45 protein-coding genes and 9 tRNA genes are annotated in these 44855 nt (G+C 39.4%); 47 read left to right on the top strand and 7 right to left on the bottom strand.

The window, feature by feature from the left end; genetic code table 11:
- Positions 1 to 56 precede the first annotated feature (56 nt).
- From COD92_RS24460 to COD92_RS24375, 18 genes are all read left to right on the top strand, one after another.
- Positions 57 to 133: transfer RNA gene (locus COD92_RS24460), tRNA-Pro, on the top strand.
- A 19-nt stretch (positions 134 to 152) separates the two neighbouring features.
- Positions 153 to 228, top strand: a tRNA-Ala gene (locus COD92_RS24455).
- A 23-nt stretch (positions 229 to 251) separates the two neighbouring features.
- Positions 252 to 328 (top strand) — tRNA-Met (locus tag COD92_RS24450).
- A gap of 28 nt (positions 329 to 356) precedes the next feature.
- Positions 357 to 449, top strand: a tRNA-Ser gene (locus COD92_RS24445).
- Between the two features lie 14 nt (positions 450 to 463).
- Positions 464 to 548: transfer RNA gene (locus COD92_RS24440), tRNA-Tyr, on the top strand.
- Between the two features lie 4 nt (positions 549 to 552).
- Positions 553 to 626 (top strand) — tRNA-Trp (locus COD92_RS24435).
- A 24-nt stretch (positions 627 to 650) separates the two neighbouring features.
- A tRNA-Leu gene (locus tag COD92_RS24430) sits at positions 651 to 735 on the top strand.
- A gap of 20 nt (positions 736 to 755) precedes the next feature.
- Positions 756 to 829, top strand: a tRNA-Gly gene (locus tag COD92_RS24425).
- Positions 830 to 844: 15 nt separating this feature from the next.
- A tRNA-Ile gene (locus tag COD92_RS24420) sits at positions 845 to 918 on the top strand.
- 129 nt (positions 919 to 1047) lie between these two features.
- Positions 1048 to 1857, top strand: a complete 810-nt coding sequence (locus COD92_RS24415; RefSeq protein WP_098531892.1) for an Fpg/Nei family DNA glycosylase — start codon at positions 1048 to 1050, stop codon at positions 1855 to 1857.
- Between the two features lie 209 nt (positions 1858 to 2066).
- Entirely contained in the window at positions 2067 to 2723 is a 657-nt protein-coding gene (gene ccpN / locus COD92_RS24410; RefSeq protein ID WP_098531891.1) for a transcriptional regulator CcpN, read from the top strand.
- A 16-nt stretch (positions 2724 to 2739) separates the two neighbouring features.
- Positions 2740 to 3555, top strand: a complete 816-nt coding sequence (locus COD92_RS24405; protein WP_098531897.1) for a pyruvate, water dikinase regulatory protein — start codon at positions 2740 to 2742, stop codon at positions 3553 to 3555.
- 2 nt (positions 3556 to 3557) lie between these two features.
- Entirely contained in the window at positions 3558 to 6227 is a 2670-nt protein-coding gene (gene ppdK, locus COD92_RS24400) for a pyruvate, phosphate dikinase (protein ID WP_098531890.1), read from the top strand.
- A gap of 265 nt (positions 6228 to 6492) precedes the next feature.
- Entirely contained in the window at positions 6493 to 6684 is a 192-nt protein-coding gene (locus tag COD92_RS24395; protein ID WP_098531889.1) for a YbxH family protein, read from the top strand.
- 382 nt (positions 6685 to 7066) lie between these two features.
- Entirely contained in the window at positions 7067 to 9649 is a 2583-nt protein-coding gene (locus COD92_RS24390) for a DEAD/DEAH box helicase (protein WP_098531888.1), read from the top strand.
- A 155-nt stretch (positions 9650 to 9804) separates the two neighbouring features.
- Positions 9805 to 11274 carry a D-alanyl-D-alanine carboxypeptidase/D-alanyl-D-alanine endopeptidase gene (dacB, locus tag COD92_RS24385; RefSeq protein WP_255286741.1) on the top strand — a complete coding sequence of 490 codons (1470 nt, stop codon included), beginning with the start codon at positions 9805 to 9807 and terminating at the stop codon, positions 11272 to 11274.
- Positions 11275 to 11367: 93 nt separating this feature from the next.
- On the top strand, positions 11368 to 12210 hold the full coding sequence (locus tag COD92_RS24380) for a deoxyribonuclease IV (protein WP_098531887.1): 843 nt from the start codon (positions 11368 to 11370) through the stop codon (positions 12208 to 12210).
- A gap of 83 nt (positions 12211 to 12293) precedes the next feature.
- Positions 12294 to 13016: a CBS domain-containing protein gene (locus tag COD92_RS24375; protein WP_098531886.1), complete on the top strand. Its 723-nt coding sequence runs from the start codon at positions 12294 to 12296 to the stop codon at positions 13014 to 13016.
- A 113-nt stretch (positions 13017 to 13129) separates the two neighbouring features.
- On the opposite strand, the gene COD92_RS24370 is transcribed toward COD92_RS24375, so the two are convergent.
- Complete coding sequence (locus COD92_RS24370; RefSeq protein ID WP_098531885.1) at positions 13130 to 13846, bottom strand: hypothetical protein; 717 nt, start codon at positions 13844 to 13846, stop codon at positions 13130 to 13132.
- A 215-nt stretch (positions 13847 to 14061) separates the two neighbouring features.
- Between COD92_RS24370 and COD92_RS24365 the strand changes: the two genes are divergently transcribed.
- Positions 14062 to 14364, top strand: a complete 303-nt coding sequence (locus tag COD92_RS24365) for a hypothetical protein (protein ID WP_098531884.1) — start codon at positions 14062 to 14064, stop codon at positions 14362 to 14364.
- Here the strand turns inward: COD92_RS24365 and COD92_RS24360 are convergent.
- Entirely contained in the window at positions 14320 to 14721 is a 402-nt protein-coding gene (locus COD92_RS24360) for a hypothetical protein (protein ID WP_098531883.1), read from the bottom strand. The two genes, COD92_RS24365 and COD92_RS24360, sit on opposite strands and share 45 nt — an antisense overlap.
- Before the next feature lie 186 nt (positions 14722 to 14907).
- Here COD92_RS24360 and COD92_RS24355 point away from each other — a divergent pair, with 186 nt between their 5' ends.
- Positions 14908 to 15630 (top strand): DsbA family oxidoreductase, encoded by a 723-nt coding sequence (locus tag COD92_RS24355; protein WP_098531882.1) that lies wholly within the window; start codon positions 14908 to 14910, stop codon positions 15628 to 15630.
- A 68-nt stretch (positions 15631 to 15698) separates the two neighbouring features.
- Here COD92_RS24355 and COD92_RS24350 read toward each other — a convergent pair whose 3' ends face one another.
- The gene (locus COD92_RS24350) at positions 15699 to 16001 is read right to left on the bottom strand and encodes a hypothetical protein (protein ID WP_098531881.1); all 303 of its coding nucleotides are present in this window, start codon (positions 15999 to 16001) and stop codon (positions 15699 to 15701) included.
- Positions 16002 to 16310: 309 nt separating this feature from the next.
- Here COD92_RS24350 and COD92_RS24345 point away from each other — a divergent pair, with 309 nt between their 5' ends.
- The 3 genes from COD92_RS24345 to COD92_RS24335 all read left to right on the top strand — a co-directional run bounded on the left by COD92_RS24345 (position 16311) and on the right by COD92_RS24335 (position 19871).
- Positions 16311 to 17063 (top strand): GTP cyclohydrolase II, encoded by a 753-nt coding sequence (locus COD92_RS24345; RefSeq protein WP_098531880.1) that lies wholly within the window; start codon positions 16311 to 16313, stop codon positions 17061 to 17063.
- Positions 17064 to 17218: 155 nt separating this feature from the next.
- Positions 17219 to 18169, top strand: a complete 951-nt coding sequence (locus tag COD92_RS24340) for an alpha/beta hydrolase (protein WP_098531879.1) — start codon at positions 17219 to 17221, stop codon at positions 18167 to 18169.
- A gap of 109 nt (positions 18170 to 18278) precedes the next feature.
- The gene (locus tag COD92_RS24335; RefSeq protein WP_098531878.1) at positions 18279 to 19871 is read left to right on the top strand and encodes a long-chain-fatty-acid--CoA ligase; all 1593 of its coding nucleotides are present in this window, start codon (positions 18279 to 18281) and stop codon (positions 19869 to 19871) included.
- A 56-nt stretch (positions 19872 to 19927) separates the two neighbouring features.
- Here COD92_RS24335 and COD92_RS24330 read toward each other — a convergent pair whose 3' ends face one another.
- Entirely contained in the window at positions 19928 to 20905 is a 978-nt protein-coding gene (locus COD92_RS24330; protein WP_098531877.1) for a ring-cleaving dioxygenase, read from the bottom strand.
- A 272-nt stretch (positions 20906 to 21177) separates the two neighbouring features.
- Here COD92_RS24330 and COD92_RS24325 point away from each other — a divergent pair, with 272 nt between their 5' ends.
- The 8 genes from COD92_RS24325 (at position 21178) to COD92_RS32255 (ending at position 27888) form a co-directional block, all read left to right on the top strand.
- A complete protein-coding gene (locus COD92_RS24325; RefSeq protein WP_098531876.1) occupies positions 21178 to 22407 on the top strand; it encodes a DUF438 domain-containing protein in 1230 nt (409 codons plus the stop codon).
- 249 nt (positions 22408 to 22656) lie between these two features.
- Positions 22657 to 23850, top strand: coding sequence for a glucose-1-phosphate adenylyltransferase (locus COD92_RS24320; RefSeq protein WP_098531875.1), 1194 nt, complete (start codon positions 22657 to 22659; stop codon positions 23848 to 23850).
- A 128-nt stretch (positions 23851 to 23978) separates the two neighbouring features.
- Positions 23979 to 24773, top strand: coding sequence for an HAD family hydrolase (locus COD92_RS24315; RefSeq protein ID WP_098531874.1), 795 nt, complete (start codon positions 23979 to 23981; stop codon positions 24771 to 24773).
- 89 nt (positions 24774 to 24862) lie between these two features.
- Positions 24863 to 25369, top strand: coding sequence for a BsuPI-related putative proteinase inhibitor (locus COD92_RS24310; RefSeq protein ID WP_098531873.1), 507 nt, complete (start codon positions 24863 to 24865; stop codon positions 25367 to 25369).
- A gap of 108 nt (positions 25370 to 25477) precedes the next feature.
- Positions 25478 to 26356: a LysR family transcriptional regulator gene (locus COD92_RS24305; protein ID WP_176541306.1), complete on the top strand. Its 879-nt coding sequence runs from the start codon at positions 25478 to 25480 to the stop codon at positions 26354 to 26356.
- Between the two features lie 135 nt (positions 26357 to 26491).
- On the top strand, positions 26492 to 26860 hold the full coding sequence (locus tag COD92_RS24300; RefSeq protein ID WP_098531895.1) for a CidA/LrgA family protein: 369 nt from the start codon (positions 26492 to 26494) through the stop codon (positions 26858 to 26860).
- Entirely contained in the window at positions 26860 to 27552 is a 693-nt protein-coding gene (locus COD92_RS24295) for an LrgB family protein (protein ID WP_176541308.1), read from the top strand. Before COD92_RS24300 ends, COD92_RS24295 begins: the two co-directional genes overlap by 1 nt.
- A gap of 168 nt (positions 27553 to 27720) precedes the next feature.
- The gene (locus tag COD92_RS32255; protein ID WP_176541305.1) at positions 27721 to 27888 is read left to right on the top strand and encodes a hypothetical protein; all 168 of its coding nucleotides are present in this window, start codon (positions 27721 to 27723) and stop codon (positions 27886 to 27888) included.
- A gap of 79 nt (positions 27889 to 27967) precedes the next feature.
- Here COD92_RS32255 and COD92_RS24290 read toward each other — a convergent pair whose 3' ends face one another.
- Together COD92_RS24290 and COD92_RS24285 are read right to left on the bottom strand one after the other, a co-directional pair.
- Entirely contained in the window at positions 27968 to 28771 is an 804-nt protein-coding gene (locus COD92_RS24290) for an HAD family hydrolase (RefSeq protein ID WP_098531870.1), read from the bottom strand.
- Positions 28772 to 28997: 226 nt separating this feature from the next.
- Positions 28998 to 29447: a S1 domain-containing RNA-binding protein gene (locus tag COD92_RS24285; protein ID WP_098531869.1), complete on the bottom strand. Its 450-nt coding sequence runs from the start codon at positions 29445 to 29447 to the stop codon at positions 28998 to 29000.
- A 756-nt stretch (positions 29448 to 30203) separates the two neighbouring features.
- Here COD92_RS24285 and COD92_RS24280 point away from each other — a divergent pair.
- The 5 genes from COD92_RS24280 (at position 30204) to COD92_RS24270 (ending at position 32786) form a co-directional block, all read left to right on the top strand.
- Entirely contained in the window at positions 30204 to 30857 is a 654-nt protein-coding gene (locus COD92_RS24280) for an LbetaH domain-containing protein (RefSeq protein ID WP_255286740.1), read from the top strand.
- Between the two features lie 79 nt (positions 30858 to 30936).
- Entirely contained in the window at positions 30937 to 31209 is a 273-nt protein-coding gene (locus COD92_RS24275) for a hypothetical protein (protein ID WP_098531867.1), read from the top strand.
- Positions 31210 to 31313: 104 nt separating this feature from the next.
- On the top strand, positions 31314 to 31454 hold the full coding sequence (locus COD92_RS32250) for a hypothetical protein (RefSeq protein WP_176541304.1): 141 nt from the start codon (positions 31314 to 31316) through the stop codon (positions 31452 to 31454).
- Between the two features lie 30 nt (positions 31455 to 31484).
- Positions 31485 to 31634 (top strand): hypothetical protein, encoded by a 150-nt coding sequence (locus COD92_RS32245; RefSeq protein ID WP_176541303.1) that lies wholly within the window; start codon positions 31485 to 31487, stop codon positions 31632 to 31634.
- Positions 31635 to 31784: 150 nt separating this feature from the next.
- The gene (locus tag COD92_RS24270; RefSeq protein WP_098531866.1) at positions 31785 to 32786 is read left to right on the top strand and encodes an LLM class flavin-dependent oxidoreductase; all 1002 of its coding nucleotides are present in this window, start codon (positions 31785 to 31787) and stop codon (positions 32784 to 32786) included.
- Between the two features lie 48 nt (positions 32787 to 32834).
- Here the strand turns inward: COD92_RS24270 and serC are convergent, their stop codons facing one another.
- On the bottom strand, positions 32835 to 33932 hold the full coding sequence (gene serC / locus COD92_RS24265) for a 3-phosphoserine/phosphohydroxythreonine transaminase (protein WP_098531865.1): 1098 nt from the start codon (positions 33930 to 33932) through the stop codon (positions 32835 to 32837).
- 248 nt (positions 33933 to 34180) lie between these two features.
- On the opposite strand from serC, the gene COD92_RS24255 reads away from it, so the two are divergent.
- The 11 genes from COD92_RS24255 to COD92_RS24210 all read left to right on the top strand — a co-directional run bounded on the left by COD92_RS24255 (position 34181) and on the right by COD92_RS24210 (position 44651).
- A complete protein-coding gene (locus tag COD92_RS24255; protein ID WP_255286739.1) occupies positions 34181 to 34669 on the top strand; it encodes a redoxin domain-containing protein in 489 nt (162 codons plus the stop codon).
- 150 nt (positions 34670 to 34819) lie between these two features.
- Positions 34820 to 36376, top strand: a complete 1557-nt coding sequence (locus COD92_RS24250) for a spore germination protein (protein WP_480254368.1) — start codon at positions 34820 to 34822, stop codon at positions 36374 to 36376.
- 27 nt (positions 36377 to 36403) lie between these two features.
- Positions 36404 to 37516, top strand: coding sequence for a GerAB/ArcD/ProY family transporter (locus tag COD92_RS24245; protein WP_098531861.1), 1113 nt, complete (start codon positions 36404 to 36406; stop codon positions 37514 to 37516).
- Positions 37497 to 38720, top strand: a complete 1224-nt coding sequence (locus tag COD92_RS24240) for a Ger(x)C family spore germination protein (protein WP_176541302.1) — start codon at positions 37497 to 37499, stop codon at positions 38718 to 38720. Before COD92_RS24245 ends, COD92_RS24240 begins: the two co-directional genes overlap by 20 nt.
- 19 nt (positions 38721 to 38739) lie before the next feature.
- Positions 38740 to 38940: a CLC_0170 family protein gene (locus COD92_RS24235; protein WP_098531859.1), complete on the top strand. Its 201-nt coding sequence runs from the start codon at positions 38740 to 38742 to the stop codon at positions 38938 to 38940.
- 37 nt (positions 38941 to 38977) lie between these two features.
- Positions 38978 to 39142, top strand: coding sequence for a hypothetical protein (locus tag COD92_RS32240; RefSeq protein WP_176541301.1), 165 nt, complete (start codon positions 38978 to 38980; stop codon positions 39140 to 39142).
- A 294-nt stretch (positions 39143 to 39436) separates the two neighbouring features.
- A complete protein-coding gene (locus COD92_RS24230) occupies positions 39437 to 40537 on the top strand; it encodes an iron-containing alcohol dehydrogenase family protein (protein ID WP_098531858.1) in 1101 nt (366 codons plus the stop codon).
- 29 nt (positions 40538 to 40566) lie between these two features.
- Positions 40567 to 41559, top strand: a complete 993-nt coding sequence (locus COD92_RS24225; protein WP_098531857.1) for an ABC transporter substrate-binding protein — start codon at positions 40567 to 40569, stop codon at positions 41557 to 41559.
- 82 nt (positions 41560 to 41641) lie between these two features.
- A complete protein-coding gene (locus COD92_RS24220) occupies positions 41642 to 42439 on the top strand; it encodes an ABC transporter permease (protein ID WP_098531893.1) in 798 nt (265 codons plus the stop codon).
- Between the two features lies 1 nt (position 42440).
- The gene (locus tag COD92_RS24215) at positions 42441 to 43271 is read left to right on the top strand and encodes an ABC transporter ATP-binding protein (RefSeq protein WP_255286737.1); all 831 of its coding nucleotides are present in this window, start codon (positions 42441 to 42443) and stop codon (positions 43269 to 43271) included.
- A 165-nt stretch (positions 43272 to 43436) separates the two neighbouring features.
- Positions 43437 to 44651 carry an aminotransferase-like domain-containing protein gene (locus tag COD92_RS24210; RefSeq protein ID WP_098531856.1) on the top strand — a complete coding sequence of 405 codons (1215 nt, stop codon included), beginning with the start codon at positions 43437 to 43439 and terminating at the stop codon, positions 44649 to 44651.
- Positions 44652 to 44855: the final 204 nt, after the last annotated feature.

The raw sequence follows: 44855 nt of genomic DNA, 5'->3' as shown, positions 1-44855 counted from the left end.
TCGATTCCGGTCCTCGGCATCAAAGTTATTGTGAAAGCAAAATAACTTTCATATTTCGGGAAGTAGCTCAGCTTGGTAGAGCACTTGGTTTGGGACCAAGGGGTCGCAGGTTCGAATCCTGTCTTCCCGACCATAAAGTTCTAATACAAAATGGGGTCTTAGCTCAGCTGGGAGAGCGCCTGCTTTGCACGCAGGAGGTCAGGGGTTCGATCCCCCTAGACTCCACCAATTACTTATTAAAATAATATAATGGCGGTGTAGCTCAGCTGGCTAGAGCGTACGGTTCATACCCGTAAGGTCGGGGGTTCGATCCCCTCCGCCGCTACCATTAGTATAAATATGGTTTTATTAAAAATGGAGGAATACCCAAGTCCGGCTGAAGGGATCGGTCTTGAAAACCGACAGGCGGGTTAAACCGCGCGGGGGTTCGAATCCCTCTTCCTCCGCCATTTTTATATTCATTGGAGGGGTAGCGAAGTGGCTAAACGCGGCGGACTGTAAATCCGCTCCCTCAGGGTTCGGCGGTTCGAATCCGTCCCCCTCCACCACTTTAGGGGCATAGTTTAAAGGTAGAACTAAGGTCTCCAAAACCTTCAGTGTGGGTTCGATTCCTACTGCCCCTGCCATAATTTTTTTGATTATTAACACATGCCGATGTGGCGGAATTGGCAGACGCGCACGACTCAAAATCGTGTTCCGTGAGGAGTGTCGGTTCGACCCCGACCATCGGTACCAACTAGAATATTTATTCTAATGCGGGTGTAGTTTACTGGTAAAACCTCAGCCTTCCAAGCTGATGTAGTGGGTTCGATTCCCATCACCCGCTCCATAAATTTTAAATTATGGGCCTATAGCTCAGCTGGTTAGAGCGCACGCCTGATAAGCGTGAGGTCGATGGTTCGAGTCCATTTAGGCCCATTAAAAATGATTGAATCTTACCGAACAGGATGCTGTTCGGTTTTTTTGTGTCTTTAAACATGTATATTTCATTTTCTTTTTTGTTATGGGGAACGATACTAAGAAAATGGATTCTGGGAGGAGACCGATATGCCTGAGCTTCCTGAAATGGAGAACTATAAAAACCTGTTAAAAGACAAAATTGCGAATCAAGTTGTAACAGATGTTCAAATAAACCGTGAGAAATCCATTAATATCAATCCTGACCTCTTCAAAAAAACGGTTCAGCACCAGCAAATCATCGATATCAAACGTCGAGGAAAGCATCTCCTATTCCAGCTGAAAAATGAGCAAACACTTTTATTACACTTAATGTTGGGTGGATGGATGTTTTTCGGCACTGAATCGGAAAAACCAAACAGAACAATACAGGTCCGATTATCATTTGGACAAGATCATCTTTATTTTATAGGTCTACGGTTAGGATATTTGCATCTATATAATCAACCTCAAACAGAGGAAAAGCTGTCGGACTTAGGGCCAGAGCCATTGAATCCGGAATTTACCGTAAATGAATTTTTAAAAAGAATAGCTTCAAAACATGGCCGTTTAAAAACTACTTTACTCAATCAATCATTTATTGCTGGTATCGGGAATTGCTACTCTGCAGAAATATGCTTTCAGGCTGGGATCAAACCGACCAAGGATATTGACGACATTAATGATAGTGACCGAAGCAGACTTTATGATTCAATGAAAAATGTTCTTCAAGATGGGATTAAGCACGGCGGGTATATGGATAATCCAATCTTTAAGGGAGACACGTTAACCGGTGGGTTTAATAATCTTTGCCAGGTTTATGACCGCGAAGGTCAACCATGCTATCGGTGTGGCGCAACAATTGTAATTGAGGTGATTTCCTCCATAAAAATTTATTATTGTCCTAATTGCCAGAGGTGAGAACTCCTCATCGTATTTAGGAATACACAAAAAAAGGCACAAACGATTTAACTTATAATCGCTTGTGCCTTTTTTATTTTGGCGTCAATGGTGTAATTGTGTTTTTTTTAACAAATACCTATTTCCCTTTACACTTAAATGTTATATACTAAATAAAAATAAGTATAACACATTTAAAGTAATTACATATATTATATCATGTTAATAGGATAAAGGGGGTGGTAAAGATAAAACTTTCAAAGCGTCAGGACGAAATCTTGGAGATTGTAAAACAAAATGGACCAATCACAGGAAAAGAGATTGCTGACAAGTTGTCCTTATCAAGAGCAGCGTTAAGACCGGACCTAGCCATCTTGACCATGTCAGGCAATATCGATGCAAGGCCGCGTGTCGGTTATTTTTATAATGACAAATTTAAGGTTAAGCGCCAAGCGGAGAGAGTCCTGCATCATAGTGTCAATAATTATAAAGCGCACCCTATTGTAGTTGGTAAATCAACCTCCGTATACGATGCCATTGTCCAATTATTTTTAGAGGATGTCGGTACACTTTACGCGGTTGATTCTGAGGGGCATCTAGCTGGGGTCATTTCTAGAAAGGATTTGCTCAGAGCATCATTAGGTAATCAAAATCTTTCGGAGTTACCAGTCAGCGTCATTATGACGAGAATGCCAAATATTATCACCATATATCCGGAAGAAACCTTACTCGAGGCAGCAAAAAAAATGATCCAAAATCATATTGATTCGCTTCCTGTTGTGCGAGAAGCCGACGAACAAAAGAATACATATTTGCTAGTGGGGCGAATTACGAAAACAACGATCACACGGGCATATTTAGAAATGATGGATGAAAAATCAGACTAAGGGAGTGGCAGTAATTTTGGCAGAAAAAGAAGTGGTCTATGTGGTTTCCGACTCAGTTGGGGAAACGGCTGGGTTTGTTGTAAAAGCAGTTGCAACCCAATTTAATGGGGGCCAAGTTGATATTCGTCGTAATTCCTACGTGGAAGATTTTGAAGATATAGAGGATGTCATTCTATTAGCGATTAAGGCTAATTCAATAATTGCTTATACAATTGTAATACCAACCTTAAAAGATTATTTAGACCGCCGTGCAGCTGAAGAAGGCATCATGGCAGTTGATCTGCTAAGTCCATTGATGAATGCTTTCGAAACCAAATTTAATAAGGAACCTCATCACCGGCCAGGACTAATGAGAAAACTTGATGAGGAATACTTTCGAAAAATAGAAGCGATTGAATTTGCCGTTAAGTACGATGATGGCCGTGACCCAAGAGGCATAACAAAGGCAGATATCGTCCTGATAGGAGTGTCGCGCACCTCCAAAACACCGCTATCGATGTATCTGGCGCACAAGCGGTTTAAGGTGGCCAATGTTCCGCTCGTCCCCGAAGTCCAGCCGCCGGAGGAGTTATTTCAAATACCAAGGAAGAATTGCATTGGGCTTATTATTTCACCAGATAAGTTAAATGAAATCCGCAAAGAACGTTTGAGAGCGTTGGGGTTAGCTTCACGTGCTAACTATGCCAGCTTTGAGAGAATACTCAAGGAACTAGACCATGCAGAAAAAATCATGAAGCGGGTAGGATGCCCTGTCATTGATGTCTCAAGTAAAGCAGTAGAAGAAACAGCAGGCTTAATACTAGATATATTAAAAAAAGAGAGGAGCTTTTAGAGATGAAGAAATTTGTTTACTTATTTCATGAGGGAAACGGAAATATGAGAGATATACTTGGGGGTAAAGGGGCAAATCTTGCAGAAATGACTAGAATTGGCCTGCCAGTGCCATTTGGTTTTACCATAACGACCCAGGCCTGTAATGCTTACTACGAATCTAGCAAATCCATTCCAATAGAAGTGGAGCAACAAACACTAGAAGCACTTAGCCGCTTAGAGGAAAAAATGGGAAAAAAACTGGGTGACTCAGAAAACCCTCTATTAGTTTCAGTCCGATCTGGCTCTGTTTTTTCCATGCCGGGTATGATGGACACTATCTTAAACCTCGGAATGAACGACGAAACGGTAGCTGGTTTAGCAACACTAACCAATAATCCTCGTTTTGCTTATGATTCCTACCGCCGTTTCATTCAGATGTTTAGTAATGTAGTGTTAGAAATTGATACATTTTATTTCGAGCAATACCTAGAAGAAACACGTGAAGAGAAAGGGTATAGTACAGATCCAGAAATGTCTGCAGAAGATTGGCAGGAAGTGATTAGTGGCTATAAAGCCATTGTCAAAAAGCATACAAGAAAAAATTTCCCACAGGACCCAAAACAACAGCTTTTTCTTGCGATTAACGCTGTCTTTAATTCATGGAATAATCAGCGCGCCATCGTCTACCGCCGCCTGAATAAAATCCCAGACCACCTTGGAACAGCCGTTAATATTCAAAGTATGGTGTTTGGCAATATGGGCAATGATTCTGGGACTGGTGTTGCTTTTACACGAAATCCTTCAACAGGCGAGCATGTCCTTTACGGAGAATACTTAATAAACGCTCAAGGAGAAGATGTTGTTGCTGGTATTCGGACACCACAGCCCATCGCAACATTAAAGGAAGAAATGCCAGTAGTATTTAAGCAATTTACGGATACATGTAAAATTCTTGAACAACATTATCAGGAAATGCAAGACATCGAATTCACGGTAGAACGCGGAAAGCTCTTCATCCTTCAAACCCGTAATGGGAAACGAACAGCGCAAGCAGCGATTCGAATTGCTGTTGAGATGGTTCAAGAAGGAATTATTGATAAAAAGACGGCCTTGTTGCGCGTAGACCCTGACCAATTGAATCAACTACTCCACCGCCGGATTGATGACAAATTTGAAAAAAATATTTTAGCTAAGGGATTGCCGGCATCACCGGGAGCAGCGACAGGTCAGGTAGTATTCGACGCAGATGAAGCCGAAAGTTTAGGAAACGATGGAAGAAAAGTGATCCTCGTTAGACCTGAAACAACGCCTGACGATATTCACGGTATCGTCGCCGCGCAAGCGATCTTAACTAGCCGTGGAGGAATGACCAGCCACGCTGCAGTTGTTGCACGCGGAATGGGGAAAGCTTGTATCTGTGGATGTGAGTCGTTAAAAATCGATTTACGAGCAAAACAATTTACCATAGGAGAAACGGTAGTAAATTATGGTGATATTATTACCATCGATGGTTCCACAGGGGAAATTATGCTTGGTGAAATACCGATGATTGACCCAGAACTTTCAGATGAATTCCAACTCCTTTTAGCTTGGGCTGACCAAGAGCGGAAAATTGGGGTTCGTGCGAATGCAGATAATCCGGAAGATGCAAAGAAATCCTTTGAATTTGGTGCTGGCGGTATTGGCCTATGCCGTACGGAGCATATGTTTATGGATTTGAAGCGGATTCCTATCGTCCAAAAAATGATTTTAGCGGAAAATTACAATGAAAGAATGGATGCATTAGGCCAATTGTTACCAATGCAGCAAGGCGATTTTGAAGGGATATTTGAAGCCATGCAAGGTTTCCCGGTAACCATTCGTTTACTAGATCCGCCCCTTCATGAATTTTTACCAGATAAAGAGGAACTGTTAGTAGAAGTGACAAAGCTTCAATTGACAGATCCTCAATCAGCAGACTTAAAGAAGAAAGAACAATTGCTTAAAAAGGTGCGTCAATTAGATGAATTTAATCCAATGCTCGGCCACCGCGGCTGCCGTCTTGGAATGATCTATCCTGAAATTTATGAAATGCAGGCAAAAGCCATCTTTTATGCTGCAGCAAAATTAGCTGAAAAAGGGATGGAAGTGCGGCCTGAAATTATGATACCACTAGTTGGTCATGTAAACGAGTTAAAGCAAATGCGTCAATTAGTGATTGATGCTGCAGTCGTTGTTCAGCAAGAAACCGGTAAGAGTTTTAATTATACAATTGGTACGATGATTGAAATTCCTCGTGCCGCCCTAACTGCGGATCAAATTGCAGAGGAAGCAGACTTCTTCTCTTTCGGAACCAATGATTTAACGCAAACCACGTTTGGATACAGCCGTGATGATGCAGAAGGCAAATTCCTACAAGCGTATATTGAAACTAAAGTACTGCCGGATAATCCATTTGCTGTACTTGATCAAGATGGGGTTGGCAAATTGGTCGAAACAGGTGTGAAGCTTGGCCGTGCGACCAAACCGTCCTTAAAAACAGGGATATGCGGAGAGCATGGCGGAGAGAAAAGTTCGATTGATTTCTGTTACAGAACGGGTCTAGATTATGTTAGCTGCTCGCCATATCGTGTGCCGCTTGCCCGCTTAGCTGCCGCACAGGCAACCATTCGTCATGAATTAAACAAAGAAGAGGTTTATACAACTGCCTAAATAAACATTGGAAAAGGATGTGAGCATCCTTTTCTTTTTTTTTGTTGAATTGGAATAAAATGTAAAAACAGCCATAACTGTCAAAAAATGAGCCAATAATAAACAAAAATGAGCCAAAGCCGGTTGAAAATCAGCCATAAAACTCAGAAAGAAAGCCAATACTCTCCTAAAATGAGCCAATCGCCAAAACATAACTATTTCTAAACATGATAATCTCCACATTTTCCGCTTATACTATAATAAAAAATGAAAAAGGGGTCTATTGATGGGGGCAATTGAACGAAGTGGATACCGATTTGTACCAGAATATAGTGTCATCCAACAAAATGGAGCGATTCATGTGTATAATCGAGAGAGCTTTATTGAAGAAATCCAATTTCAGTTTTCCGGAAAATATCCTGAACTGGATCAAATCGAGGAATTAGTGGATGCATATTGTAATAAACATAATATTTAAAGAACGCTTGTTCGATAATTTGATTAATGCTATAATGAACATGCAATAGCATAGTTTTCTCAAGGGTGGACGGCACATCTCCTAATAGAAAGGGGGTGATGCTTTTGACAGTTTTTCAGGCATTGATGTTTAGCTTATCGTTTGCTAGTCTCATTGTCACGATTCTGTCCTTCCACAAAAAAAAATAATCCACCCTTGAGCCGGCAAGCAGAAGCGGTGGATTATGGTCCATAACGCCGATCCCCAAAAAGGAAAGCAGCTATTGCATGACCGAGCCATATTTGTCGTCATGCTCGGTCTTTTTTACTATACGATAATCTATACTCACATTATACATAACTTTGAGAAAAAAGGAAAATCAAATTTTCTAGGAGGGATGAGAATGAATAAATTAACATCTATTTACCCTCAAGCGATTGAACAGACAAAAGTGAAAATCTATGAAGATATCGATCGATACCTTGAAACCAAAGAGTCTCTGCCATCTTTCGAACAGTATTTAGCTGATCGTGGTCATTATAGTGAGCAAATATGGGTAAATGTCTGGTTGAACAAAGTAACAAACGATGTGCCTAAGAACGAAAAAAAGCAATTTTTAAGTGAACAAGGATTTGAAGTTCAAGGTATTGATCGGAAGCTCCTCAATAAACTTTTTCGTGATGAAATGAGAACCTATTTACCCTTTAATGCTATGGAATGGCTTCTAGAACAATTTGAAGGTCAGAAGGAAAAGTGGACTCACCGCTATCATGTTGCCAAGGAGAACTTCGTAAAGCGGGAGGAGCAGAAAAAACTAGAAGCTCGGAAGCACTCGATTCAGACGGAAATAGAGGATGTAGCGGTTGGTATCTTGGAAGATCAATACGAGCTCTTTTATTTATATGTTCGATACTTTGCAGCCAAACAGCTCGATGCTGACATAAAAAATAATGTAAAGTTCCAATCGGTTGATACCTTTGCCCTTGAAGAAAAATTGGTCGACCAGGGTGCATTTAATCCGTCTTCCTATACAACAGTTGCCACCTTTTTTGAGGAGCTAACAGGTGATATTCATAAAACCTTGCATTGGGGAAGGAGCTTTTATGAATATCAAACGTATTTTTTTGTCTATGAAAGCCTCATTTCCGATTATTTATCAGACCTAATACCACAGAAAGTACTGGAACAACTTCCGGAGGAACTTAAGGAAGATTTTTATGAAACCTTTCATGAAAAATTATCAGCATCCTTTGTTAAAGGAAGCATCGCACAGCCTTTATACGATGTAGAGAGTTATTTTATTGAAGATATTCAGCAGGAATATCTTACAGATTTATTAAAAGTAGCAGAGATTCCGTTCGACGAGAAGATTCATTGGGAAATTTTTGAGAAGGATTATCAGGAACGGGAAGTAAAGAAAAAAGCGGAGCAGGAAGAATTGCAGCGCAAAAAAGAGGCAGAAGAACGGATGATGCGGGATATCTTCGGGGAAGAGTATGACCCTTCGTTAAGGAGGAATGTCCGCTATGTTCTGCATATTGGCGAAACTAATACCGGAAAAACCCATCATGCGCTTGAAAAAATGAAGGAGGCGGCCAATGGTTTATATTTAGCACCGCTTCGCTTATTAGCGCTCGAGGTTTATGACAAATTAAATGCCGAAGGAATACTTTGTTCATTAAAAACAGGAGAAGAAGAAAAAATTGTTGCCGGTGCCGAGCACATCTCTTGTACCGTCGAAATGTTTCATGAAAAGGAGTATTACGAGGTTGTGGTTATTGACGAAGCTCAAATGTTAACCGACAAGGACCGCGGTTTTGCCTGGTATAAAGCGATCACCAAGGCAAATGCAGCGGAGGTCCATATCATTGGCAGCCGCAATGCCAAGACCATGGTACTGCAGTTATTAGGTGATGCTAATATTGAAATTCACGAATATAACCGCGACACACCGCTGGAAGTGGAAAAGAAAGAGTTTAACATCAAACACGTTAAAAAAGGTGATGCCCTGATCTGTTTTTCAAGAAGACGCGTGCTTGAAACGGCCTCAAGGCTGCAAAATGATGGCCATTCCGTCAGCATGATTTACGGGAGTATGCCTCCAGAAACGAGGAAAAAACAGATTGAGCAGTTTAATACAGGAAAGACCAAGGTGATTGTCGCGACAGATGCGATAGGAATGGGATTAAACCTGCCAATCCGCCGAATTGTTTTTCTGGAAAATGACAAGTTTGATGGCACAAGAAGAAGGCTGTTAACCTCACAAGAAGTAAAGCAAATTGCCGGTCGTGCTGGTCGGAAAGGGATTTATGATGTCGGTAAAGTCGCTTTCACGAGTGATATTAAGAAAATGCGAAATTTACTGGAGCAAGAAGATGAACCGGTTCATACCTTTGCCATTGCTCCAACCAATTCTGTTTTTGAACGCTTTCAACGTTATTATCATGACTTGGGAACATTTTTTGAACTATGGGATAAATTTGAAAGTCCAAAGGGAACGAAAAAGGCCTCATTGTCAGAAGAAAAGTCTCTATATCATTTGATTGCGGGGACTGAAGTGGAAGCACGGCTTTCCTTAATGGACTTATATGGATTTTTACACCTGCCTTTTTCAAAAAATGAATCTTTGTTAACCAGACAATGGGAAGATACAATGTACGCCCTCATTGAAGGAAGAGAGCTTCCGGAGCCAGGTGTAAGGGAGAGAAGCTTGGAAGATTTGGAATTAAGCTATAAAGCGATTGGGCTGCACTTGTTATTCTTATATAGGTTAGGTCAGCGAACAGAAGCGATTTATTGGGAACGTCTTCGTGAGGAAGTGAGTGACCGGGTCCAAGATCGGCTTAAAACGGATATAAGAAAGTTTGTTAAAAAGTGTAAAACCTGCGGTAAAAAGCTGCCATGGGATCATAGCTTTCCAACCTGTGATGCTTGTCATGCCGCCAAGTATAAACGATATCGATATGGTGATGACATTAAATCATGACAACGTAAATGGACTGTGAATTAAGGAAATAACCAGACGCTAAATTAATCAGTATAGGGCGATGAACCTGAGTTCTTTTTGAGCTCGGGTTTAATTTGTAATAATCTGTAAAGAAAGGGATACACTCATAAGAAAAAGGAAGGCTGGAACTTGGTTTGATTAGATTAGTTAAAAATACTGTGATTATATTAACAACGATGGTTATTTCCATAACCCCCTACACACAGGTGAAGGCAATGTCTGGTTATGGAGATATGTCTCAGCAACTTAATCAAATCATTATGAAAGATCCGGCCTTACAAGGGGCCATTGCCGGAATAAGTGTCAGGTCTGCCGAAAACGGTGCAATCCTATATGATTACCAAGGTGATGTCCGCCTACGGCCTGCTTCTAACATGAAACTATTGACAGCCGCAGCAGCTCTCAAGGTACTGGGTGAAAACTATACCTTTGCCACAGAAGTACAGACAGATGCAAATGAAATCAAGAAAACCATTCAAGGGAATCTCTATTTAAAAGGAAATGGCGACCCCACATTACTTAAAGATGATTTTGAGAATATGGCAATGGCGATTGAAAAACTCGGTGTAAAAAAAATAGAAGGAAATTTGGTAGCTGATGATTCCCGTTACGATCATGTTCGCTATTCACTCGATATGCCATGGAGTGACGAATCAACCTACTACGGTGCCCAAATTTCCGCTCTAACGGTCTCTCCAACAAAAGACTACGACTCAGGCTCCATTAAGGTAAAGGTGAAACCCGGATCGAAAATCGGCGAAAAGGCTAAAGTAGCGGTTACCCCGCAAAGCAATTACGTAAAAATTATTAACCGAACCGTAACACTGGCTGAAGATGGAAAAAAAAAGATTAAGATTGAACGGGAACATTCGAAAAATACAGTAACAATCGAAGGAACTCTTCCACTCAAAGCTAAAGAAGTAAAGGAATGGATTGGGGTTTGGGAGCCAACCCGTTTTGCGGCAACTCTTTTTAGACAAGCATTAGCTGATCATGGGATTACTGTTACAGGAAAAATTAAAACAGGTACAGTCCCTGAACAGGCAAAACTATTAACCAAACATCAATCTATGCCTTTATCGGAATTGCTTGTTCCATTTATGAAACTCAGTAATAATGTCCACGCCGAAATGTTAATCAAGGAAATGGGCATGGTGAAAGAAGGAGAAGGCAGCTGGGAAAAGGGGTTAGCGGTTTTGAAATCAGAAGTGGCAGAGTTAGGGATAAACCCTAATACGATGGTGATAAGGGATGGGTCCGGAATCTCACACGTTGATTGTATTCCCGCCAATCAACTTTCTTTAGCTTTATTTTCAGTCCAGAAGGAAAAATGGTTTCCAGTCTATTTACATGCACTTCCAGTCGCAGGTAATCCTGAAAAAATGGTTGGTGGTTCGTTAAGAAAACGCATGAAGGGTCCGAGTACGGCAGGAAAGGTAAAAGCAAAGACAGGTACCATTTCAACCGTTACTTCCTTATCTGGATATGTGAATACGAAAAGTGGGCAAATCATGATATTTTCCATCCTGTTAAATAACATGCTGGATGAAACGAAAGGGAAAAAAATTGAGGATGCCCTAGTGACTATTTTAGCTAATCAATAATTTATAAAATCAATAAACTACTGTCGTATAGAAAACGCAGCTGATGCAAAAAATATCCCTTATTATAGTGTACGGATGGGAAGGGAATAACTTATGATTTTCGGCAGTCATGTTAGCATTAGAGATGGATATCTAGGTGCTGCAAAAAGAGCGGTTGCTAATAAGGCATCCGCTTTTCAATATTTTCCGAAAAACCCAAGAAGTCTAACAATCAAGGATTTCGATCAAGAAGATGCGAAAAGCTGTAAGGATTTTTGTCTAGAACATCAGCTTTTTTCAGTTGCCCATACACCGTATTCCACGAGTATCACCCCCTCAAAAGACAAGCATGATCTAACCATTGCCTCTCTTCATAATGATTTAGAAATTACGGACGCCTGCGGTTCGATTGGGGTAGTTGTCCATTACGGCAGTCAAATCAGTAAAACAGACCCGCTTGCCAGTTATCATTTAATGTTAGACATACTTAACAGTGTTCTTAGCAAGTGGAACGGCAGCTCTTTAATTCTCTTAGAAAATAATGCCGGTACAAAAGGAGCACTTGGCACAACCATCGAAGAACTCGTCCAGATTCGAAATTTATGTGAGTATCCTGAGAAAATAGGCTTTTGCTTGGACACTTGTCATGCGTATGCAAGTGGTCTTTGGAATGGGGAAAATACCGAGGAGTTAATCGAAAAGGGTGAAAGCTTAGGATATTGGGAACATATAAAAGCAATCCACTTGAATAATTCCAAATATCCAACAGGCTCCAAGAAGGACCGTCATGCCAATATTTTTAATAGCAGCAATGGATATATCAACGCGGAACAGTTGAAAGAACTTGTTAAAACCCCCGTTTTGGCAGGAATCCCGTTAATTTTAGAGACACCTGATGATGAGGGGGTTAGCCACAGAGAGGAAATCAAAATGCTGAAACAAAAATGGGAAAAGTAGTTTCTTGAAAATTTTAAGTATTAATTTTACTATTTAAATAATGAATATATAAAATAGTCTTTGTATTGAGGGAGTAGGGAAATATGAATAAAAAGCAGGGACAACTTTTGTCGGAGCGTTTTGAGGTAGCCTTCAATCAGGTTCATGATGCCTTAAGGGATATCGTTCAAATAAATGATGAGAGATTCGTAGTATTAGTGAAAGTTGGGGCAAAAAAATATCAAATTATTGATACGTTTAAAAAAGATTTAGAGCAATATGCGAGGCTGAGAAATGCGATCGTCCATGAAAAAATGGAGGTGGGATTTTATATTGCTGAGCCGAATGCCAAGGTTGTTCATCATATTGAAAAAATTGCCGATGTGTTAAACCGCCCTAATTACGCCCTAAGCATTGCCACCAAAAAGGTTGTTTATTTTGACCATCAGGACAGCATCTTACATGTGACGGATGCGATTAAGAATTACGGTTATTCTAAATTCCCAATCTATAAAAATAATAATTGTATCGGCCTTTTGACTGCTGGCGCCATCATGAAATGGATGGTGCAAAATATGGAAAACGGCATGGTAAATCTATCAAATATTCTTGTTGCTGACATCATGGAGTTTGAAAAAGAACATTCGCTTGAGATTGTTGCGAAAGATTTGAATATTTTTGAAATAGAAAATATTTTTGAAAAAGCCCATAAAAAGAAACGTAAAATCGAAGGCGTGATTATTACTGAAAACGGGAAAATAGATGAAGTTCCCTTAGGGATCATCACTGCCTGGGATCTGATTCAAATTGATTATACAATTGATTAAACTCGAGAAGGCGGAAGTCCATTATTTAGAGACGACCAACCCCAAGCCCTTTCTATATGGTTTAACGATAAAAAAACGCATGGCAAATCACCATGCGTTTTAGGTTATTTTAATTAAAAGTCAAACTCGCTTAATTGGTCCATGTGGCTGGCAATCATGGCAATTATCGTAGACGCTTCTTCTTTGCTAAAAATAAAGTGGGACTCGTCCTTGATCAATTCATCATCAGTGGTCCAAATACGGTTAACTCGTTTTAGCACCCCATCACCAGTTTCCTGCACAACGCCAAACTGATAAGTTACCTCCACTTCATCTTCGTGCTTGAAAGCAGTCACTTCAGGTGTGGACCAGTCAACATCAATTTCCTCAAAAATATCATCTTCATTAATTTGTTCCGCTTCATAATATTCTTCGTCTATGTCGTCTTCAGCGGTCTCGCAGTCTTCCTCATCAAATACTTCCACTGACTGAAGATATACCCCATCATCAGTATAATGGTCATCGCCATTGATGTAGTCATGGAGGCTTGCATGCACTTCATCGATAATCTCCTCAATATCTGAAAGGATGATTTTCGCCGTGTGTCCGCTGTCAACATCGAAGCTATCGACGTAAAACTCTTCATTCTGCGGATCAAAGAAAAGTGTGCAGAAAAAATCACGATCGAGCTCTTCTGTATCAACATCTGCAGTGTCTACAAAGAACTCAATCCTTGGATGTTTGGCAGCTCTTTCAATGGTCATTTGACCAACTTGATCATATTCTTCACAAATAGACTCTAGGTGATCTTGCAATTCAGCACATACTCTGTCAAACCATTCTAACGACATCAAACATCCCATCCTCTCAAGGTTATCGGGGTTATTATTTCCAACCATCAACTATTTATGTTTATATTTTCTTTTATGGAGGAAAACACTATCTCTTTTATAGTTTTTCCAAAAATTGTGATTCTATTGGAAGAAATCATGAGATAATGGATAAGAATTGACTAAAACAGAAGGGGCCCATAGCTTCCCATGAGGTAAATGATCGGAGTGGTTGAATGTATACCTTCGTAAAAGAGATCAGTGAAATTTGTTCGAAATTTCCTTTACAAGAAAAAATAGTGATCGTCGATTCTTATGCGATCGTCGAACAAATCAACGAGGCCTTCGTAAAGGAAGGCTTACAGGCTATTAATCTGAAGTATAAAACGGTTCATGATCTTGCTCAAACTATTTTAGAACTCAATACTGTGAAGCCGTTTACCCGTTTGGATTATACAGTTGGACTGCATTTTACTTACATGCTGTTAAAGGATTTAAAGGAACAAGGAAAGCTTAATTACTACTATATCATTTATTAGAGACCCGACAAAATAGCCCACAAATACCTCTAAAACAGGCATGAGAATTTCTCCCAGACCCTTGGCACCATCATAAACCAAATCACCCGTAAAGAATTGTATGCCAAACATCAGCATCCAAAAACTAAATCCAATGATAAAACTTAGGGAAAAATTCTTCTTCCAACCCTGATGGAACAAGATGCCTAGTCCTTTTAACCCGCCCAATCCCACCCACTTTGAAACCAAATAGGCAAGCGGGAAGAAAAGGAGGGTAGTAATAAATTGAAGATATGGGTTTCCTAACTGAACAGGGACGAGCTTGAAGTATAAATCTAATATAATAAAGCCAATGATGCCTTTTAGTATGTATTTCATTTTGAACGGCACCTCCATTAATGATGATTATAACCCTGGTTAATTTTACCTTTTTTAAAGGTGAAAACAACTAGTTTTCTATAAATTCAGGTTTTTCTTATGCTGCAGCACGCTGAGCACATTGTATTGGTTTTGACCTTCTTTATGATACTATGAACGTAACACTACGAAAATTGAGGTGTAGATATGAAAATTGAAGTTTGGTCTGACTATGTTTGTCCGTTTTGTTATATTGGAAAACGCCGCTTAGAACTGGCGTTAGAACAATTTCCACATAAAGAGCAGGTTGAGGTAGAATTCAAGGCCTTCGAACTAGATCCGAATTCCCCTACATATAATGGGGAAAGTATTCATGAGGTATTGGCTAATAAGTATCGAATGAGTGTTGAACAGGCAAAACAAGCTAATCAAAATGTTGGAAACCAAGCCGCAACTGTCGGTCTATCGTATAATTTTGATGGTATGAAGCCAACCAATACATTTGATGCCCACCGCTTAGCGAAGTTTGCTAAAACGAAAGGGAAAGCTGCGGTCGTTTCTGAAAATTTATTGCAGGCTTACTTTACTGAGGCAAAACATATTGGGGATTTTGACACATTGGCAGACATTGCTGAAGCCTCAGGATTAAACCGTCAAGAGGTATTAAATGTCCTTCAGGACAAAACCGCTTTTGCCAATGAAGTCCGTGCTGACGAGGCGATAGCCCAGCAATACCAAATTGGCGGGGTGCCGTATTTTGTCATTAACTCAAAGTATGCCATATCTGGCGCACAACCACTGGAAACATTCAAGGGTGCCTTACAAAAGGTTTGGGAGGAAGAAGCACCTAAACCGATGTTTCAGGATCTGTCAACCGAGCAGGATGTCAGCTGTGCGGATGGAAACTGTATTATTCCTGAAAAAGACTAGGATGGGTTATTAGGTTATAATACAAATGGGAAAGGCTCATTAGATCCTTTCCCATTTGTATTGGATTATCATATTTCCATAGGTCTTCTTCTAACTCGATATTCCCACATATTTCCGCCATCCCAACAGATTTTTGTCTGGGTTTTCCCATTTACAGAGTTTTGCCATTGGGAGTTTCGACAGTTATTTGCATGTTTTACTGATGAATGGTTTGATGGTAATTGGTCTGAGCCATGATCCCCCGAGGATATTTTACTTGAAGATGACTCTTGGGGGTGGTGAACATGGGACCCTAACATAAAATCCCAGAAGTTTCCTCCTCTTACCTCTTCTGCCTCATTTTGAAATCCTCCTGTCGAAGATTCACTCATATTTGTCCACCTCCTTACAAACTAGAAAAAAGAATAACAATAACCTGCCTAACTTTCACTCTTCTTTTACCAATTTACGTATAGAAGGCTGTCCAAGTTTGGGACAAAAGCCTACCAATATGAAAAAAAGGTGACAATAGTGTAAATGGTGCCTGACACCAACGTTATTTAATGATTCATTAAAAGCTTCAAGTAAGTCCATGACTCAATTATAGAAAAAATTCAAACTTGCCGATCAGCTTAGCGAAATCTTCCAAGAATGCCAATCCACTTATAGTAAAACACTATGTTAAAAAGGAGTGCTTAACGGTGAAAGAAACTCTCAATTCAAAAGTAATTTCGGTCTTAGAAGACAAAATTCAATTAATTAAAACGGATAAAGGCGCCATTTACTTGGTAGGCCCCATCCGTCTACCGGTAAATTTGTATGGGGAAACGGTTGTTTTTAAATGGTATTGTTGGCTAAATTGTGATGAAGTAACAGAGGATTTTCAAAAAATCATTGAAAAATTATCTTCGGCCAATTTAGCCGAATTCCAGCAATCCAGCGTCCTCGCTTACGGGGACTTTGAATATGGTGATGATGCGATTATCCGTTTTCACTCCATTTGCCATACAGGAGATATCTTTGGGAGTAAGCGATGTGATTGCGGCTTTCAATTAAAGCAATCCATGAAGATGATTGCGGACCACGGAATTGGAGCATTATTTTACTTAGCGAACCATGAAGGAAGGGGAATTGGTTTATTCAGTAAGGCAATGGCTTATATCCTGCAAGAGAACGGATATGACACAGTGGAGGCTAATGAAGCGCTTGGATTTGTGGATGACTCCAGGAATTATGGAGATGCGATTCGAGTCCTTAAAGCATTACGGTCTAAACCAGTTACTCTAATTACGAACAATCCTAAAAAGCTTCAAGCATTAAAGAATGCTGGTTTAGAGGTTTCAGGCAGAGAATCTCTATGGGGGGATATATCAGAATACAATGAGAAGTATTTGAAAACCAAAATCAATAAGTCTGGTCATTTGAACGATGATGGGACTTGTTGCAATGATTAAAAATTCACTATTAGAGCAATAAATGTGCAGGGCTAATCTATAGATAAAGATTAGCCTTTTTGTTTTGAAAACGTTTACGGATAAAGGAAGGATATTATAATTTTTCATCGAATTATAAAAATGTAAGTTTATTCCACGTGAAAGAGGGCGAACGGATGTCTCTTGACCCACAAACGAAAATGTTACTAGATTATTTAGCTTCTTTGGGTACGCCGCCGTTAGAAACTTTAACACCAGAGTTGGCAAGGAAAGCATTTCAGCTTCCTAAAAGTGAAATTGAGCCAGTCGGCAATGTAGAGAACCGGACTATCCCTGGACCAGAGGGTGATATTCCTATTAGAGTCTATTATCCAAAAGAGGCAGAGGCCAACTGCCCGGCACTAGTTTATTTCCACGGCGGCGGCTGGGTGGTCGGCAACCTAGAAACACATGATAATATTTGCAGGGCTTTAACAAACCTTGCAAACTGTGTAACCATTTCTGTTGATTATCGATTAGCACCCGAGCATAAATTCCCAGCGGCTGTTTATGATTGCTATGCTGCAGTCGAATATGTCTATGCAAATCCGGAAGAGTTTCAAGTAGACCCTGCTAGAATTGCCGTTGGCGGGGATAGCGCAGGGGGTAATCTTGCGGCAGTAATCTCAAACTTGGCAAAAGACAAGCAAAAACCAGCGATTTGCTTCCAATTACTCCTCTATCCAGCTACAAACATTTGGGGTGAACCAACTCCGTCAATGCTTGAAAATGCAGAAGGCTACTTTTTAACCCAAGGGACAATGGAATGGTTCCTTAAGTGCTATTCGAACGGGGAAGAAGAGGATAAGGGTAATCCGCTCTTAGCTCCTATTCTCTATGAAAAATTCACCGGTTTGCCCCCGGCATTTGTTATTACGGCTGAATATGATCCACTCCGAGACGAAGGAGAGCTTTATGCAAGGAAACTTCAGGAGGCCGGGGTGAAGGCAGAATTGGTCCGCTACGATGGGACCATTCATGGTTTCATGAGCATGGCTTCTGTTATTGCACTTGGAAAGGAGGCACTGGAAAAATCAGGTCAAGCACTAAAAGAAGTGTTTTATCAAACAAAAAGCCCTATCAAATAACTCATCTTTTTGAAAGCATATGCTTGGATGGCATATGTTTTTTTGAAAAAAGGGAACGACGGTGAAATTATTATATGAATTTTTCAAATCATAATAAGGAGTGGATTACATGTTTTCACCACTAACCCCACTTGATTGGAAACGGAGAGCGATCAAGTATTATCCGAGAAAGATCGCAGTAATTGATGGTGATAAAGAATTTACATACGAAGAATTTGGACAGCGTGCCGACCAGCTTTCAACTGCCCTGCATCATGCAGGAATTCAAGAAGGAGATCATGTAGCAGTGATGCTGCCAAACACCCATTACATGTTGGAATGTTTCTATGGAATTTGTCAGCTTGGTGCAGTCATGGTGCCCTTGAATTATCGATTATCTGCAAAAGATTTAGAATATATTATCAAACACAGCGATGCAAAAATGTTAATTGTGGATGAGGAGTTCACGAAGCCAATTGAGGAAATCGTCCATAATCTAGCATTGGATGATATTATAATTGTCCGGGTTCCTGGACACGAGACTACATTAAAAGGTGTAGATTATGAAGATTTTCTTCAGCATACAGCAGAAAAGGCCGATTTTCCTGTGGTTGAAATCGATGAAAACCAGCTGCTAACGTTGAATTACACTAGTGGAACGACTTCTCTTCCGAAGGGTGTCATGCTGACCCATCGTAGTAACTATATGAATGCAGCTAATTTTATGTATCACCTGGGAGTAAACTGTGATGATGTATATCTTCATACATTGCCAATGTTTCATGCTAATGGCTGGGGCGGGGTCTGGGCAATTACAGCAGCAGGTGCTACCCATGTTTGCTTACGCAAGGTTGATCCACCATTAATCCTTGATTTATTTGAAAACAAGAAGATTTCATTGCTTTGCGGGGCACCAACCGTGGTAAATATGCTGGTAAATGAACCAAAAGCAAAAGAAATAAAAGTGCAGACGCATCCGCGTATGGCAACAGCTGGTGCACCGCCAGCAGCCGCATTAATTCAGAAAGCGCAGGAGATCCTGGGCTTAAAGATGATTCATGTTTACGGTTTGACAGAAACTTCACCATTTATCCTTTATTGTGAATGGAAAAAAGAGTTTGATGCAAAATCTACTGATGATCAAGCAACGATTAAGGCAAGACAAGGGATTGAACTCGCTTTTAATGGGGAAACAAAGGTCGTTCGACAGGACGGAGAAGAAGTGGCCTGGAATGGAAGAGAGCTCGGTGAAATTGTGACCCGCGGAAATGTCGTCATGACAGGTTATTATAAAGACCCGCAAAATACGGCAGCAGCAATTAGGGATGGCTGGTTTCATTCAGGAGATTTAGCGGTCACCCATCCGGATGGGTATATTGAAATCCAAGATCGTGCCAAGGATTTGATTATTTCTGGCGGGGAAAATATTTCTTCAACAGAGGTAGAAGGTGTGTTATATAAGCATCCTGCTGTATTGGAAACGGCAGTTATTTCCATTCCAGATGAAAAATGGGGCGAGGTGCCAAAGGCTATTATTGTACTGAAACCAGGAGAAGTGGCGACGGAAGATGAGATCATTCAATTTTGCCGAAGTAACATGGCCCACTTTAAAGCACCTAAAACAGTCGAATTTGTGGAGGCGCTGCCAAAAACAGCAACTGGTAAACTACAAAAATATCGTCTCCGTGAAATGTATTGGAAGGGGCCTAAGAAAGTAAATTAAGGATTTAAAAAAAAAGGCAATGATTTTACAAGAAAAAATCACTGCCTTTTTTTAATTTATTCTTTTATGAATTCTTTCGTGCTTCTTACTGTATCAATTGGGCGCACCATTCTTTCAATTTGTTCGCGTTTAGGTTCAAGGAATGGTGGTAAGGATAACTTCTCTCCAAGTGTTTCATATGGTTCGTCACCCATAAATCCAGGTCCGTCAGTGGCAAACTCGAATAGAATTTGGGGCGCTACACGAACGTATAAGGAACCAAAGAAGTAACGGTCAACAAAACCTGAAGTTTGAAAACCAAAGCCTTCCATTCTTCGAATCCATTCTTCCAATACAGAGCGGTCCTCCACACGGAATGCAGCATGATGAACAGTACCAAAACCTTGTCGTGCAGGAGGAAGAATCGCGTTATACTCGACTACAACCTGAGCCCCATTGCCACCTTTACCGACTTCAAATAAATGGAACGATCCTTCATGGGCAATTTCCTTAAACATAAGGATTTTTTCCATCATTTCCTTAAAATAATCAAAATTCGCCACCCTTACAAAAATTGGCCCTAGTGCTGTAATCGCAAATTCCAATGGAATCGGTCCTTTTTGCCATGGAGTTCCTGCAGCAACACCTTCGTTATTTTCATCTGAAATTAATTGATAATGTTGATCATCAAAATCTACAAATGACAATGTTTTTTTTCCAAACTGTTCTTTTATACCAGTATGTTTGACTTCTAAGCGGTTAAACCGCTTAACCCAGTATTCTAATGCCGTATTACTTGGCACACGGAAGGATGTTTTAAAAATTTCATTTGTTCCATGAACACCTTTAGGAATCCCAGGAAAATCGAAAAAGGTCATATCTGTACCAGGATTACCGGTATCGTCTGCAAAAAATAAATGGTAAGTTTGAATATCATCTTGGTTAACGGTTTTCTTAACAAGCCTCATCCCTAATACATAAGTGAAAAAGTGATAGTTTTTTTCGGCACTGCTCGTAATCGCCGTAACATGGTGAATACCTTTTAGTTGATTCATCTATATACACTCCTATAAGTCTATTTAATGATGCTTATTGTTCCAATTTTAGGATAAACCACTCAAGGATTATCTCAAGATAATTTATCTTTAATTCGAGATAAATATACCATGAATAGGATTGGTTGTCAAAAACGAAATCGCCAACGGTTCTTAAAGTTTTCACAATTAGAGGCTTATTAATGATGTAAATCACAATCTAATAAAATTTTAAGTGTTAAATTATTAATAAAGTTTCTCAATTAAACAGTTACATTAAGGAGAATATCACTATGAGTGAATTTATTAATAATCGTGAAAAACTAATTCCAATTAATACAGATCGCTTAACAATCATAAAACAAACCTTTCAGGACCTCCATAATGGCAGAAACCTTGATGAGGTAAAGGCACATTTTGATGCTTTTGTTGGCTGTATAACCATCGCAGAGATCACGCAGCTTCAGCAGGATTTTGCTGAAGAAGGAAGCATTCCTACAGGGGAGCTAATGCAAATCTACCATCAGCACTCCGACATTTTTAACGGCAAGATAGAAGAAGAGCCTCGAGCCGGAAGGCCGGAAGAGCAGCCGGGACACCCTGTACACACATTTAAATTGGAAAATCGGGAAATCGAAAAATTACTTGAATCAAAGTTAGAGATTCATTTAGAACAGTTTATAAAGGAAGATTCTGCTGACCATATTTATCAGCTCATCGAGGACATCAACCTGCTTCTAGATATTGATAAGCACTACAGCCGGAAAGAAAATTTAATTTTCCCTTATCTTGAGAGATACGGGATCCATGGGCCAACCACTAACATGTGGAGAATTAATGATTTTATTCGTGATGCCATTAAAGATGCTAAAAAAAATCTACTTCACTATAATGACGGCAAACAAGCAGTAATCGACGTCCTTCAGTTCGTCATTCGAGAAGTAACTGGGATGATCTATAAAGAGGAAAACATCCTCTTCCCAATGGCAATAAAAAATTTCACAGAAGATGAGTGGGTGAAAATTGCCCATGAGAGTGATGAAATTGGCTATTGCTTAATTGCTCCCGCTCAAGAATGGAAGCCCGATAGAAAGGGAATAGACGAGAAGGCGTTAACAGAAGGCTTTATTAAGATGGAAACCGGAATCTTATCATTAAAACAACTAGAGTTAATGTTGAACCATTTACCTATCGATATTACTTTCATAGATCATGATGATGTGGTTCGTTACTTTTCACATGGTAAAGAAAGAATCTTTGCCCGAACAAAAGCAATTATTGGCCGCACAGTCCAGAACTGTCATCCTCCACGGAGCGTCCATATTGTTGAGGACCTTCTCAGAGACTTTAAAGCTGGAAAAAAAGACTCAGAAGAGTTCTGGATTCAGTTTAAGGATAAATATGTATATATTCGCTACTTTGCTGTTCGTGATGAAGACGGTGTTTATATTGGTACCATGGAATTTACGCAAAATATTGCTCCTATCAAAATGATTGATGGAGAAAAAAGAATTCTATCATAAGAAAATTCGCCTTTTACACCGATTCAACCGAGGTGGAAGGCGTTTTTTATTATTTGTGAAAATATGACAATAACAGCCATTTTCTAGTGGTTCACACTTTTTCTGTCGATAAAAAAGCCTCAATCCTTCACAAAACTGTAACAGGTTGACCGGGAAAAGGGAAAAAATCGGAGATAATAAAGGTATAAGTATATCAAATTTTACCTACACGTACTAATAGTTGAAAAAATGAAGAGGAGGAGGTAGACGATGAAAAAGCAAAAGTGGATTGCACTACTGCTGGCTGGTGGAAAAGGAACAAGATTAAATCTGCTTACCAAAACGCTAGTGAAACCTGCCGTACCGTTTGGCGGGAAGTATCGTATTATTGACTTTGCTTTAAGTAATTGCCGGAATTCAGGAATTGAAACGGTAGGGATTTTGACACAATACAGGCCGTATGAGCTGCATGCTCATCTTGGCCGCTGTAATGATGGGAATTATTATAACCGTTATGGCGGACTTACGATTCTCCCGCCCTATCAGCGGAGTGATTCAGGGGTAGAATGGTACGAAGGAACCGCACATGCTGTATTTCAAAACATTGAATTTATTGAACAATATAATCCTGAAAATGTCTTAGTAGTTTCTGGTGATCAAATCTACAAAATGGATTATTCAATCATGTTAAAGCAGCATATCGAGACAAATGCAGATTGCACAATTGCCGTGGTGGAAGTTCCTTGGGCGGATGCCAATCGTTTTGGGCTGATGAGGATGGATCCGACGACTTATAGAATAACAAGTTTTGAAGAAAAACCCAAAAACCCGACTTCGAATTTAGCGTCTATGGGCATTTATATATTTAAATGGCCGATTCTAAGAGAATATTTACTTCGTGAAGAATTGAAAGAATTTAGCAATAGGGATTTTGGCAAGGATATTATCCCTTCGATGTTAAGTGATGGTTTACAGCTTTATGCCTATTATTTCAATAATTACTGGAAGGATGTTGGCACTATTCATAGTTATTGGGAAGCAAACTTGGATCTATTAACAAGTGAAAAAAATATTTTTTTACAAGATCCAGAGTGGAGAATTCATACCGCCCATTATGACGAGCCTCCTTTATACTTTGATACGCAGGCAAAGATGTATCAAAGTATTGTGAGCGACGGCTGTGAAATTTACGGGACCATTGAACATTCCGTTTTATTTAGTGGTGTAAAGGTAGGTAAAGGAGCGCGGATTAAGAATTCCGTCATCCTGCCTCAGACCATTATTGGAGAAAATGTTTGGATTGAAAATGCTGTTGTTGGAAGTCAAACACAAATTATGGACGGGGTCATCATCGTTTCTAAGAATGCCGATGCTCATTTAATGGTCGTCGGTCATAACGAAATGATTGATCCAGCATTGCAAGAATTTCCCCTTACAAACAAGGTAATCTCTGTGGTATCCTAGTTTTAAAGAAGGTGTGTGAATCCAGGAGTCACATACCTTCTTTATTTTTTAAAATAAAAGAAATATTTTGTTTTTAACTCGTAAAATGGTAAACTATTAAAAATAATCTTACTAGAGGAGTTAGCAAAATGATAAAAGCGATTTTTTTTGATTTAGATGATACACTTCTATGGGACCAGAAGAGTGTGAAGGAGGCCTTTGCTGCTACGTGTAAGGTGGCAGAGGAGCGTTATGGTGTAGATTCGGAGCAATTTGAAGAGGCTGTACGCGAGGCGGCAAGAACCATTTATTCGTCCTATGAATTTTATCCCTTTACACAAATGATAGGGATTAATCCGTTTGAGGGACTATGGGGTAATTTTTCTGATGAAAATCTTGAGGATTTTAAAAAAATGAAGGTGACCGTACCAAATTACAGAAGAGATGCTTGGACTGCTGGGTTAAAGAAGATGGGTATCGATGATCCTGAGTTTGGTTATGAGTTAGCAGAGCATTTCCCTGCGGAACGCAGAAAGAGCCCGTTTGTATACGAAGAAACGTTTGAAATTCTTGATTCTTTAAAAGAAAACTACAAGCTTCTCCTTTTAACAAATGGTTCACCAGAGCTGCAAAACACGAAATTAGAAATCACTCCAGAGCTTGTTCCTTATTTTGACCAAATTGTTATTTCTGGTGATTTTGGTAGAGGAAAACCTGATCCGTCTATATTTGAACATGCTTTATCCCTCATGGAATTACAAAAAGATGAAGTGATTATGGTAGGGGATAATCTGATGACCGATGTACTAGGGGCAAATCGCGCATGTATCAAAACGGTATGGATTAACCGTCATGACAAGGAGCGCAATGAAGTGATTCCTACTTATGAAATTAAGCATTTGGAAGAACTTTTTCCTATCTTAGCTGAATTAAAGGGAAAATAAACCAGTCATTTTTTGTAACTTTTCCCCCTTTTTCTACGACTATTTAGCTGATACTAAAAATAAATCGTAGAAAAAGGGGATTAACATAAATGAAAAAGAAATTGCTACTTGTCATCGGTTCGGTGCTGCTCGCAGGCTTTTTGTCCGGGTGTGGTGCAGGTGATAAAACTAATGCAAGTTCGGAAGTCAGCAAAAGTGTACCTCCTAAACAAAATGAGATTGCTGCTGCGTTCCTTCCGCAAATAGTCCTAAGAGAAGAAAAAGGAAAAATATTAGTCCGCTATACCGTGAAAAATATCTCTGGAGAACCTAAGAAACTAACGTTTCGTACGGGGTTAGAGGCCGATTTTATTGTCTATGATGCTTCGGGGAAAAAGGTTAAACAATATTCCGATGAAGTGATGTCCACTCAAGTGATTAAAGAGATGACGATAGAAAATAATCAAACCATCACCAAGAATTTTACCATTACGGATTTGCCTAATGGGAAGTATAGGCTTGAGGTGTTCTTGACCGCTAAGGAAGAAGAAGCAAAGGCTGCAGAGGATTTAATCATAAAGAATTCTTCTTCAAATGGTCAGCAGACAAGTCAGTAAATTATCATCTCCACTACGGTGGGGTTTTTTTTGTGACCTGATTCATTTATATACGTGTAATCCGTTATAATAATAGTTATTTAGTTTATTGACATGAGGTGTTGGCTATTGGAATTAAGACAACTGAAATTATTTTCTGAAGTGGCAAAACATAAAAGTATTACCAAAGCTGCCGAAGCGATGCATTTGTCGCAGCCTGCTTTAAGTAAGTCGATTATGGCATTAGAAGAGGAACTCGGCATGACATTAATCATTCGGACCAATAAAACGAGTGATTTAACCGATGCAGGCAGAGTGGTGCTTGACTATGCACAAAAGATGAATGGTCTGTTAGATGAAATGAAAACCACCCTAAACGATATGACCAATTTAACAAGAGGGCAGATTAATATTGGACTTCCTCCGTTTATAGGCAGCTTGTTTTTCCCAAGAGTAATGGCAAAGTTTCACCACACCTACCCTAATATTGAACTCAATATCACCGAATATGGCGGTGCAAGGGTCGTAAAGAGTGTAGAAGAAGGGGAATTTGAACTCGGCGTTGCCGTCTTGCCAATTGATGAACAACTTTTTGATATTTACCCCATTGTGGAAGAGGAAATGAAGCTGTTAGTTTACAAAGACCACCGATTGGCGATGCGAAAAGTAGTCGATATAGAAGAATTGAAGGATGAGGAATTCATCTTTTATCACGAGGAGTTTGCCCTCAATCAAATAATGAGGAACCATTGTATCGCGGCAGGTTTTGAACCCAAAATTTTGTTTAAAAGCTCTCAATGGGATCTTATGACAGAGATGGTGGCGGCAAACCTTGGAATTACCATCCTTCCACATTCTATCTGTAACCGGGTTTTTAATAGCGAGATTGAGGTGATTGACCTCAAACAAAAAATTCTGTGGCGGTTGGCAGTGCTTACAAAAAAAACTCGGTACATCTCAAATGCAGGCAGGACCTTTATTGATTTTATTTTAAAAGATCCATTATAACTTTTGGTTATGGAATTAATTCGTAATATGTATTTTACGAATGGTAAGAATGAGCGTAGGATTACTCTATAGTAAATTTCGTGAAGCAAAAAGGAGAAAATGACTCCTTTTTTTCATATAGAAAGGATCATGACGATGAGACTAGGAGTAATCGTAATACAAGTACTATTTTTGCATGTGTTTTTATTTTTAGGAGCGGTTCTTAAAGAAGTAATTCCACTTCCGATTCCAGCTTCGATGTTTGGCTTATTTCTTCTGTTTCTTGCGCTTTTCTTTAAAATAATCAAGCTTGAGTGGGTAGAAAAAGGGGCCAATTGGTTATTAGCTGAGCTGTTGCTATTCTTTATCCCTTCAGCAGTCGGGATTGTAAATTATGATGAAATTTTAAGCTTACAAGGGGCCGAGATTGTCGGGTTAATTGGGATTAGTACGATTATAGTCATGGGAATGACGGCCGTAACGGCTGAGAAAATGAGTGGACGAAAAAGGAGTGAGCAGCATTGATGATGTTTGTATATACCATAGCGACATATCTTATCTATCGTTTTTCAAAAATAGCCTATGGAAAATGGAGCATGCCGTTTTTTCATCCGTTATTGCTATCACCGATTTTGTTGATTGTTCTTATTTCCGTTACGCATGTGTCTGCAAATCAATATCTGTACGCCTCAAAATGGCTGACTCATTTACTTGGTCCTGCGACCGTTGCCTTTGCGGTGCCCATTTATAAAAACTTAGCAGTTATTAAAAAATATATTGGGACCATTCTTATTAGTATCACTTGTGGATCACTTGTGGCGATTTTTTCTACCTATGGTTTGTCAAAATTGTTCCATTTGAAGTCTGATTTTATTATTTCAATTTTGCCAAGGTCGATCACAACTCCAATTGCGATCGAGGTTTCAAAGGAAATTGGCGGTCTGCCAACGTTAACAACAGTGTTTGTCATTATTACAGGGATCGTTGGGGGTATGGTTGGCCCATCGGTAATTAAAGGACTGTCGATTAAAACACCAATTGCCAGAGGACTTGCATTAGGCATGGGGGCACATGGTGTTGGAACCAATAAGGCGATGGAATACGGAAAGCAGGAAGCTACTTTTTCTTCGTTAGCGATGATTTTTGCAGCATTGATTACCTTAGTTTGGGGAGCATTATTGATTCCTTCTTTAATGAATTTTCATCATATCTTTTAGAATTTTGGCTGTCATTCTATAATGGCGGCCATTTTGTTTTTAATAGTGGATATCATCATATTTATTTTGAAAAAATGGTATTTTTAATGGGCTAAATGAAAAGTTGAAAACATAAAATGAAGGGGTTGTTCAGAAAATCGATTTGATTGGAAACAAGGAGGAAGATTAATGCTCCGAAATGTCATTGTTGTCAGGGATAATGAGGAAAGTGTCAAGAAGGCAATCCGAGAGATATTACGTTCAAAGCATAAGGGGCATGAGTACGCCCTTGATTTGACAAGGATAACGGATAGAGAGAGAAAAAGAGAGATTATGAAACAACTAACAAGGTTTTAAAACTTGAGTCTCAAGAAGTTTATTGCATTAAAAAAGGGAAACGAGATTGATGAATTCTTCATTTCCCTCAAAGTAAGTATTAGTCTAGCAGCCCTAAGAGATGACGGACTGCATAGGCAAACCCGTCTTCATCATTGGTCTTCGTAACTATATCTGCTGCCTGTTGAACCTGCATTGGGGCATTTTCCATTGCTACAGCGGTTGTTGCTACCTCAAATTGAGCAATATCGTTTCCTCCATCACCAAAGGCGATAATCTCGTCAAATGTGAGGTTCATTATGTCTTGGTAGCGTAGAAGGGCCTTACCTTTATGGGCCTCATTTGAGGTGATCTCCACATTATTTGGATGGGAAGACGCCATCGAGATAGGGAATTTCCCCCCTAGTGCTCTTTTAACCTCGTCAATTATTTCTAGTTGATCTGGGTGAACAAGCGCAATTAGTTTGTAAATTTTTAAGTCCTCAAGTTCAAGTATTTCATCATAGTTGAATTCATTAAATAGTCTGTCGAGTTCCTGCTTACTTTTTTCATGTAACGGTGGCAGTGTTGAAGGTAAGCCGCCATGATTTGTGTAAACGAGGATTCCTACATCCATTTTTCTTAAAATCGAAAAAATGTCCTTATACACATCAGTAGTCAAGGTTGCTTCGAAAAGTAGTTCTCTCTCGGCTGAGAACAATACAGACCCATTGATGCAAAAGATAGGCATCTTCATCTTTTGGACTGCCTCTAATTTAATCACATCTGCATAAGCACGACCAGTGTTTAATATTAAACAGTGCCCTTGAGCCTCTAGCTCGTTTAAGACTTTCACACTTTCCTCTGTAATCTCATGCTCAGAATTTAACAACGTACCATCTAAATCAATTGAAATACATTTCATGGGTGTCTATTATTCCTTTCCATTATACATAAAATTACTATATCAGATTAAAATAGGGCTGCCAATTGATACTTTATTAAGATGTTACTTAACATAAGGAAATTACTACCATTATACGTGTGTTATAGTGAATAATGGTGACAGGCACCTTTGAAGGAAAAAAGGCAAGCCTTTTTAACAGGCTTGCCTTTTGATTTATATGGAGATTTATTAACAGGTGCGGATATTAGCCGCGTCTGCCGCCTCGACCACCGCGTTTTGTTTCGGTGTTCCGTTTGAGGCTTGATAAATTCTCTTCACTAGACTTTAAGAACTTAGCCATTTTATCTTCGAAGCTTTCCTTTGGTTTGAAGTTCCCTTTTGAACGGAAGTCTTTCGAACGGCTATCTCCTCTACCTTGACGCTGTGGGCGCTGTGAATAAGAAGAAGTTTGTCCTTCAGGCTTATCGATTGCTTTTTTGATGGATAGGGCAGTTTTTCCGTCTTTCTCACTAATTACTTTTACCTCAACTACATCGCCAATCTTAAGATGATCATTAACATCCTTTACATAGCTATCTGCAACCTCACTAATATGCACTAAGCCGGTTGTCCCGCCTGGCAATTCCACAAATGCTCCAAAATTAGTGATACCGGTTACTTTACCTTGTACTTTACTGCCTACTTCAACTGACATAAAAATATGTTTCCCCCTCATAAATGTTAAAGACACTTTATTATAACAAAAACTTTAGAAAAATAACATATAGTCTATTTCTTCTATTTTGCCAATTCATACCTAGTTTCGACAACAGCTTTTTAAATATCAATTGGAACCTCTTATACGCTGCTCCCAGCCTTACATAAAAGGTTCACAGGAATGTAACATCTATACTGAAACACTTGGAAAGGAGAGGAAATAATAGTAGTGTAATGAGATGCAAAAAAGAAAAAAATTCCGATTGGAGTTTACTACTCCCAAGGAGGTGGATTAGGTTCTCATAAGAGAGTTAGAATGTTTTGCCGGTAGAAAGGAGGTACATTTTTCTATAAAAAATCCGGTAAACCACATAAATGAATCGGAATTAAAGGTCTAGGCTGATTGTTTTGCATTTCATTCAATATTATGGCGGGGGTTGAAGTATAGTTGGTCATTAGAGCTTTCGTCATAATCGCAAAACCTTATGTCTAAAATAGTTGCTTGCCATAGTAACGACATGATAACGGAGCAATAACAACTTAATAAAATTTTCGGTCAATCCAATAAAATGCCTCTACTATAACAACATCTGAAAACTAGGGGAAATGAGGATGATGCCAATAGGATGAACATTTTTTGTAGCGAGTCGGCCAAAATGGCCGACTCGCTTTTTAAAAAGGTTATGAATTATAGAAAAGTCACGTATAAGTAGTATGAATATGGAATGACCTTTATTGAAAGGGGAAAATGATTTTGACCAATCAGTCAGGACCATATAATATTTATAGCTACTTCGTGGGATACAATCCTCCAACCTCCATAAATCCCAATCCGATTTTTCCAAAAATAAAAAGAACTGCTTTTCTTAGTCCCTTCACCTTTGTGGTCGGAGACGTGACGATTCGTGATCATACCTATGTGGGACCTTTCGTGAGCATTCGCGCGGACGAGGGAACTCCGTTTTATATTGACAGGGATTGTAATCTCCAGGATGGTGTCATCCTGCATGGCCTGAAAAATAAGCATGTGGAGGTTAATGGAAAAAAATATTCAATCCATATAGGACCAAGAGTTTCTTGTGCCCATGGTTCATTGATTCATGGTCCCTGTATGATTCATCAAGATGTGTTTGTTGGTTTTAAGGCAATCGTTTATAACGCTCAGGTTGGAGAAGGAAGCTTTATCTCCACAGATGCAGTTGTTACAGGAGGTGTTACCTTGAAGCCACACAGCTTTGTACCGCCTGGCGCTCATATCGATTCACAACCAAAAGCTGATAGTTTATCCCCTGTTCCAAAAACTGAAGAAGAGTTTGCTAAGGAAGTACAAAGGGTAAATGAGGAATTTCCATCAGCCTATTCCTTGTTGTTCGGTAAGACTAGATGTTCATGTGGGTTATCCTATTGATTTTTATTTACAGGGATAAGATACTTTTTCCTCGGTAAAACTACCTTTTGTTTACTATTCGATGAAATGGGGACTATCTATGAAGGAAGTTTTACAGCAGGTAAAAGAAGAATTAGAAAAGGCGTATGACCGTCCGCAATCGACTGACCTGGATCGTTGTATTGTCCAGCTTCAGCAAGCATTGGAACAGAATGGCGATAAAGGAACAATGATTGAGGATTGTATCCGTGCTTTAACGCAAGCGAGAAATGCAGTGGGGGCATTGGAGAATGCAGGAGATGTCTCGTCTGCCGCAGCCTTCGGGGAAGCCTATAATGCCTTGGATCAGGCAATCGAGTCCTATACTGATTAAAAAATGTGATTTAACCTCTAGAAATGGCTAGAGGTTTTTTAGTATGTATAAAAGAATGAACAGGTTGAAAAGGTCCATAATAAAACGTAAAGGAGGCGTGAGCTATGGATGAAAAATATAATACGAACGATGACGCGAATGTTGAGATGAAAAAGGCTCTTAGAAATAGCCCACCGAAGAAAAATCCAAATATGAGTGAAGCAGAATATAAATTAAAGATTTTAGGATTAGGGAAGAAAAGCTAATTATGCCAAGTGTTTCATGGAGGTGATATTATGCCGCGAAATAATCCGGTTGAGTATACAGGCCGAGTCCTAGACCAAAGAAATGATCTTACCGGTCCTAATGATCGTGACGGGAAGGCAACATATCCTGAACGTCCAAAAAATGTGCCGATCCAGGACCCGAATAATAAAAATAAATAACCTCAACGAGGCTGCCATTTGGCAGTCTTTTATTTTTCAAACAAGGGCTGTCACAGTTCATTTAGCACAACCTAAGCATATAAGTATGTTTCCTTTATTTCAATTGATACTATAGTAATGAATCTTCAACATGAAAGGATATTTATAAATATGGCAACTATTAAGATACCTGTTTCAGTGTTAAATCTTGCCCCCATCCGCGAGGGACAGGACTCTAAACAAGCGATTGAGGCAATGGTAGACCTTGCCCAAGCGGTAGAAAAAATGGGCTATCAGCGCTATTGGATTGCGGAGCATCATAATACTTCAACACTGGTCAGTTCAGCGACATCTATTTTAATACAACATACATTGGAACATACGAGTCAAATTCGAGTGGGGTCGGGAGGAATCATGCTCCCAAACCATGCACCGCTTGTGGTTGCCGAACAGTTCGGCACAATGGCCACGATGTTTCCAAACCGTGTCGATCTGGGACTAGGCCGCGCACCTGGTACCGATATGATGACAGCAAGTGCTCTAAGACGCTCGAAAAATGATTCTGTCTACACCTTCCCAGAGGACGTACAGGCATTGCTTACTTATTTCGGACCAATCGAGCAACAAAGTTACGTCAAAGCATATCCTGGGGTCGGGACCAATATTCCAATTTATATTCTCGGGTCCTCAACGGATTCTGCTTATTTGGCAGCAAGTTTGGGTTTACCATATGTATTTGCCTCCCATTTTGCTCCGAGATTTATGGAAGAGGCAATATCAATTTATCGGGAACGTTTCCAACCATCCGAGTATTTGGAAAAACCATATATGATGGTTTGCTTAAATGTGATTGCGGCTGAAACAGATGAGGAAGCGAAATGGCTGTCAACAACCAAGGAGCAATTCTTCCTTAATGTTGTCCGAGGGACACAAAATCCGTTAAGCCCTCCTGTCGAAAATATAGATGAGCTATGGAGTCCGGTGGAAAAAGAAATGGCTTCTTCTATGTCGAGTGTCACGTTGTTGGGAAGCAAGGAAACCGTCCGTCAGCAATTAATGAATTTCCAGGATAGATACCACGTCGATGAGATTATGGCTGTATCCTATATCTTTGATGAAGAAAAACAAAAACGTTCTTATGAAATTTTTAAAGAAATCGTGGATGGAAAATAAACCTTGCAAAAAAAATCACCCTCTAAAAGTAAAGAGGGTGATTTTTTTTTAGTTATTTTCTTTTTGAAATTTAGTCATAAATTCACTGAAAGCTTGGCAAGCTTCAACCGGAACGGCATTGTAGGCAGAAACTCGGCATCCGCCAATAGAACGATGTCCATTAACCCCTACGAATCCTTCTTGTTTCGCCAGCTCTAAGAATTTCTTCTCCAATTCAGGAGTTTTTAAGTTAAAGGTAAGGTTCATTAGTGAACGGCTGTCCTGGTCCGCATGGCCAATGTAAAAACCATTACTATTGTCAATAACTGAGTAGATGTAGTTTGCTTTTTCTTCATTTCGCTTAGCGATTGTCTCAAGACCACCTAAATCACGTGCCCAGTTAAGAACTTCTCCAAGCATATAAATGCCAAAGGTCGGCGGTGTATTGTATAAGGAATTATTTTTCGCATGTGTGCTGTATTTTAACATTGTCGGAATGTTCGTGTTCGCACGCTCAAGGAAATCTTTGCGAATAATCACAACTGTTACACCTGAAGGACCAAGGTTCTTTTGCGCACCCGCATAAATTAGGGCAAACTTGCTGACATCAAACGGCTTAGAAAGGATATCGCTCGACATGTCGGCAATCAAAGGCACATCTCCAGTATCAGGGAAGTCCTTCCACTGGGTACCATAAATCGTATTATTGGAGGTAATATGCACATAAGCATCTTCCTGGTCGTACTGTAACTCATCAAGTTTAGGAATGCTGCGGTAGTTTCCTTCTTTTGTTGAAGCAGCATGGTAAACATCGCCAAATAATTTAGCTTCGGAAAAAGCCTTCTCTGACCAGGATCCTGTCATAACATAACTTGCTTTTTTCCCTGACTGTAAAAAATTCATCGGGATCATCGAAAATTGAAGGCTGGCTCCGCCTTGTAGAAATAGAACTTCATGAGTATCCGGTATGGCTAATAGTTCTCGTAAGCTGCTAATCGCCTGATTATGTACTTCCTCATACGGGCGGCTGCGGTGGCTGAGTTCCATAACTGACATTCCAGTACCACGGAAATCGATTAACTCTTCTTGAGCTTTCTCTAGAACTGAAAGAGGTAAAGCAGAAGGGCCGGCATTAAAATTGTAGGCGCGTTGAACTTGTAATTTCACTTTTCTCACTCCATCTGTTTTTGTTTATTTGACTATAACATAGATTCAATTTTCGGAAAATAAATTTTACCCCGCGAAGGAAAGATATTTTAAAAAAATTAAATGGAAGCGTTTCATCTTACAGGTTATGTAAAAATGAACTTCATTATTTAGGATTTACATTTGTTCTGTCTAAATCCAGCCATTATGGTAACTATACATAAAGAGTAAAATGTTTATTCATTACACTATGGTTAGGAGGACACAACATGGAAGCATCCCTGAAAGTGGGGGAAATAGCCCCGGACTTTTCACTGCCGGCTACCACAAAGGAGAAAATTTCCTTATCGGACTATCGCGGCCAGAAAAATATTGTCGTCGCTTTTTATGGAATGGATTTTACCCCAGGCTGAATTAAAGAAATAGCCTCTTGGAAAGAGGATTATAAACAGTTTGATCAAACGGATTCAGAGGTTTTATCGATTAGCGTTGATCATATTCATTCGCATCGGGTTTTTGCAGCAAGCATGGGGACTCTACCGTATCCATTATTATCGGATTGGCATAAACAAACGGTAAAAGACTATTTTGTTTTTAATGAAAAAGGAGGGACTGCCATTAGGTCCGTGTTTGTTGTTAATAAAGATGGAATCATTACATATTTAAATACTACATTTAAGGCAGATAAAAGAGAGGATTATGAAGCCGTATTTCATGAACTCGAAAAATTAAATGGTCATTTGAAAATCAAACAATAAAATTAACTAAAATAAAAGACCATTGAGAAGTGGTCTTTTATTATTTTCATATCCAAAAATTTTCTAGATTAATAAAACATAAGGAATATTTAATAAAATTTGTCAAAAATTATAAATCAGGTGGTGATGTAGATGTCATTATTTCGGAAAATGAAGAAAGCCAAGATCAGTGTCAAAAATAGACCATTTACTATCCCTGATCAAGTTTTAGATGGACAAAGTAAATTATCTGCGTCACTAAAAGAAACGGAGTCATTAATAAAAAATGTTTTAGGTAAAAATGATGATTTTCAGGTAAAACATTTTAAAATTTTTGGACAGTACCATGCGGCCATGTTTTATTTTTCTAATTTAGTTAACCAGGACCATGTCAATAAGGATATTTTAAGACCTCTTATGTATGTTCCTGAGCATTTAATTTCAAAAGAGAAGCCTCTTAATCAATTAATCGACATCATCATGCACGAAACCCTTTATCATGGTCAAGCTATGGTAGAAGAAAGTTTAGATAAACTGATTTCAGTTCTTTTACGCGGAGAAACGGTTATTTTTGTTGATGGCATCACAGAAGCCATCCATGTATCTACAAGGGAAGTGGAACATCGTTCTGTCACTCAGCCGGAAACAGAACAGGTTATTTTGGGTCCACGCGAAGGGTTTATTGAAAATATTGATACCAATATTGCGATGCTGAGATACCGTCTTCCAACAGCCGATTTTCAAGTTAGAACGATGGAAATTGGAAGATTGACGAAATCAACTGTTTGTTATTGTTATATAAAAGGAATTACAAACGAGACCGTCATAACCGAGGTCGAAAATAGACTTTCGGCCATTGATATTGATGCCATAATGGATGCCGGGTATTTAGAACAATTTATTGAAGATAATCACTTTACACCTTTTCCCCAAATCCAGACAACAGAACGTCCTGACAAAACAGTTGCCAATTTAGTGGAAGGCCGGGTTGCCATCCTTGTAGACGGGTCCCCTTTTGCGCTGTTAGTCCCGGTTGTTTTTAACCAATTCTACCAAACGGCAGAGGATTATGCTTCAAGGTTTTTGATGGGTACTTTTGCGAGGTTTGCTCGCGTGTTGGCACTTGTCTTTTCACTGATCTTTCCTTCACTTTATGTGTCGTTGATTGCGTTTAATCCTGAATTGCTACCGACCGAATTTGCTGTAGCCGTAGCGGGAGGGAGGGCAGGTGTCCCATATCCTGCTGTAGTTGAGGTACTTATAATTGAGATATCTATGGAAATCTTAAGGGAAGCAACGGTACGGCTGCCGAGGCAAGTGGGTGGCGCCCTATCCATTGTAGGGGTGTTAGTTGTCGGGCAGGCTGCGGTGGAAGCCGGTTTGGCAAGTCCAATTACAGTGGTTGTTATTGCTTTAACGACTATAGGCTCATTTGCAACACCAGCATATACAGCCGCCTTTGCCCTAAGAATGTTAAGGTTCCCAATCATGATTTTAGCGGGAATATTTGGTCTTTACGGAGTCATGATCGGAATTATCCTTACTTTCAATCATTTACTGAATCTTAAATCCTTTGGAGTCCCATATATGGCACCAGTTTCTCCAGGAAGTACACAGGGAATGAAAGATGTTGTCACACGTAGCCCTCTTTGGTCGATGTCGAAAAGACCTAGTTTCCTTCAACCTGCGAATCGTAAAAGACATGAACAAAATGATAATGAACAGTAGGAACTAATCAATGGGAGGGTACTTGCAATGGAAAACCATAGGGAAATCACCACCGTACAAGCCTCGACGATCCTAATAAGTACCATCATTGGTGTAGGAGTACTTCCATTGCCGTTGTTTGCTGTTCGAGGCGGGGGATCAGGGGCTCCGCTTGTCACGTTAGCCGGAATCATCCTAGCGGCAATAGGGTTATTTATTATTACAATATTAGGAACCCGCCATCCGCAAAAAACAATTATCACCTACGGCGAGGATATTGTCGGAAAATGGATTGGGAAAATGTGCAGTATGATTGTGATTTTCTTTTTTGTCATATTATCGGCATTGGCTGCTCGTGAATTTGGAGAGGTTGTTGTTTCGGCTGTTTTGAGAGAAACACCATTGGAAGTAACGGTGTTTGTTATGCTGCTGATTGCATGCCTGAGTGTAAGGTACAATATAAACACTTTTGCTTATATTCACAATTTCTATGTACCAGCTATTTTGGGGCCAGTCTTAATTATTGTTGCATTTTCGTTAAAAAATGCAAATCCCTTATACCTGCGTCCTCTAATTGAAAATGATTTCTATTCCATGGCCAAAGGAATGTTAACGATTGCTGCTTTGTTTCAAGGTTCCTTTATCGTCACGATGATTATACCTTTTATGAAAAATCCAAAAAAGGCAATAAAGGCAAGCTTTTGGGGCATTTTTATATCAGGAGGGGTTTACCTGTTAATTGTGATCGCTACCATAGCTGTATTTGGAACGGAAGAGATTAAACAGATATTCTGGCCGACACTCGAATTAGCACGAACCACTGCACTGCCAGGGAACATTCTACAACGATTAGACGTAATTTTTTTAGCTGTTTGGGTGACCGCTGTATTTACTACTCTTTTTTCAAGCTATTATTTTACAATTTATTCTATCAAACAGATTGCCAAGTTAAAAGATCACAGAATGTTGTCGTTTTTTATAATGCCTTTTGTGTTTTTTTTAGCTATGCTGCCGCAAAACATTTTGCAATTGTACGATGTTATTCAAATCGCTGGAAGAGCAGGATTATTAATAACCATTCTTTACCCCGCAATGTTATTAGCCATGGATCTCTTTAGGAGTAGAAGAAGGAGGAAAAAAAGTGTGGTACAAGAATCCTAGCTTACGATTAGTCATCATTTTTTTTCTCCTTTTTCCTCTCCTTTCAGGGTGTTGGGACTCACAAGAAATCGAACAGCGTGCAACTGTATTAGCAATAGGTATTGACCAGGCTTCCAATAAAGAAGAAAATCAGCAATCTGAAGGCGGTATAACCCATTTAGACAAGAATTCCTCAGAACCAAATGAGGAGTTGATTAGGGTGACTGCTCAAATTGCAGTCCCTGGCCGCATTCCACTCGGACCAACACAAGGCCAAAGTTCGCATAATTCGGTGTTGATTGTCCGAGTTGTAGGCCACACCATTCAGGACGCCATGCTCAATCTTCAACAGCAGGTGGCTTACGAAACGTTCCTCGGACATTTACGGATTATTGTTCTGAATGAAAAGATAGCGAAAAAGGGGACGCAACGATTTAATGACTTTTTAAGGCGTAATCCGCAGATCCGCAGAACAGCTTCACTAGCTGTTTCAAAAGAGCCAGCAGAAGATTATATGAGGCTTGTCCCAGAACTGCAACGAATACCATCATTGTATTTAGCAGACATGGTCGATAATTTATCGGCATTAGGAAGATTTCCGCCCAGTTTTATTGGTTTGTTCTGGACCATACTTTCTAGTAAGGGACAAGACCCGTATCTTCCCTATCTTACCATCAAAGATAAGAAGTCCATTCAATTAAGTGGGCTAGCTTATTTTAGAGGAGATAGGATGGCAGGAAAGACAACACCCCTTGAAATAGGATTTTATATGGCTATCAGAGGGATTGGGAGAGGCGGATATAGCGCTTTTATTAAAGTGCCGGGAAAAGAGGAATTTGTACTGGTTAAGGCCATCTCTCGAAAAACAAAAGTTAAGGTAAAATTAAAAGATGGGAAACCACATGTGGATATCAAGGTTCGTTACGAGAGTGAAATAGAAGAAAAGACAAGTCAAAGTATTTATATTAACGATTCAACTATTATCGGGAAAATACAAAAAGAAACTTCAAAAGAAGTAGAAAAATCTCTAAAGAAGTTTATTGCCAAAACACAAAAAGCTGAAAGTGATATTTTTGGTTTTGGAGAACATGTCCGAGCAAAATATCCGAAATATTGGACCAAGGAGATTGGAACGAAAGAAAATTGGAAAAGAGTATATAAAGACATTACTTATGATGTTCATGTTGATACCCGTATTCATCGGGTAGGGATGAAAGCAAAGTAAATGTGGAGGACTAGATAGGATGTTTATTGGTTTTTTACCATATGTCATTGTTATCTTCATCGCAACAGGGCTTTTCATTCTACTGGTCGATGCAAAAATGTACAAAAAAGAAAAACAGAAAAAAGAACATAAAGCATCATTAATTTTCGGATGGATGAATATAGCCCTCGGTCTTGGATTGTTTTTGGTTAATTGGATTTACAACAATTTTATTTGGTAAGGAATGTATTCAAAACAGATATTGGAGGAGTTAATACATGGAACATAATGAAAAAATGGAACAATTACTTCGCGATTACGGTTATCCTGAGCAGTCTATTCCAAGACTAGTCCAAGAAATAAGCTCAATGAGCTTTGATAAGGTAAAAAAGCTGATTCTTCCATATAACGATATTACAGCAGACAAATCATCAAGAACTTAATGAGAAACTAAACATGACAACAAATAAGACCCGGTTTATTCTGGGTCTTTTTCATTTACTTAAAGGGATAGTATGAATATTTTTAATTATACATCTGTATAATGTTTTATGAACAAAAATTATGCCCAAAATACTTTACTGGTCTACTGTACGAAAGGGAATGAGTAAATATCAACAATATATTATAAAAATAAGATTTAGAATATTTTTATAATATATTGACATAAAAAAGACAAGCATTTATATTAATAGAATATTATACATAAATATACATAAAATTAGAGGGTGATTGATATGTTCGTAACGGTTGGCCCCGGGCAATATCACAGAAATGCTGGTTTAATATCTGATTCTGGTTTATACATAAAGAGGTTTGGATCCACCGCCGTTCTAGTCGGAGGAAATACAAGCCGCCAAGTTATCGATGGACCGCTCCGGCAAAGTTTATCCGAGCATGGAATGACTTTGAAACATTCACTTTGGTTTGGGGGAGAATCCTCGCAAACGAATATTGATATATTGGTAGAACAATTAAAGAATGAAACATTTGACGTACTTATTGCAACTGGTGGAGGAAAGGCGCTAGATACAGCGAAAGCTGCAGCCTATTATCTGAATAAACCGTTAGTGGCCATCCCAACGATTGCTGCTACCTGTGCTGCTTCAACCCCGATTTGTATTCTCTACAGTGATGAAGGAGAATTCCTAGAAATCAGCCGAAATTCCAAAGTACCAGAATTAGTCTTGGTAGATACAAATGTTATTTTGAATGCACCTGTCCGCTATTTAATTGCTGGGATTGGCGATACATTGGCGAAATGGTTTGAAACCAAATGTTCGATCAAAAAAGCAGTGCCAAATGCGATTAATCAAACGGCCATTGCAATTGCTGGCCAATTATATCAAACCTTAATTCAAAAAGGAACAACGGCAGTAAGCTCGATTCATGAGCAAAATATAACGGATGCACTTAATGACATCATTGATGCAATTATTGTAGTCAGTGGCAGCGTAAGCGGCTATGGCGGAGATGATTGCCGGACAGCAGCAGCTCATGCAATTTACTCAGGATTGACCATCTTCCCTGAAATTCACGATACCTACCATGGTGAGATTGTCGCATTTGGGATTTTAGCGCAGTTATGTATGGAAGGCACGGAAGAGCAAGAAGTAAGAACGTTAATTAATTATTATCAACAAGTAGGTTTGCCTTACACATTAGAACAGATGGCAATCAAAAGCTTAACCGAAAATCAATGGAAAGCGTTAGGTGAAATTACCGTTACGATTGAAGATATGGCGAATATGCCATTTGAGGTGACACCTGATATGGTCATAACATCCGTCAAAAAGGCAAATGAGATTGGAACAGACATGTTAGTAGCAACTAAATAAATTAATAGATAAAATAGGGGGATTTATTCATGAAAAAGTGGTTAGGTTTATTATGTTCAATCATGTTGTTAGTTGCATTAGCGGCTTGCGGGAAAGACGAAGCATCCAGCACTAGTGCGGATGGAAAGAAATCATCGGAACCTTTAAAGGTAACACTGCCTACATGGACAGGCTATGGTCCATTATTTTTAGCAAAAGAAAAAGGATTCTTTAAGAAAAACGGAATTGATGTGGATCTTTCTATCGTAGAAGGTTTAGCGGAGCGTAAACAAGCATTAGCTAGTGGGAAAATTGATGGTATGGCAACAGCCCTCGATGTTCAAGTCACACTTGCTGCATCAAAGATTCCTGTACAAGTTGTTTGGGTATTAGATGATTCCCATGGCGGTGACGGAATTCTTGTTAAAAAAGGCATCAATAGTGTAAAAGATTTAAAAGGTAAAAAAGTAGCATTTGAAGTAGGCTCAACAAGCCATATGCTGGCATTAACAGCATTGAAACAAGGCGGGTTAACGGAAAAAGACGTTGAAGTTGTACAAATGTCTGCAGGCGACGCCGGAGCAGCATTTGCTGCAGGTAAAGTAGATGCAGCCGTAACTTGGGAGCCGTGGTTATCCAAAGGTTCACAAGCAAATGGTAAGGTTTTATTATCGACAAAGGATTTACCTGGTATCATTGTTGACACCGTTAGCTTTAAGGAAGATGTCATTAAAAACCGCCCGGATGATGTAAAAGCATTTGTTAAAGCTATGGGTGAAGCAATGCAATATTGGAAAGATCATAAAGATGAAGCAGATGATATTATGGCCAAGGGCTTAAAAATTGATACAAAAGAATTCGTTGGAACTGAATCAGGTTTGAAGTTCTTTACAAAAGAGGAGAACAAAGAACTTTTTGGTACTGAAAGCAGCAATGGTTCAATCTATAAATCAACCGAAAATGCGATTCAGTTTTATAAAGAGCAAGGTATTATAAAAACTGAACCTAAAGCGGATGAGATTATTAACCCAAGTTTTCAGTAATAAGTGGAATCCAATACAGCCTAATATATGAGCTTCTCATATGTTAGGCTTTTTAAACAGATTGATAGAATGGGTGAGTATGATGTTGGCAAAATTGTTTACGCCTAATAAGGAGATTCCTAAAGGGATATATTCGACGGCGGGGTTTGTTACCTTTGTTATATTTTTAGCGGTTTGGTGTGTCCTAACTTACGGCGGAATTGTCAATCCGCTTTTTTTGCCGACACCGACTTCAGTTTTAGCAACTAGCGTTGATTTATTTGTGAATGGGGACCTAGTCTCTAATATAGGGATTAGTTTTACAAGGGTATTGGTTGGATTTCTTATTGCCGCTCTTATCGGCATACCTCTCGGGATATTAATGGGGTCTTTAAAAATCATGGAAGGCGCCTTTGAACCAATCATTGGATTCATCCGCTATATGCCGGCCTCTGCCTTTATTCCATTATTAATCTTATGGATCGGACTTGGAGAACCGGAGAAAATGAGCGTTATTTTTCTAGGAACCTTTTTCCAGTTAACCCTCATGATTATGGACGTGACGAAAAATGTTCAAAATGATTTAATTGAAGTTTCTTATACGTTAGGTGCCAAAAAAGGCCAATTGTTTACCAAGGTTATTTTACCGGCAGCCCTCCCAGGTATTGTTGATACTTTACGAATTACCTTTGGATGGGCTTGGACTTATTTAGTCGTAGCAGAAATAGTTGGTGCCTCCAGTGGTTTAGGCTATATGATTATGCAGGCGTCTCGTTTCTTGCAGCCGGATAAGATTATAGTTGGTATTCTAATCATTGGTTTACTTGGGCTGTTGACAGATATGGTCTTCAAAGCCATTTATCGTGCTTCATTTTCATGGATGAGAAAGGATGGTTTGTAAGATGGTTATCACAGCAGCGAATAATGTAGAAATGGGTAAAAATCAACCAAAAATCACAACGCCAAAGTTAGAAATTAAAGAGGTTGGCAAGGTTTTTAAGACAAAAAGCGGTGAAACTACAGCGTTAGAGAAAACCTCCTTTACAGTAAGTGAAGGTGAGTTTGTTACGATTTTGGGACCTTCAGGATGTGGTAAATCTACCGTTTTACGGATAGTAGCTGGTTTGGAGGAGGCTACTTCTGGAGAAGTATTACTTGATGGTCAAAAAATCAATGGTCCCGGACCTGACCGTGGGATGGTGTTTCAGTCCTATACGTTATATCCATGGCTAACGGTAAAGGAAAACATTACATTTGGCTTAAAATTACAAGGTGTTTCGCAAAAGGAACGTGACGATGTTGCTCGTCATTATCTGCAGTTAATTGGGTTAGAAGGATTTGAGAAGCATTATCCCATTCAATTGTCAGGCGGTATGAAGCAGCGGGTGGCGATTGCGCGTGCCTTGGCGAATGATCCGAAAATTCTCTTAATGGATGAACCATTTGGTGCACTAGATGCGCAAACGAGAAATATCATGCAGGAAGTCCTTTTAAAAGCTTGGGAAGAGTCGAAGAAAACGATATTGTTTATTACCCATGATGTAGAGGAATCGATTTTCCTTGCTGATTCTGTCTATGTGATGACTGCAAGACCAGGCCGTTTAAAGAAAAAGGTACCAATTACATTGGATAGACCAAGGGATTTCAGTGTCAAAGGATCCGTAGAATTTGCAGGTTATAAGGAAGAATTGCTGTCGTTGATTAGGGAAGAGAGTCTGAAAGCAATCCATTAGGCAGTTTGACAATCTAATACTGTCAAAAGTAAGGTGGATTCTACAAAGCAAGGATGGAATTCTACAAATATATGAGGAATTCTACAAATCAAGAAAGTAATTCTACAAAAATTGGAGTATTTTTCAAAATAATTTCTTTAAGGATTAGCGGAAGGTGTTTATCAGGTGAAAATTGATTCATTTTTTTCGAATAACATAAAAAAGGCACTTAAGAACAATCCTCCAGGTGAATGGATGCCCGAGCTTCCAGAGGAATGTATCCGTTTGAGTTCAGGCTATCCGGATCCCGCTCTAGTCCCTTCACAGCAAATTAAGGAAGCCGTAGCTAAACTAATTGAAGAAGAACAGGATTTACCCCTTCATTATCTTGGAAGTCCCCGGATTGATTTGCTCAAGCAGCAAATCCAGAAGCGATTACACCAGCGTGGAATGAAGGTACATGAGCGAGAGCTATTAATAACTTCAGGAGCTTGTCAAGCGCTTGATTTAATTGCCCGTGTTATTATTGACGAGGAATCGGTTGTGGCGGTAGAAGCTCCAACATATATGGAAGCATTAGAGATATTTCAAAACTATACGAAGCAGATTATTAATATACCTGTAGATGAAAACGGACTTCAAACTAGCTTATTAGAAGAAGTATTAAAGGAAAGAACGCAAAAAGGTCTACCGTTGCCCCGGATTTTGTATACAATCCCTACTGCGCAAAATCCGACAGGGACAACAATGGATTTGGAACGCCGGAAGCATTTGTTAAAATTGGCCGGCGAATATGATTTCCTCATTTTAGAAGATGATGCATATGGGGAACTTTCATTTGGAGATAGTCCAATCCCGTTAAAAGCAATCGACACTGAAGGAAGAGTCCTTCACGTCGGCTCTTTATCCAAGGTGGTTGCTCCAGGGATGCGGATAGGCTGGATAGCTGGCAGTGAGGAATTCATTAGTGCATTTGCTTGGTTTAAAAAAGACTTAGATCACCCATTTGCACAGGCATCAGTGGCCTCGTATTTAGAGGAAATTGATTTTGAAGAACGGCTTAACATGTTAAAAGAAATATATAGGAAGAAATGTGATACGTTAATCAATGCACTGCAGATTTATTTTCCTGAATCTGTTACTTGGTATATGCCAAGCGGTGGTTATTTTGTGTGGGTTCATATTCCTGGACTAGATACTTCGGAATTGTTAGTACGGTCCTTGGTAAAGGGCGTTTCTTTCATTCCAGGGGAGTATTTCTTCTTAAATCCACAGGATGGGACTGAGTTTTTCCGTCTCTCGTTTTGTTATGAAGGTGAAGCTGAAATTACTGAAGGTATAAAACGCCTAGGACAGCTGCTTACGGAACAGTTAAAAGTTAATTCTTCATTATTAAAATGAGGAAGGGGGTGTTCCTTCTGTTAAGGAATGTTCCCTTCTTTATTTGAGATAATAATTCTTCACCTGAGATTAATAAAATGGAAATAATTTCTGATTGTGTACACTTTATATAGGTGGTATTATATAAAAGTCGCCTCTGAAAGAGGAATAAAAACATAGTCTGGCAATAATGGCGAGAATGTCACACCCGTTCCCATACCGAAC

Source organism: Bacillus sp. AFS037270 (assembly GCF_002585305.1).
The sequence above is the reverse complement of the archived record's forward strand: the minus strand, read 5'-3'. Positions and strand labels throughout refer to the sequence as shown.

Excerpts from the sequence above, each read along its gene's own strand:
- COD92_RS24320 (WP_098531875.1), top strand. The coding sequence starts at position 22,657 with ATGAAAAAGCAAAAGTGGATTGCACTACTGCTGGCTGGTGGAAAAGGA.
- COD92_RS32240 (WP_176541301.1), top strand. The coding sequence starts at position 38,978 with ATGGAACATAATGAAAAAATGGAACAATTACTTCGCGATTACGGTTAT.
- COD92_RS32250 (WP_176541304.1), top strand. The coding sequence starts at position 31,314 with ATGGATGAAAAATATAATACGAACGATGACGCGAATGTTGAGATGAAA.
- COD92_RS24340 (WP_098531879.1), top strand. The coding sequence starts at position 17,219 with ATGTCTCTTGACCCACAAACGAAAATGTTACTAGATTATTTAGCTTCT.
- COD92_RS32255 (WP_176541305.1), top strand. The coding sequence starts at position 27,721 with ATGCTCCGAAATGTCATTGTTGTCAGGGATAATGAGGAAAGTGTCAAG.
- COD92_RS24245 (WP_098531861.1), top strand. The coding sequence starts at position 36,404 with ATGGAAAACCATAGGGAAATCACCACCGTACAAGCCTCGACGATCCTA.
- COD92_RS24330 (WP_098531877.1), bottom strand. The coding sequence starts at position 20,905 with ATGAATCAACTAAAAGGTATTCACCATGTTACGGCGATTACGAGCAGT.
- COD92_RS24275 (WP_098531867.1), top strand. The coding sequence starts at position 30,937 with ATGAAGGAAGTTTTACAGCAGGTAAAAGAAGAATTAGAAAAGGCGTAT.
- COD92_RS24360 (WP_098531883.1), bottom strand. The coding sequence starts at position 14,721 with ATGAAATACATACTAAAAGGCATCATTGGCTTTATTATATTAGATTTA.
- COD92_RS24235 (WP_098531859.1), top strand. The coding sequence starts at position 38,740 with ATGTTTATTGGTTTTTTACCATATGTCATTGTTATCTTCATCGCAACA.
- COD92_RS24355 (WP_098531882.1), top strand. The coding sequence starts at position 14,908 with ATGAAAATTGAAGTTTGGTCTGACTATGTTTGTCCGTTTTGTTATATT.
- COD92_RS24225 (WP_098531857.1), top strand. The coding sequence starts at position 40,567 with ATGAAAAAGTGGTTAGGTTTATTATGTTCAATCATGTTGTTAGTTGCA.
- COD92_RS24285 (WP_098531869.1), bottom strand. The coding sequence starts at position 29,447 with ATGTCAGTTGAAGTAGGCAGTAAAGTACAAGGTAAAGTAACCGGTATC.
- COD92_RS24335 (WP_098531878.1), top strand. The coding sequence starts at position 18,279 with ATGTTTTCACCACTAACCCCACTTGATTGGAAACGGAGAGCGATCAAG.
- COD92_RS24380 (WP_098531887.1), top strand. The coding sequence starts at position 11,368 with ATGATTTTCGGCAGTCATGTTAGCATTAGAGATGGATATCTAGGTGCT.
- COD92_RS24365 (WP_098531884.1), top strand. The coding sequence starts at position 14,062 with ATGTATACCTTCGTAAAAGAGATCAGTGAAATTTGTTCGAAATTTCCT.
- COD92_RS24370 (WP_098531885.1), bottom strand. The coding sequence starts at position 13,846 with ATGTCGTTAGAATGGTTTGACAGAGTATGTGCTGAATTGCAAGATCAC.
- COD92_RS24295 (WP_176541308.1), top strand. The coding sequence starts at position 26,860 with ATGATGTTTGTATATACCATAGCGACATATCTTATCTATCGTTTTTCA.
- COD92_RS24300 (WP_098531895.1), top strand. The coding sequence starts at position 26,492 with ATGAGACTAGGAGTAATCGTAATACAAGTACTATTTTTGCATGTGTTT.
- COD92_RS24290 (WP_098531870.1), bottom strand. The coding sequence starts at position 28,771 with ATGAAATGTATTTCAATTGATTTAGATGGTACGTTGTTAAATTCTGAG.
- COD92_RS24325 (WP_098531876.1), top strand. The coding sequence starts at position 21,178 with ATGAGTGAATTTATTAATAATCGTGAAAAACTAATTCCAATTAATACA.
- COD92_RS24215 (WP_255286737.1), top strand. The coding sequence starts at position 42,441 with ATGGTTATCACAGCAGCGAATAATGTAGAAATGGGTAAAAATCAACCA.
- COD92_RS24250 (WP_480254368.1), top strand. The coding sequence starts at position 34,820 with ATGAAGAAAGCCAAGATCAGTGTCAAAAATAGACCATTTACTATCCCT.
- COD92_RS24395 (WP_098531889.1), top strand. The coding sequence starts at position 6,493 with ATGGGGGCAATTGAACGAAGTGGATACCGATTTGTACCAGAATATAGT.
- COD92_RS24350 (WP_098531881.1), bottom strand. The coding sequence starts at position 16,001 with ATGAGTGAATCTTCGACAGGAGGATTTCAAAATGAGGCAGAAGAGGTA.
- ppdK (WP_098531890.1), top strand. The coding sequence starts at position 3,558 with ATGAAGAAATTTGTTTACTTATTTCATGAGGGAAACGGAAATATGAGA.
- COD92_RS32245 (WP_176541303.1), top strand. The coding sequence starts at position 31,485 with ATGCCGCGAAATAATCCGGTTGAGTATACAGGCCGAGTCCTAGACCAA.
- COD92_RS24230 (WP_098531858.1), top strand. The coding sequence starts at position 39,437 with ATGTTCGTAACGGTTGGCCCCGGGCAATATCACAGAAATGCTGGTTTA.
- COD92_RS24390 (WP_098531888.1), top strand. The coding sequence starts at position 7,067 with ATGAATAAATTAACATCTATTTACCCTCAAGCGATTGAACAGACAAAA.
- COD92_RS24415 (WP_098531892.1), top strand. The coding sequence starts at position 1,048 with ATGCCTGAGCTTCCTGAAATGGAGAACTATAAAAACCTGTTAAAAGAC.
- COD92_RS24310 (WP_098531873.1), top strand. The coding sequence starts at position 24,863 with ATGAAAAAGAAATTGCTACTTGTCATCGGTTCGGTGCTGCTCGCAGGC.
- COD92_RS24315 (WP_098531874.1), top strand. The coding sequence starts at position 23,979 with ATGATAAAAGCGATTTTTTTTGATTTAGATGATACACTTCTATGGGAC.
- COD92_RS24270 (WP_098531866.1), top strand. The coding sequence starts at position 31,785 with ATGGCAACTATTAAGATACCTGTTTCAGTGTTAAATCTTGCCCCCATC.
- COD92_RS24220 (WP_098531893.1), top strand. The coding sequence starts at position 41,642 with ATGTTGGCAAAATTGTTTACGCCTAATAAGGAGATTCCTAAAGGGATA.
- COD92_RS24375 (WP_098531886.1), top strand. The coding sequence starts at position 12,294 with ATGAATAAAAAGCAGGGACAACTTTTGTCGGAGCGTTTTGAGGTAGCC.